Genomic DNA, 57,671 nt, shown 5'->3' with positions numbered 1-57,671 from the left:
GGGCCGCATCTGCTGGTCGAGGGCCCGCCCGGCAGTGGTCGCACGGAGGTGCTGCGCTCGATCGCCGCGTCGCTCGCGTCGGCCGAGCGCCCGGACCGGCTGGGGGTCGTGCTCGTGGACGGCCGCGAGTGCGGGGCGAACGGCGGCTCCGGCGGGGACGGCCTGCGGGTCTGTACGGACCTGCCGCACGTCACCACCCACCTGGCAGCCAACGACCCCGTGCGCATGCGGGAGTTCGCGCAGTCGCTCAGCGCCGAACTGAAGCGGCGGGCCGAGTTGCTGGGGGGGCTCGGCTTCGCCGAATGGCACACGCGGCAGCAGGTGTCGGGCCGGATCGTGCCGCAGCGGGCGGGGAGTTCGGCCTCGGGCGACCTGGACACACCGCCGAGCACGACGCTGAGGCTGCGTCCCGCGGCGAGCCGGCAGCAGACGGAGGCGGGGCCGCCGCTGGCACGGCTCGTCGTGCTGGTCGACGACCTGGATGCGCTGCTGTCCCCGGCGCTCGGCTCACCGGGCCGCCCGGCGGCCGGGTCGGTCGTACGGGCGCTGGAGGCGGTGGCCCGGGACGGGGAGTGGCTCGGGGTGCATCTCGTCGCCGCCGCGGGCCCGGGCGGGCGGGCGGCGGAGTGGGAGCCCGCCCGCGCGGCCTCGCTGCGTATCATCCTGGAGGGGGTGTCGTCGGGAGCGGACGAACCGGCGCCCGGCCGCGGGCGGTTGACGCGAGCGGACGGCAGGGTGACGCCCTTCCAGGGCGGGCGCATCACGGGCCGTATCCCCCGCACGGCGACGCTGCGCCCGACGGTCGTGCCGCTGGAGTGGCCGCGCATGGGCGACCCGCCGGACCGGCGTCCCGTCCGCGAACTGGGCAACGGGCCGACGGACCTGGCCCTGCTGGCGAGCGCTCTGGAGAGGGCGGCACGGTCGGTGTCGGCGGTCGAGGTGCCTTCGCTGTTGTAACGCCCGGGTTCCAGATGCCCGGCCTGCCCCGGGTGGTGCCGCCCTCGTCACTGACCGCACGTCACGACGAGGTCACGATCACCCGGTTGACAGTGCAGGCGCTCTTGCCGCCCCGAACGACCCCGCGTAGACCAGAGCGCACGGAACAGCACTCGCGCACGTTCGACGAGGGACGAAGAACGGGGCAGTGATGCACAGCACTCTTCGTACACGCAAGTCGCCGAAGCACCCCAACCCCAGGACCCGCAGAGCCGCACAGGCCGCGGCGGCCGCCTTCATCGCCGGGGCGATCGCACTCACCGGCTGCGGCAGCGACAACGACAAGAGCAGCAATGACAAGGCGAGCGGTGGCAGCAAGGAGAGCGGCGCCACCGTCACGCTCCCCAAGCTGAACGGCCAGAGCCTGGAGGTCGCCGCTGTCTGGACCGGCGCCGAGCAGGCCAACTTCAAGAAGGTGCTCGCCGAGTTCGAGAAGCGCACCGGTGCCAAGGTCACCTTCGTGCCCGCCCAGGACCCGATCATCAACTTCCTCGGTTCGAAGATCGCCGGTGGTCAGCCACCGGACGTCGCACTGCTGCCCCAGCCGGGCGCCATCAAGCAGGCCGTCGACAAGAAGTGGGCCAAGCCCCTCGGGCCCGAGGCCCAGGCGCAGCTCGCCAAGAACTACTCGCAGGGCTGGCAGGACCTCGGCAAGGTGGGCGGCAGGCAGTACGCCGCCTACTACAAGGCCGCCAACAAGTCCCTGATCTGGTACAACGCGAAGGTCCTCGAGAACGCGGGTGCTCAGGAGCCGAAGCGCTGGGAGGAGCTGATGGCGGTGGCCCAGGCCGTCTACGACTCCGGGGTCACCCCCTTCTCCGTCGGCGGCGCCGACGGCTGGACTCTCACCGACTGGTTCGAGAACGTCTACCTCTCCCAGGCGGGCCCCGACAAGTACGACCAGCTCGCCCAGCACAAGATCAAGTGGACCGATCCGTCCGTGAAACAGGCGCTGACCACGCTCGCCCAGATCTGGGGCAAGAAGGACTACATCGCGGGCGGCGCGAACGGCGCACTGCAGACCGAGTTCCCCGCGTCCGTCACCCAGACCTTCACCGGCGGCGACCAGCCGAAGGCCGCCATGGTCTTCGAGGGCGACTTCGTGCAGGTCAACATCGGGGAGACCAAGGCGAAGATCGGCACGGACGCGAAGGTGTTCCCGTTCCCGGCCGTGGGCGGCCAGGCGCCCGTGGTCTCCGGCGGTGACGCGGCCGTCATCCTGAAGGACTCCAAGGCGGCCCAGGCGCTGGTCACCTTCCTGGCCTCGCCGGACGCCGCGACCATCCAGGCGAAGCTCGGCGGCTACCTCTCGCCGAACAAGGCGGTCGCCCTGTCCGCGTACCCGAACGAGGTGCAGCGGAAGATGGCCGAGGCGCTGATCTCCGCCGGTGACACCTTCCGCTTCGACATGTCCGACCAGGCCCCGCAGGCCTTCGGCGGCACACCCGGCAAGGGCGAGTGGAAGGACCTCCAGGACTTCCTGAAGAACCCGAAGGACGTCGCGGGCACCCAGGCGAAGCTGGAGGCGGACGCGGCGAAGGCGTACGGGGGCTGAGCCGGCCATGACGTCGGCCACGGCGGCAGGGGTCCCCCAGGCCCCTGCCCCGCCCAGGACGCGCAAGAGCGTGACCGGCACGCGCAGGACCGTGGCAGCGCTGTTCCTGCTGCCCGCCCTGGTCCTGCTGGGCGCGCTCGTGGTCTACCCGATCGGGTACTCGCTGATCCGCAGCTTCCTCGACCAGTCCGGCGGCTCCTTCGCCGGATTCGACAACTACCAGGCACTGTTCACGGACGACGGCATCCGCACCGCCCTGAAGAACAACATCATCTGGGTGGTGTTCGCGCCGACCGTCTCCACCGCGCTGGGCCTGATCTTCGCGGTGCTCACCGAACGGGTGCGCTGGGGCACGGCGTTCAAGCTGGTCGTCTTCATGCCGATGGCGATCTCGATGCTCGCCGCGGGGATCATCTTCCGGCTGGTGTACGACCAGGACCCGGGCAAGGGCGTCGCCAACGCGGTGTGGGTGGGCGTCCACGACACGTTCGCCGAGTCATCCGCGTTCCCGAAGGCACACCCGGGCCGTCAGTCGCCCCTCAAGCCCGACCACGGCGGCTTCGTCACCACGGCGAGCGTGCACACGGGCCAGTCGGTCGCGCTGCCCTTGGTGGGCGTCGCCCCCGACCAGATGCCGAAGAGCGCGAAGCGGGCCGTCCAGGCGAAGCCGGAGCCTGGGAAGATCACCGGCACGGCCTGGCAGGACTTCACACGCGGCAAGGGCGTCGGGAAGCTCGGCGCGGTCGACCCGTCCGAACAGGGCTACGCGGGCATGCGGATCGAGGCGGTGAAGGGCGGCAAGGTGTTCGCCTCCACCAAGGCCGCGGCGGACGGGACGTTCACGCTCCCGGCGGCCGCCGACGGCGCCCGACTGCGGCTGCCGGCCGGCAACTTCAGGGAGCCGTACAACGGCGTCGACTGGCTCGGTCCGGCGCTGGTCACGCCCGCGGTCATCGGCGCGTACGTGTGGATGTGGGCCGGTTTCGCGATGGTGCTGATCGCGGCGGGGCTCGCGGGTGTGCCGCGGGAGCTGCTGGAGGCCGCGCGGGTGGACGGCGCGAACGAGTGGCAGGTGTTCCGCCGGGTCACCGTGCCGCTGCTGGCGCCCGTGCTCGCGGTCGTCACCGTCACGCTGATGATCAACGTGCTGAAGATCTTCGACCTGGTCTTCATCATCCCGCCGGGCTCCTCCCAGGACGACGCGAACGTCCTGGCCCTGGAGCTGTACCGCAAGGGCTTCTCGGAGGACCAGCCGGGCATCGCCAGCGCGATCGCTGTGTTCCTGCTGCTGCTCGTCATCCCGGTGATGCTGTTCAACATACGGCGGCTGCGGCGGGAGGTGCGGCGATGACGACACATGCCGGAAGTCTCTCCAAGGCGGTGCCCGTCACGGCCGTCAAGGCGAAGCGGTCCCTCGGCGCGCGGCTCGCGGAAGGCGTCGGCGGTGGTCTGGTGCGCGTCTTCCTCATCGTGGTCGGCCTGTTCTGGCTGGTGCCGACGATCGGTCTGCTGCTGGCCTCGCTGCGCAAACCGGCCGACATGAGCGCGTCCGGCTGGTGGACGGTCTTCAGCAAGCCCTCTCAGCTGACCTTCGAGAGCTACCAGAAGCTCCTGGAGAACAGCGACATCACCAGCTCCCTGCTCAACACGGTCCTGATCACCGTCCCGGCCACGGTCCTGGTCGTGGCGATCGGCTCCCTCGCGGGGTACGCCTTCGCCTGGATGGAGTTCCCCGGCCGCGACTGGTGGTTCCTCGGCGTGGTCGGCCTGCTGGTCGTCCCCGTGCAGGTGGCGCTGATCCCGATCGCCGAGCTGTTCGGGAAGATCGGCCTGTTCGGCACGGTCTTCGGGGTGGTCCTCTTCCACACGGGCTTCGGACTGCCCTTCGCAGTGTTCCTGCTGCGGAACTTCTTCGCGGAGATCCCCCGGGAGCTGCTGGAGGCGGCCCGGCTCGACGGCGCGGGCGAACTGCGGCTGTTCGCCCGGGTGGTGCTGCCGCTCGGCGGCCCTGCGATCGCCAGCCTCGGCATCTTCCAGTTCCTGTGGGTGTGGAACGACATGCTGGTCGCGCTGGTGTTCACCAAGTCCGGCACGCAGCCGATCACCGTCGCACTGCAGACCCAGGTACGCCAGTTCGGCAACAACATCGACGTCCTCGCCCCGGGCGCGTTCATCTCGATGGTGATCCCGCTGGCCGTCTTCTTCGCGTTCCAGCGGCAGTTCGTGTCGGGTGTCATGGCGGGTGCCGTCAAGTAGAGCCGGTCCGACGCCGGTTCAGGGGGTGGACCGACGCTCGGTCCACCCCTTCGCCGTTCACCTGGGGTTTCCCTCGGCGTTCCCCCATATGCCGCAGCGAGCGTAACCAAAGCGGCCCATCGGCCGTTCCCGGGCAGTATGCCCGTGCCGATCCCATGGATGCCCCTTGCCCAGGTTCAGTGTCATCGTCCCCGCGTACAAGGTTCAGGCGTACCTGCAGGAATGCCTCACATCCGTGCTGGAACAGTCGTACACGGACATCGAAGTGATCGCCGTCGACGACCGCTCGCCCGACGCCTGCGGCGCGATCATCGATGAATGCGCCGCCCGTGACGCCCGTGTCCGCCCGCTGCATCTGCCGCAGAACATGGGGCTCGGACGGGCTCGCAACGCGGGTCTGGAGCGGGCGACCGGTGACTACGTGCTCTTCCTGGACGGCGACGACACCCTGGCTCCGGACGCGCTGCGGGACGTCGCCGACCGGTTGAAGGAGACCTCGGACCCGGACGTCCTCGTCTTCGACTACGCCCGTACGTACTGGACCGGGAAGACGGTCCGCAACCAGCTGGCCGGCCTGCTCACCGAGGAGGGCCCGGCGCCCTTCCGGCTCGACGACCGCCCCGGCCTGCTCTCCCTGCTGATGGTGGTCTGGAACAAGGCGTACCGCCGGGAGTTCATCGAGCGTGAGGGCTTCACCTTCCCGCCCGGCTATTACGAGGACACCCCGTGGACGTTCCCGGTGCTGCTGACCGCGGACACGATCGCCACGCTCGACCGCGTCTGCGTGCACTACCGCCAGCGCCGCCAGGGCAACATCCTGGGCTCGACCAGCCGCAAGCACTTCGACGTCTTCGACCAGTACGACCGGGTCTTCGCGCACCTCGAGGCGCATCCGGAGCTCGCCCACTGGCGGCCGGTGCTGTTCCGCCGCATGGTCGACCACCTGACCACCGTCTACGCCCGGCACGGGCGGCTGCCCCGGGACAGCCGCGCCGAGTTCCTGCGCCTGGCCCGCGCCCACTACCGCCGCTACCGCGTCCCGGGTGCGCCCCTCGGGCTGCGTCACTTACTGATCCGCCTCGGCAGCCACCGCACGTACCGCACGCTGTCGCTGGCGTCCCGGCTCGCGCACCGCACCGGACGCCTGGTGGCCAGGGCGGGCGGGCGTCTGACCGCCGCCGCGCTGCAGGCCCACTACCGCCTGCAGCTCCGTCTCCCCCTGCGCGCCGACCGGGCCGTCTTCACGCGTGACGCGGGAGGCAGGTACGGCTGCAACCCGGGCGCCCTGGAGTCCGCCTTCCGCAACCTGGTCCCGCACATCCGCACCGCCTGGATCGCGCATCCCGAGCACCACCACACGATCCCCGTGGCCACGCGCCGGCTGCGGCCCGGCTCGGCCGCCTACTGGACGGCGCTGGCCCGCTCCAAGTACCTCGTCCACAACGCCGACTTCGACCCCGGCGTGGTCAAGCGTCCCGGCCAGGTCCTGATCCAGACCCGGCAGGGCACCCCGCTCAAGCGCATGGGTCTGGACCTCCAGGACCGTCCGGCCGCCGCCCGCGGCACCGACTTCGGCCGGATGCTGCGCACCGCCGACACCTGGGACTACGTCGTGTCCGGCAACCGCCACTCCACCCTCGTCTGGGAGCGCGTGTTCCCCTCGGGGTTCACCACGCTGGAGTACGGCCTTCCCCGCAACGACATCTTCGCCCGCGCGACCTCGGCGGACGTGGCCCGGCTGCGCCAGACGTTCGGCATCCCCGAGGGCTCGGTGGCGGTCCTGTACGCGCCGACGTGCCGCGACTATCGCCGCGAGGGACGCCTCGCCCTCGATCCGGAGACCTTCCTGCGCCGGCTCGGCCCGCGCTTCGTGCTGCTGACTCGCGCGCACCCCTCGTACGGCGAGCCGCTGACTCGGGCCGCCGGCGGCCGGGTCATCGACGTCACCGGCCACCCCAGCGTCGAATCGGTGTGCCTGGCCTCGGACGTGCTGGTCACCGACTTCTCGTCGCTGATGTTCGACTACGCCAACCTCGACCGGCCGATCGTCGTGTACGCGGACGACTGGGAGGCCTACGAGGCGGTCCGTGGCACCTGCTTCGACGTGCGCGCATTCCCCCCGGGCGCGGTCGCGCGCGACGAGGACGAGCTGATCGACATCTTCACGACCGGCCACTGGTGCGGCTCGCGCTCGGCGCAGCTGCGCAGGGCGTTCCGCGAGCGCTTCTGCCCGTACGACGACGGGCGCGCCGCCGAGCGGATCGTGCGCCGGGTCGTGCTCGGGGAGAGCGCCTGGCTGCCGTCGGTCGTTCCGCTGGCGGGCCGGCACCCGGTCCCGTCCGCCGCGGCCGGTGTGCCCCCCGCCCCGCTCACCACCGTCCCGGCGCCGGGCCGCCGCATGCCGGTCACCGAGCGTCTCTGAGCCCCTCGACCCACCTCACCCCGGAGTTCCGCCATGCCGCGCAGGCCCACCCCCACCCGGCCCGCTACCTGGCGCCCCGCCGCACGGCCGGGGCGCTGACGTCCACCATGCCCACGACGCACCGGCTCCGGGACAGGAACCGGGGCCCGAGAGAAAGAGCAGAATGCCCCGCTTCAGCATCATCGTCCCCGCCTTCGGCGTCGCCGGCCGCCTGTCGCAGGCACTGGACTCCGTCCTGGCCCAGTCCTTCGGCGACTTCGAGCTGATCCCGGTCTGCGACGCGCCCGACTCCCCGGCGGGCACGGTCGCCACCGTGTACGCCGAGCGGGACAACCGGGTCGTCCCGCTCACCTCGCCGCCCTCAGGCGGGCTGGGCGTGGCGCGCACCACCGGGACCGATGCGGCGAACGGGACGTATCTGCTGTTCCTGGACGGGGACGACGGACTCATGCCCGGCGCGCTCGCGGCGATCGACGCGCGCCTGACGGCCACCGGTGAGGTGGACGTCCTCTACTTCGACCACGAGCGGGTCCACTGGTGGGACGGCGAGACGTCCACTCCCGCACTCGGCAGCGCCCCCGAGGGCGCCTTCGCTCCTGACCGGGCCCCGGAGCTGACCGGTGTGTCCGTGCCCGCGTGGAGCGCCGCCTATCGGCGCGCGTTCGTCGCCGAGCACCGGCTCGCCTTTCCGGCCGGCCACTTCACCGATATCGGCTGGGGCGGTCTGGTCACGCTCGCCGCCGAGCGCATGGCGGTGTTGCGCTCGGTCTGCGTACGGCATCTGGTGCGCCGCCAGGGCAGCCGGCTCCACAGCCCCGGCGAGCACCAGTTCGACCTCCTCGACCAGGTCGACCTGGTGCTGCGCCGGGCCGCCGAAGCCGCCCTGCCCGCCGACCGGTTGCGGCCGCTGTTCGAGCAGTTGTTCTCCGTCGTCCTGCGGACCGCCGCGCATCCGGAGCGGCTGCCCGCACGTCTGCGCCGGCCCTTCTTCCGAAGGGCCGGCCGCCTCTACCGCCGCCACCGCCCGGCCGGGTTCCGGGCGCCCGCGGGCAGCGTCGGGGTACAGCACCGGCTGCTCGCGTCCGGGGCGTACAGCGCGTTCCACGCGCTGCGCGGGGTCAACCAGGGCACCCAGGGCGCGGCGAAGGCGATGAGGAAGGCGCCGGTGCCGCGCATGCGGCGCACCCACCTCCGGTACGCGCTGGGGCTGCGCCGTCCGCTCGACGCGAACCTCGCCGTGTACTGCGCGTACTGGGGCCGCGGCTACGCCTGCAATCCGGCCGCGATCCACGCCAAGGCCCGCGAACTCGCCCCGCACATCCGCTCGGTGTTCCTGGTCGAGCCGGACGCCGTGGGCAGCGTGCCCAAGGACGTGGAGTACGCGGTGATCGGCAGCCGTGCGTACTGGGACGTGCTCGCCCGCGCCACGTACCTGATCAACAACGCCAACTTCGCGGACGGCGTGGTCAAGCGCTCCGGCAGCGTGCATCTGCAGACGCAGCACGGCACCCCGCTGAAGAAGATGGGCGTCGACCAGTCGACGTACCCCGTGGTCGCGGCCGCGACCGGCAGCTTCACCAAGTTGCTGACCCGGGTGGACCGGTGGGACTACAACCTCTCCTCCAACCGGCACTCCAGCGAGATGTGGGAGCGGGCCTTCCCGGGCTCGTACGAGAACCTCGAGTACGGCTATCCGCGCAACGACGTCTACTACACCGCGACCGCCGACGACGTGGCCCGCATCCGCCGCGAGCTGGGTGTCCCCCAGGACAGAAAGGCCCTGCTGTACGCGCCCACGCACCGCGACTACAGCAGCGGCTTCGACTCGCGTCTCGACCTGGAGGCGTTCTGCGAGGCGATCGGCGACGACTACGTCGTCCTGCTGCGCGCCCACTACTTCTACGAAGGGGACGCGGCGGGGAACAGCGGCCGGATCATCGACGTCACCGGGCACCGCTCCGCCGAGGACGTCTGTCTGGCCGCCGACGCGCTGATCACCGACTACTCGTCGATCATGTTCGACTACGCCAACCTCAACCGCCCGATCGTCGTGTACGCGGACGACTGGGAGGTCTACCGCGAGACCCGGGGCGTCTACTTCGACCTGATGGAGGCACCGCCGGGCCGGGTCGCACATACGCCCGAGGAACTGGCGGCCGTCTTCCGTGACGGCTCGTACGCGGACGAGTCCGCCGCCACACTGCGCGCGGCGTTCCGGGAGCGCTTCTGTCAGTTCGACGACGGACGCGCCGCCGAACGCGTGGTGCGCCGGGTGCTGCTGGGCGAGCCGCCCGAGTCGATCCCACCCGTGATTCCACTCGCCGAGCGCATCCCGGCCCCGGCCCACGCCCTCGTGAGGAGCTGATCCCCGTGCCCCGCTTCAGCGTCATCGTCCCCGTCTTCAAGGTGCAGGGCTTCCTGCGCGAGTGCCTCGACTCGGTGCTCGGACAGTCGTACGCCGACTTCGAGGTGATCGCCGTCGACGACTGCTCGCCCGACGGCTGCGGGGCGATCCTCGACCAGTACGCCGAGCGCGACCCGCGCCTGCACGTGCTGCACCTGCCGGAGAACGTCGGCCTGGGCCGGGCCCGCAACGCCGGAATGCCCTACGCCACCGGGGACTACCTCCTCTTCCTCGACAGCGACGACACGCTCACCCCGGGTGCACTGCGCGCGATCGCCGACCGGCTCGAGGAGACCCGGGATCCCGACGTCCTGGTCTTCGACTACGCCCGCACCTACTGGTGGGGCGGCACCCGGCGCAACGCGCTGGCCCGGGTGCTCGCCGAGGCAGGCGACGGCACGTTCACCGCGGCCGAACGCCCCGAGATCCTCGAACTGCTGATGGTGGTGTGGAACAAGGCCTACCGCCGGGACTACGTCACCGAGCGCGGCTTCAGCTTCCCGCCGGGCTACTACGAGGACACGCCCTGGACCTTCCCCGCCCTGCTCAGCGCCCGGCGGATCGCCGCCCTCGACCGGATCTGTCTCAGCTACCGGCAGCGCCGCCAGGGCAACATCCTGTCCACCACGAGCCGCAAACACTTCGACGTCCACGACCAGTACGAACGGGTCTTCGCGTACATCGGCGCCCATCCGGAGCTGGACCACTGGCGGCCTTATCTGCACCGCAAGATGGGCGAGCACTGTCTGGACATCCTCGCCAAGCCGGACCGGCTGCCCGCGTCCGCCAAGGCCGAGTTCTTCCGGCGCACCGCCGAGCTCTTCCGTACGCACCGCACACCGGAGCCGGTCCCGGCCGAACTGCGCGTCCTGGAGGGGAGTCACGTCCGCTACCGGACCCGGCAGCGCGCCGCCGCCGTCGGCGAGGTGCTCGGCCTGCGTGGCCGGCAGGCCCGCGGGATGGCGGCCGGGCGGATCAAGCGCGGCTGGGCCTGGGCGCACGAACAGCGCCCCCTGGACCCGAACCTGGCGGTCTACTCGGCGTTCTCGCACCGCGGCGTCCTCGGTGACCCGGCCGCGATCCACCGCGCGGCACGCGACCTGGCACCCCACATCCGGAGCGTGTGGGTCGTGCGCGAGGACCAGGTCGAGCGGCTGCCGCCGGGCATCGAGTACGTCCTGCCGAACTCCCTGGCCTACCGCCGGATCACCGCGCGGGCCAAGTACTTCGTCAACAACGTCAACTGGCCCGGCACCCTGGTCAAGCGCCCCGGCAGCGTCCACATCCACACCCACCAGGGCACGCCGCTGAAATACATGGGGACCGACCTGCTGGGCAAGCCGGGCGCCCGGCACGGGCTCGACGTGCCGCAGATGCTGCGCCGCGCCGACCGCTGGGACTACAGCCTGGTCGCCAACCGCCACTCCGAGCTGGTCTGGGACCGCGCCTACCCCTGTTGCTTCACCTCGGTCCGCAGCGGCAGCCCCCGCAACGACGTCCTCGTGGACGCGAAGCCCGGCGACGGAGCCGCCTTCCGGTTCCGGCACGGCATCCCGGAGGACCACACGGTCGTGCTGTATGCGCCGACCCGTCGCGACCATGTGCGGGGCGGTCACGTGGACCGCTTCGACCTGGCTCGGTTCGCCGAGGACCTGGGCGAGGGCCACACCCTCGTGGTACGGCTGCACCCGTCGCTCGCGGACGGTCCGGCCCGTGGAATGGGGCTGGCGGAGCTGCACCGGCGGGGCGTGCTGGTCGACGCCACCGACGAGCCGCACGTCGAGGAGGTGATGCTCGCCTCGGACGCCCTGGTCACGGACTACTCGGCCCTCATGTTCGACTACGCCAACCTGGACCGGCCGATCGTCGTGCACGCGGACGACTGGGCTGTGTACACGGCGAGCAGGGGCACGTACTTCGACGTCAGGGCCCACGCCCCGGGACATGTCTCGGGCTCGTACCGGGAGCTGGCGTGGCTCTTCGCCTCCGGATGCTGGCAGGACGCGGAATCAGCGGCGCTGCGGGCCGGGTTCCGGGCCCGGTTCTGCGAGTTCGACGACGGGCGGGCGGCCCAGCGGGCGGTGCGGACGTTGATGCTGGGCGAGCCGGACGTCCCGGCCTTGATCCCGGCCCCCGCGACGGGCGACTACGACGTCCTGACCACCACGTGAGAGCCCGCCCGGGGCCGGGAGGAGGTCCGGCACCGGGCGTCGGCATGCGTGCGGCCCCGTACGCCTTCGGAGGCGTGCGAGGCCGCGCACGGTGGTGGTTACTCGATGACGAGCTCGACCGGGATGTTGCCGCGGGTCGCGTTCGAGTAGGGGCAGACCTGGTGGGCCTGCTCGACCAGCTTGCGGCCGGTCGTCTCGTCCACGGACTCCGGCAGCTCGATGCGCAGGGTGACCGCGAGGCCGAAGCCCTCGCCCTGCTTGCCGATGGTGACCTCGCCGGTCACCGCGGCGTCGCTGACGTCGACCTTGGCCTGTCGGCCGACCAGGCCGAGGGCGCTGGCGAAGCAGGCCGCGTACCCGGCGGCGAACAACTGCTCGGGGTTCGTGCCCTGGCCGCTGCCGCCCATCTCCACCGGGATGGCCAGCTGGAGGTCGAGCTTGCCGTCAGAGGTGACCGCCCGCCCGTCGCGGCCGTGCGTGGCGGTGGCGACTGCGGTGTAGAGCGCGTCCATGGAAAACCATCCCTCTCGAATGTCGTGTCCGGCGGCCGGCCCTTCCGTCCGTCCGGGCCGCCTCACGGACACAAGTAGAGCACACAATTCAGTTGCGTACAACTGAATGGCGCCGCACGAGCTACCCTGGGGGCATGACGACCACGCCGACCCCCAGCACCAAGGCCCCGGCGGGCGAGCAGTTCCTGCGACTGGACCACCAGATCTGCTTCTCGCTCAACGCCGCGTCCCGCGCCTTCAACAGCGTCTACCGCGTCGTCCTCAAGGACCTCGGGCTCACCTATCCGCAGTACCTGGTGATGCTGGTGCTGTGGGAGCAGGGAGAGCTGCCGGTGAAGGCGCTCGGCGAGCATCTGCGGCTGGACTCCGGCACCCTGTCGCCGCTCCTGAAGCGGCTGGAGGCGGCGGGCCTGGTACGGCGGGAGCGCAGCATCCAGGACGAACGGTCCGTGCACGTCCACCTGACGGACGAGGGAACGGCACTGAAGCAGCGCGCCCTGCTCGTGCCGCCCCGGATCGCCGCGGCGACGGGCTTCACCCTGGAGGAGATCATGGACCTGCACGCCCGCCTCGACCGGCTGACCCGGGCCCTGGACGCGGCGGCGCTGGAGGAGACTCCGGGCTGCGTCTAGGCGCCGGACCGGGGCTCCTCCCGGCGTACGTAGAGTCGAAGAGTGATGCCCGGGCGCACGTACTCCTTACGGGTGACGAACTCCTCGTTCAGGACCGCGAGTTTGGCGCGCTCGGTGGGGCTCCAGGGAGTCCAGGAGGGCCGAAGCGCGTAGGGCTCGCTGACCACCCACAGGTACGCCAGCCCGCGAAGCCGTCGCCGCAGCTCCTCGGGCCCGGCCTCCCGCCCGTACAGCGTTCCGTCCTCGGCGGCGGGCACGTCCAGCGCCACGTCCCGGACGCCCCGGAACCCTGCCGGATAGCTCAGCGCCGAGCGCCGCTCCAGCGAGGGCAGGAACAGCACGGGGTCCCCGGGCCGCACGTGCCGCCCCACGACGGCGGAGACGGCCGCGAGGTCGTCGGGCCGATGGGCGGCACGGCGGTCTGCCCGGAGCAGGGGGAACTGCAGAAGCAGCACACCGCAGACGGCGAGGACACCGAGCAGAACGCCACCCCGGCACCGAACCCAGGCGGACGGCTGGACGACCTCCCGCAGGCGGGGCTCAGCGACCCGCGGCAGGTCCCGAAGGGCAACGCCTGCGCCGCTGCCCCCGGGCCGGCCGGGCGCGGGCAGCAGAGAGCCGCGGGCCACCACGCCGTCGTCGTGCGGGTCGTTCCACGAGGCGACGGGGAAGGCGGGCCTCCCAGGGCCGTCCGCCCGCAGCCGACGAACCACCCCGGCCACCCGCTCGGCACCCGCCGCAGCCAACAAAGGCGCCCCGGCCAGCGAATACAGCACGTACCGTTCGTCATACAGAGGCGAGACCTGCGAAACCCCCATCAACACCGCCGGCGGAATCACCAGCAACGGCACAGCCACCCCGGCCAAGGAAATCCCCCGCTTCGGCCCCGGCATCCGCACAGCCAAGGCCATCAACACGAGACACGGCACCACAACCGCCCGTGAAGGCCCCAGGAACTGCCGTACGAGCCGCTCCACGCTCCGCCCGTCGGGCGCCGTCAGCCATGCCACTTGAGCCGCCTGTTCCCGTGAGACCAGCGCCAAGGGCAGCAGCACGAGGACGGCGGCACCGGCGGCGCCCATCCACCCCCGCCACGCCTTCCCCGGTACCCGCGCGAGCACCAGCGTGCAGGCGTGCGCCAGCAGCACCAGCACCGCGAACTCGTGCAGCACACAGGTGACGGCGACGACCACCCCGTACGGCCACCACCTCCCGCCCCGCGCCGCCCGCACGAGCAGCAACGTCGCGCCCGCCACCCCCGCCGACACCAGCGCGTACGAGCGCCCTTCCTGCGCGTAGTGCCCGACCATCGGCGTGACCGCGTACAGCAGCCCCGCCCACAGTCCCACCCGCGGCCGACACAGCCGGGCGCCCAGCGCGGCGACCAGGCCCGCCGTCGCGGCCGCCCCGCAGACCGAAGGCAGCCGCAGCAGCACCTCGCCGGGGTGGACCGCCAGGACCACGTGCATCAGCAGGTAGTACAGGCCGTGCACCGCGTCCACGCTGTGCAGCAGATGCCAGATCTGGGGCGCCGAGCGGCGCGCGACCTGGAAGGTCACCGCCTCGTCCCGCCACATGCCGTCGCGGTCCAGTCCCCACAACCCGATCGCGAACATGACGACCACGGGCACGAGGACCGCCGCGTACTCCGTACGCCTCTCCGGTAACCGACTCATGCCCGCATTCAACATGCCCAGATTTTGTACTATTAACTAACCTTTGCTGGGCGTTGACGGCGTATCTGCCTACATGCGACATTCAAGCGGCCTACCATCCGGACTTGATGAGCGTCTCGAAGAGTGTCACGAAGTCCCGGGCGACCGCGTCCGCGCCCGCTTTCCCGTCCCTTCTGAAGAGGGTCCGCAAGAGACAACGGTTGCTTCTCCTCGCCGTCGGCTGGCTCGCCAGCCGCGCCCTGATGCTGTGGCTGCTCGCCCACGACCGGTACCCCCTGCTCGGCCGGGGCGGGGTCGCCCGAGAGGTATGGAAGCTGTACTTCCACTGGTACGGCATCCTCCGGCACGGCGCGTTCCCGTCGGGCGACCATCTGTGGCAGTACCCGCCGGGAGCGGGAGCGGTGCTGCTCTCTCCCGCCCTGCTACCGGGCTTGACGTACTTTCAGGCGTTCGTGGTCCTCACGCTGCTCACGGATGCCGTGATCGCAGTCGTGCTCGCACGCGCGGGCACACGCCCGGACCGCTCGCTGGGCGGCGCGGCACTGTGGACGGCGGGCCTGCCGCTGCTGCTGCACATCCCGCTGGCCCGGTACGACGTACAGGTCACCGCCTTCGCGGTCATCTCCTTGTTGACACTGCCGCGTTCCACGCGCGCGTGCGGCGCGTTCGCGGCGCTCGGCGCCCTGGTGAAGGTGTGGCCCGCGCTGGCGCTCATCGGCACCCCGCGCGGCCGTACGACCCGTGAGGCGTGGACGGCGGCCGCGGTCACCACCGTCACGCTGCTCGCCCTGCTCGCCGCCCTGTTCCGCCACCCGTTCGACTTCCTGCGCCAACAGGGCGGCCGGGGCGTGCAGATCGAGTCGCTGGGCGGCACCGTGCTCATGTTCGCGCGCCGGGCCGGCTGGCCGGGGCGCACCCGCTACCAGTACGGGGCCGTGGAGTTCGTGGGCCCGCACGTGCACACGGTCGCCGTCTGCTCGCTCGCGCTGACCGCGGTTGCCTTCAGCCTCCTGCTGCTGTGGCGGTTGCGGAACCGCCACTGGACGCCCGCGACCCCGTACGACGCGGCGCTCGCGGCCGTTCTGCTGTTCACGGCGACGAGCCGGGTGATCAGCCCCCAGTACATGGTGTGGCTGATCGGACTGGCCGCCGTCTGCCTGACGTCGCGGCACACCACACAGCGCCCGGTGGCCGTGCTCGTCCTGGCGGCGACCGCGGTGAGCGTCGTGGAGTACCCCGCCTACTACGGGGATGTCATCAACAGCACCTGGGTGGGCTGTGTGCTCATGTTCGTACGCAACGGACTGCTCGCTTCCGCCGCGGTCGTGTCCCTCGTCCGCCTGTGGCGCACCGGACGCGCCCTGCCGGAACGGCCGAAATCAGACATCCCTCCGCGCAACCCGGACCGGATTCCCGCCTTCTTCCACACCGGCGGTTAATCGCTTCTTAACAAATGATTACCAGGTATCCCTAATGTTCCGACTCGTGGAATCGATGCACCCTCACGATGCACAGGTCAGCGTCGTCGTCATCGGATACGACGACGCGACTCATGTGACGGACGCGGTGCGTTCGGCCCTCGCCCAGGGCGGTGTCGTCCGCGAGGTGATCGCGGTCGACGACGCATCGAGCGACGGCAGCCCCGAGTTGCTCGAGGCCCTCGCGGCCGAGGACCCTCGCGTCAAGGTGGTGCGCAGAACCGCCAACAGCGGCGGCTGCGGCACTCCGCGCAACGACGGGATCGACGCGGCGACCGCCCCGTACGTGATGTTCCTGGACAGCGACGACGTGCTGCCGCCCGGCGCGGTGGACGCCCTGCTCATGGCGGCCGTCGCGCACGGGACCCCACTCGCCGCGGGCCTGTGCGTGCGCCGCGAGCTGCCCTCGGGCCGGGAGACCCCCTGGCAGCCGGAGCTGTACGAGCGGCCCGCGGTGGTCTCCCGCCCCTGCCGGCGCCCCCGCCTCGCGTACGACACGCTCTGCGTCAACAAGCTGTACCGCACCGACTTCCTGCGCGAGCACGGCATCCGCTTCCCCGACGGCCGGTTCCCCTATGAGGACTTCGTGTTCGGCGCGCGCGTACTGGCCGCCGGACCGAGCATCGCCCTGGTCCCCGAGACGGTCTACATCTGGCACGTCCGCCGCTCCGCCCGGCGTCTGTCCATCTCCCTCGACCGCGCCGACATCGACAACTGGAAGGCGCGAATGGAGGCGAACCGGCGGGCGTACGAGATCCTGCTGGGCTCCGGCGAGAAGCGGCTCGCGCGTGCGGCACGCACCGCCTTCCTGGACCGCGGCCTGCGGATGTACGCACGGGAACTCCCGCTGCGGGAGGCCGCGTACCACAGCGAGTGGTGGAAGCTCACGCGGGCGTATCTCTCGGACTTCGACTCGGCCGACTTCGCCCAGGCGTCCGTGCCGGGGAGGGTCGTCGCGCAGGTGGTCCTCGCCGCCGAACAGCCGCGCGACCTGCACCGGCTCAAGGAACTGGCGGCCCGTCCGGCGCGGCTGACCCCGCCCTACGCGAGCACGGCCGACGGCACCCCGGTCTGGTCGGCCGATCTGCCGCAGGTGCAACTGGAGCACCTGTTGCACCGCCCCATGCGGCACCTGCCGGTCGCCGTCGACGCGGAACTGCGCCCGAGCGCCCGTGCCAGCCGGCTGCGGCTGCGCCTGCACGAGCTGTACGGGCGGGTGGAGAACGCGCGTCCGGCCAGGGTCGACGTGGAGTTCACGCTCCGGGAGCGCGACGACCGGGCCGGCCTCTCGTACACGGCCGCGCTCCGGCGGGAGACCGACTCGGACGACTGGACCGCCGAGACATGGGTGGACCTCGCGGCACTCGGCGCCGGCACCTGGGACCTCAAGCTGACGCTCCGCTTCGACGACGGCACCAGCCGCGACACCACGGCCCACGCCCTCACCGGTCCGGGTCTGCTGAGCCGCCGCGTGGTGCCGAGCCTGAGGCACGGCGTACTGCTGGTGCAGCCGTACGCGACGCACTCGGGGGCCCTCGCCCTGCGGGTGGCGCCGGGGGTGCGAGGAGCGAGGTCCGTTCTGGGCCGCAGGTTCCGACGCCTGGTTCACCGGAAGTGACCGCACGACACCCTGGGTCAACTGGCGAGGGGACGGCCGCACATGACATGGCTGATCACCGGCGGCGGCGGTTACATCGGGGCGCACGCCGTCCGCGCGATGACCGAGGCGGGCCGGCGGGCCGTGGTGTGCGACGACCTGTCCACGGGCATCGCCCGGCGCGTGCCCGCCGAGGTGCCCCTGGTGGTGGGCTCCACGCTGGACGGCGAACCGCGGCGCCGGACGCCGGCGGAGCACTCGGTTACGGGCGTGGTGCACCTCGCGGCCAAGAAACAGGTCGGCGAGTCGGTGGACCTGCCGGTCCCGGGAGCAGGGGCTCGGCGGGGAACTGAGCCTGTCCCCGGGTCGGCGTCGGCGCGAACCCGGACCCGTCCCGGAAGCAGACGCTCGGCGCGATGCCGAAACTGTCCCGAAGCAGGCGCGTGGCGCGAAGCCGAGCCCATCCCGTGGTCGGCCCCGGTCGGCGCCCGGCGCGATACGGGCCGTCAGGCCCGCACCGTTTTTGACACCGCCGGGAGTTCGGGGAGTTCCGGGAACGTGACACCCGTCAGTTCCTCGGAGGCCGTCCACAGGCGGCGGGCCGACTCCGGGTCGCCGGCAGCGTGCGAGCGGCCGACCAGGGTCGGTGCGCCGCGCATCTCTCCAAGGCCGTCGGGACCGACATAGCTCGCGCCGGGCAGGTCCCGGGTCGCGGCGTACAGGGTCGGCAGCGCGCCCGCCTTGTTGTCCTGCGCGAGGACGCGGTTGCCGATTCGCATGGCGACCCGGCGCACGACGCTGGCGTCATGGCCCTGGAGGTTGGTCGCGGCCCAGCCCGGGTGCGCGGCGAGCGCCCGTACCCGTGAGTCCGCCTCGGTCAGACGGCGCTGGAGCTCCAGCGTGAACAGCAGGTTGGCGAGCTTGGACTGGCCGTACGCCACCATCGGCGCGTACTCACCGGCCAGGTTCAGGTTGTCGAAGTGGATATGGATGCCGGCCGGGAAGCGGTGCGCTCCGGAGGAGACGGTGACCACGCGGTCCGTGACGTGCGGCAGCAGCAGGTTCGTCAGGGCGAAGTGCCCCAGGTGGTTGGTGCCGAACTGCATCTCGAAGCCGTCCTTGGTCGTGGCCTCGGGGATGTTCATGACGCCGGCGTTGTTGATCAGCAGATCCAGGTCCCCCTGCCAGCCCGCGGCGAACTCCCGTACGGAGGCGAGGTCGGCCAGGTCGAGGCGGCGTACCTCGACGCTCCCCCTCGCGCCGCGGACGGTCGCGGCGGCCGCTTCGCCGCGCTGCACGTCGCGTACGGCGAGCACCACATGGGCGCCCGCGCGGGCCAGTGCGTCGGCGGTGGCGAGACCTATCCCGCTGTTGGCCCCGGTGACGACGGCGGTGCGGCCGGTCTGGTCGGTGATGTCGGTGGCGTTCCACTTGTGCTGTGTCTTGGGCATGCGGTCAATGTAGACGTCGCCAACAATGCTGTCAATGACAACAATGGTGACGACGCCAACAATGTAGGCGTCGATCACATGCTCGGTACACTGACCCTCATGCAGACCCGTCGTCGTTACCACCACGGAGACCTCCGCGCCGCGCTGCTCAGCCGCGCGGAGGAGACACTCCGGGAGAAGGGACCGGCAGCGCTGTCCCTCCGGGAGCTCGCACGCGACCTGGGCGTCAGTCATGCCGCGCCGAGCCGCCACTTCAAGGACAAGCAGGCGCTCCTCGACGCCCTGGCGCTGACCGGATTCGACCGGCTGGACGAGGCATTCGCGGCGTCCCTGGCGGGGGCGGGCGAATCCTTCGCCGAACGGCTCGCCGCGGCGGCACGCGCCTACGTGGACTTCGCCACCGCCAACGCCGAACTGCTCGACCTCATGTACTCGATCAAGCACACCCCGGAGGCGTCCGAGAACCTGGTCGCCGCGTCCCAGCGGTGGACCGACCGGACGGTGAGCCTGATCGCCGAGGGCCAACGCCGGGGCGAGGTGCGCGAGGGCCTCTTGGAGCGCGTGGGCATCGGGGTCTTCTCCACGCTGCACGGCTACGCGACCCTCGCAGCGGGCGGCTCCCTGCCGCCGGAGGTACGCGAACAGGGCCTGGACGAACTGGTGGCGTACATGCTGCGGGGGTGCGCGCCGGAGAAGACGGGCTGAGCCACCCGCACGCTGCCCCGGTGACCGACTCCCACAGTCCTGCCCACCCCACCCGCACCCGACGCGCCGTCGCCACCGTCCTCGGCTCCGCCGTCGGCGACGCGCTCGCCGCGCCCTTCGAGTTCGGGCCCGAGGGCGCGTTCTCGACACACTTCCCCGAGCCGGGCCGTGGCGGCGAGATGTGCGGGGCGGCGGCCGGGACCCGGGCGAGGCGACCGACGACACGCAGATGGCGGTCCTGGTCGGGGAGTCCCTGCTGGAGTACGGCGGCCTCCGGCTCCCGGACATCTTCGCCCGGTTCCGGCGCTGGGCGGCGGCCGACCCCACGCGCCTCGTGCGGCGGTGGCACTCGGCCCGCTGGCCGTAGCCTGCCTCGCCTACGGCATCGGCAGCCCATCCGTCGCCACACGTGGAGCAGATCCGGGCCACGGACGACCCGGCAAGGCCTGGTCGAAGCCGTCGCAGTCGGCCGGAATCTGCCAGTCGGCGCTTCCCGGACCGGGCGGGCGCGGTGCCGGCACCTCCGCGGTCCTCACAATGCCTTGAGTGCCCCCGCCGTAGCCCGGGCCAATCCCGCCAGGTACCCCTTCGGCAGTTTCGGCCCCCGTACCACCACCGCCCGCCAGTACAGCGGGCCCGAGATCAGGTCGAGGGCCAGGTCCATGTCGACGGACTCATGGATGTCGCCGCGGGCGGCGGCCGTGGCCACGATGCCGCTGGCCACGCTCTGCTGACCCTCGCGCAACGCCTTCTGCATGGCCTCCGCGATGTCCGGGTTGCGAGCCGCCTCCGCCTGGAGGTCCGGGATGATCTGGCCGGCCACCGGGTGGCGCAGAGCGCGCGACGTCACCTCGTAGAGGAGCCTCAGGTCCCCCTCCAGGGAGCCCGTGTCGGGCGCCGGCAGGCCCTGGACGGCGACCGCCGAGACCAGGTCGAGGACCAGGTGCAGCTTGGAGCGCCACCGGCGGTAGACCGCCGTCTTGCCGACGCCCGCCCGGCGGGCGATGCCCTCGATGGACATGCGGGCGTAGCCGACGGCCGCGAGTTCCTCGAAGACGGCCGCCCGAATGGCCTCCGTCACGTCCTCGCGGAGGACGGCCGCACCCGCGGGCGCACGGCGGCGCCGTTTCACCTGGGGAGTGTCGGCGTTCGTGGTCATACGGACCAGCATAGGGCGTGACGACGAAACGGTTGCGTTCCGACGTCGGAACGGCTTACGCTCGCGTTGCGACGATACGGTCCCGTCCCGACGCAAAGAGCAGTAGTCCAAACCCCCAAGAGCTGTACAAGACCCCAAGAGCAGAGCAAGACACCGGCAAGAAACGTGAGAAATGCCGGGAGGCGGTACCAGAAGGGGCATTGCGGCGGGAGACTGCGGACCGGTTCGCGCACCCGACCCCCGAGCGAAAGCAGCGGATGTGAGCCAGGTCCTCCACACACCGCCCCCCACGACGACCGATCCGGCCGAGACCCCGGCGCAGCGCGCCGACCGGTACGGCCTTTCGGTCAGCGGCGCCCGCCCCTCCTTGCCCGAGTACGTCCGCCAGCTGTGGGAGCGCCGCCACTTCATCACGGCCTTCGCCACCGCCAAGCTCACCGCCCAGTACAGCCAGGCGAAGCTCGGCCAGGTCTGGCAGGTCATGACGCCCCTGCTGAACGCGGCGGTCTACTACTTCATCTTCGGTGTGCTGCTCGGCACCAAGCACGGCGTGCCGGACTACATCCCGTTCCTGGTCACGGGCGTGTTCATCTGGACGTTCACGCAGAGCTCCATCATGACGGGCACCCGCGCGATCTCCGGCAACCTGGGGCTGGTGCGCGCCCTGCACTTCCCGCGCGCCGCGCTGCCCATCTCCTTCTGCCTGCAGCAGCTGCAGCAGCTGCTGTTCTCGATGGCCGCCCTGATCGGGATCCTGCTCTGCGTCGGCGTGCCGGTCGCCGCCTCCTGGGTGCTGGCGATCCCGGCACTGGCGCTGCAGTTCGTGTTCAACGCCGGCGTCTCGATGATCATGGCCCGGATGGGCGCGAAGACGCCGGACATCGCCCAGCTGATGCCGTTCGTCCTGCGTACCTGGATGTATGTCTCGGGCGTCATGTGGAGCATCGACAAGCTGACCAAGCACGACCAGCTGCCGCACGTGGTGACGATCGCGCTGGAGACCAACCCGGCCGCCGTCTACATCGACCTCATGCGCTTCGCGCTGATCGACAGCTTCCACGCGAGCCAGCTGCCCCCGCACGTGTGGGCGGCGGCTACGGGCTGGGCGCTGCTCGCCGGTGTCGGCGGTTTCATCTACTTCTGGAAGGCTGAGGAGAGGTACGGCCGTGGCTAACCCGACCAGCGACGAGCAGATCCCGACCGTCATCTGTGACGGCGTCGACATCGTCTACCGCGTCAACGGCACCGGAGGCGGCCGAGGCTCCGCCACCGCCGCGCTCAACCGCATCCTGCGCCGCGAGCGTGCGGAGAAAGCGGCGGGCGTTCGCCGGGTGCACGCCGTCAAGAACGTCTCCTTCACCGCGTACAAGGGCGAGGCCATCGGCCTGATCGGTACGAACGGTTCCGGCAAGTCGACGCTGCTCAAGGCCGTCGCCGGGCTGCTGCCCGTCGAGAACGGCAGGATCTACACCCACGGCCAGCCCTCCCTCCTCGGCGTGAACGCGGCCCTGATGAACGACCTGACGGGCGAGCGCAACGTCTACCTCGGCGGTCTGGCCATGGGCATGTCCCGCGAGCAGATCAAGGAGCGCTACGACGACATCGTCGACTTCTCCGGCATCAACGAGAAGGGCGACTTCATCTCGCTGCCGATGCGTACCTACTCCTCCGGCATGGCGGCGCGGCTGCGCTTCTCCATCGCTGCCGCCAAGGACCACGACGTCCTGCTGATCGACGAGGCGCTGGCCACCGGTGACCGCTCCTTCCAGAAGCGGTCCGAGGAGCGCATCCGCGAGCTGCGCCGGCACGCGGGCACGGTCTTCCTGGTCAGCCACAACAACAAGTCGATCCGCGACACCTGCGACCGGGTGCTGTGGCTGGAGCGCGGAGAGCTGCGCATGGACGGTCCCACCGAGGAAGTCCTGGAGGCCTACGAGGCGTTCACCGGCGGCAGCGACAAGGCCAAGCGCCCGAGCCCCAAGCCCAGTCCGCAGAAGAAGGAACCCGCGAACGCGAAACAGCCTCTTCCTTCCTGAGGCATAAAGAGACCGCGTTCATACACCTTTCGTACATGTCTCTTACCTGCCTCGTATACGCCTTCTTCATGTTGTTCCATCAGCAGCACAGACGTGGGCGTCTGAAGAGCAGGGAGGCCACGTGCAACCAGGGCTGAGCGTCATCGTCCACGGCCCCGATCCCCAAGGTCACCTGGGCGAACTCCTGGATGCCCTCTCTGCCCAGCCGTCGGCCGAGGCCGAGGTGGTCGTCGCGGCCGTCGGCGACTGGGCCCGGCGGCAGGCGGAGCGGCGCGCCGCCGAGGACTCCCGGATGGTGGTGCTGCCGCTGCCGGAGGGCACGAGCGACGGCGCGGCCCGCGCGGCGGGCGCCGCCAGGGCCACCGGCCGCTGGCTGCACTTCGTGCACGCCAAGGACGGACTTCCCGCCGGCGCCCTGCGCACCGTCGCCGACCGCACGGCGGAACTCGCGGACTCCGCGGACGTCCTGGTCGTGAACCACGTCCGTTCCACCTGGCAGACCTCGGGCGCACCCAGCGAGGACGGCCGGTTGCTGGCCCGGGCCGGCCGCCGCGCCGTCCCGCTCACCGGCTTCCCCGAGTTGCTGCGGCTGACCCCGGTGCTGGGCAACCGCGTGATACGCGCGGACTTCTGGCACTCCTTCGACGTCTCCTCGGACATCGCGGGCGGGGACTTCCACGACGACGAGGCGTACGCCGCCCTCGCCGTGCTCCTCCACGCCCGCGAGATCGCCTCCCTCGACCAGGTGGCGTACGAGATACGGGAGCTGCGCGAGCAGAGCCTGCCACCTGTGACCGCCGCGCAGCGGTACGCGGTCGTGGAGCGGTACGAGCGGCTGCACGACGTTCTGGACGAGCGGGGCGCGCCCGAGGGGCCCCGGGCGGTGCTGTACGACGTGATGGTCCGCGATCTGCTGCGCACCTTCGCCCGCAGCGGGATGCCGGAGCCGGAGGCGCGCGAGTTCTTCGGCCGCGCCTCCCGGGCCGCCGCGCGCCGACGGCCGGAGCACCACCGGCGCCCCACCGGCTTCGAGGGCATACGCCACGCGCTCCTCGAGGAGAACGCGTACACCAAGTACCGCGCCTTCCAGACCGCCAACCAGACGCGGCGCGAGGTGAAGTCGGCGGTCGTGGCGGGCAAGCGCCAGGTGAGCGCGAAGCTGCGCGACCAGCGCTACCGGCGGGCGCTGAGCGAGCCCGTCGATCCGCATCTGGCGGTCTTCTCGGCGTACTGGGACCGGGGCGTGGCCTGCAACCCTGCCGCGATCGCCGCGAAACTCGCCGAACTCGCCCCGCACATCCACCCGGTGTGGGTGGTCTCCCGGCACAAGGCCGCCCTGCTGCCGCCGGGCACCGACCACATCGTCCCCGGCACGCGCCGCTACTGGGACGTGATGGCGAGGGCCAAGTACCTCGTCAACAACGTCAACTTCCCCGACGTCGTGGTCAAGCGCACGGACGCGGTCCACCTCCAGACCCACCACGGCACCCCGCTCAAGCGCATGGGCCTGGATCAGCTCGACTTCCCCGCCGCCTCCAAGGGCCTGGACTTCGACGCCCTGCTGGCCCGCATCGACAAGTGGGACTACAGCGTCTCGGCGAACAGCCACTCCACGCGCATGTGGGAACGCGCCTACCCGTCGCGCTACACGCCGCTGGACCACGGCTATCCGCGCAACGACGTCTTCTATTCCGCGACGGCCGAGGACGTCCGCGCGATCCGCGACCGCCTGGGCATAGCCCCGGGCCGCCGGGCCATCCTGTACGCCCCCACGCACCGCGACTACGAGGCGGGCTGGACCCCGCGCCTGGACCTCGCCTCCCTGGCCGACCGGCTCGGCGAGGACACGGTCCTGCTGGTTCGCGGCCACTACTTCTACGGCCGCGCGGCCTCCCCGCTGACCGGTCTGCGCCGCTCCGGCCGGGTGATCGACGTGTCGTCGTACGATCCGGTCGAGGATCTCTCGCTGGCGGCGGACGCCCTGGTCACGGACTACTCGTCGATCATGTTCGACTACGCCAACCTGAACCGCCCGATCGTGATCTACGCCGACGACTGGGAGACGTACGCGAAGACACGCGGGGTCTACTTCGACCTGATGACCCAGGCACCGGGCCAGGTGGCTCGCACCCAGGAGGACCTCGAGGCCGTCTTCGCGTCGGAGGCGTGGCGGGACGAGGCCGCGCAGAAGTCGCTGACCGACTTCCGACGTCGTTTCTGCGAGTTCGACGACGGGCGGGCGGCCGAGCGGGTGGTGCGCCGGGTGTTCCTCGGCGAGAGCGAGGAGTCGCTGCCCCCGGTCGTTCCGGTGGACGAACGGACCCCCGCCCCGACTCCCGAGGAGGCCACGGCGCGATGACGCCCACCCGGATCCCCGACGTGACGATCACAGTCATCGTCTACAACGACGCGGAACGTCTGCCGCGCGCGGTGGTCTCGCTGCTCCGGCAGACACACCCGGACATCGAGGTGATCATCAGCGACGACCACTCGACGGACGACACCCCGTCGGTGGCACGGCGACTGGCCGCGCAGGACGAGCGGGTGCGCTATCTGCGTCTGCCCGAGAACAGCGGCGGCTGCAGCGCACCACGCAACCGGGCACTGGAGATCGCCCGGGCGCCGTATCTGATGTTCCTCGACAGCGACGACGAACTGCCCGCGAACGCGGTGGAGTTGCTGCTGGCCGCACACCGCGCACGCGAAGTGGACTTCACGATGGGCGCGGTGGAGCGGGTCCGCGTCGACACGGGCCGCCGCTCGACCTGGATGCCGCACCTGGTCGCCGAGCGGCGCACGGTCGAGGGCATCGAGTCCGAACCCGAGCTGCTGTTCGAGCACCTGTCCACGAGCAAGATGTACCGGCGGGAGTTCCTGGACCGCCACGGCCTGCGTTTCCCCGAGGGCATCCACTACGAGGACCAGCTGTTCTCGGCCCAGGCGTACTGCCTGGCGCGCTCCTTCACGATCATCCCGGAGCCGGTGTACCGCTGGTACATAGCGCCGTACGTGACGGCGGAGTCGGCGTCGATCTCCAACCAGCGGCACAAGCTCACGAACGTGCGTGACCGCATCCATGTGCAGCGATTGACAGACGACTTCCTGACCGAGAGCGGGCACGGAGGGCTGCGGGAGGACAAGGACTACAAGTTCCTCAAGCACGACTTCCGTATGTACGCGGGTGATCTGCCGTACCGCGAGGAGGAGTGGCTGGCAGGTTTCGCGGACGTGGTGACGCCGTATCTGGAGACGCTGGCGCCCGGCGCCTACGCCCGACTTTCGCGTATGGAACGGGTGGTGATCCAGCTGGTACGCGACCGGCGCCTGGACGAGGCGCAGCTGGCGGCGCGGGGGCTCGGGCACGGGGTGGCCCCTCGTGAGGTGGTGACGGACGCATCGGGCACGGCCTACTGGGGCACGCGGATTCCGTCCTCCTCCTGGGCCCGACGTGAACTGGACGTGTCCGACCTGGAGTTGGAGTACCGGCCCTTCCCGAGCGCCCTGTTCCGGCACGAGATCACGTCCCTGGCAGCGGGCCCGGGAGCCTCGATCGACCTCTCGATCCGCACGTACGACCCGGGCCTGCGCCTCCCCGTCGGCCCACAGCGGGCGAGCGTCGTGGTGTCCGCCGGCAGGCGCCGCCTGGTGACGGCCTTCCGTCTTGACCCGGTCCGGCCGGGCGTCTTCGAGGGGCGGGTCCGGCTGGACCTGGCGGCGGCGCAGCTGCCCGTGCAGGGTTTCGAGGCCATCCGCCACCCGGTGCTGCGGCTTGAGCACCAGGGCCTGGCCAACTCCGGCGTGCTGCTGGCTCCGCCGGCCTTCCCGTCCCTCAGGGCGAACCAAGTGGGCACGTTGCCGCACGAGGTGACGGTGGAACCGGAGGGGCGCGGAGCGGGCCGCCTCCAGGTCCGCTGGCGTCCGGTGGGCGTCACGGCACGGGTGGGTCCGGTGGTCCGCAGGGTCGCCGGACCGAAGGTACGACAGGCGGCACGGCTGGTGCGGAGCGCACTGCGGTGACGCCGGGTGGCGGGGGGTGTTCACCCCCCCGCCACCCTTGCCCGTCCCTGGGGCACCCCTCAGCGCAGCACCTGGTACAGCACCTGGCCTCCCGGCCCCGTAGCCACCCTGCGCAGCGCCCGGTCGCCGGCCGGCAACCCCCCGTCCGACGGCCGCTGCACCACCCACCGCACGTCGTACGTCCGCAGCACGCCAAGACGCGCGTTCCGCGACACCCCCGCCCCGAAGTAGGTCCGCACGGCCGTCTCCCGCCGGCCCTCGTCCGGCAGGAAGAAGTCCGGGTATCCCGGCGCCACGGTGTACGCCCCGTACGCCGGAATCTGCCGCGCGGGATACGTCTGCGCCATCACCACGTCCCCGTACCGCACCCACGGGGTGATCCAGTGGTACCCCGCCCACGGCACCCGGTACTTCGCCGCGACCGCCCCGGGCAGGGCGCTGCGGCCCATCACGTATCCCACGGTCTGCACCTGGGTCCACGCCCCGAGGGCCAGCGCGGCCGCCAGCACTCCGGCCGCCACGTTCCGCAACGCCCCTCGCGCCGCCCCGGCCACCTCCACGGCGGCCGCCACCTGCGCCGGGATCAGCACCGCAGGCAGCGCCCGTCCCCACGAGTAGTGCCCGGTCAGCCCGCCCGCCGCGAACATCAGCACCCCGAGCAGGAAGAACACCACCAGCGGATCCCGTCGGTCCCTCCGCGCCCGGACCGCCAGCGCCGCCACCCCGAGCAGCACGAGGCAGAACCGCACGAACAGATGCTGGTACAGCGGCCGGTGGACCGCCTCCAGACCGCCCGCGCGCAGCAGCGCGAAAAAGTCGTAGTACGGCCACAGCGCGATGACCACCGTTCCGAGCGCGACTCCGGCCCCGAGCCGCGGCCAGGCCCTCCGCCCGGCCCCTGTCCCCAGCACGGTCGCCAGCGCTCCCAGCGTCGCCACCACCCCGGTGAACTGGTGGCTGAGCAGGATCACCGCCCACATCGCACCGAGCCCGAGGAAGACGACCCACCCCGCGGGCTCGCCCTTCACTGCCCGCGCCAGCAGCGCCCAGAAGTGGAAGGCCAGCCCGAGCGCGAACACGCTCGGATAAGCCACCGTCAGCGCCAGCGAGTTGAGTCCGAGGAAGCCGCTCCAGTTGAACACCTGTGTGCCCCACAGGAACACCACACACAGCAGGGCGAGCGGCGGCGCAAGACGCTGGGCAGTCAGCGTGCGAACGTATCGCCACACGCCCGTGACCAGCAGGGTGAGACTGATCAGCGCGGCGATACGCAGCACGATCCAGACGGACAGCCCGGTGAGGCGGGCGACGACGCCGAGGAAGACGGTCCACGGCGAGTAGTACGGGCTGGGCGTGTTCTCGTCCACCAGCGGATTGCCGGGATCGAGCAGTCGGTGCCGCAGGCGTTCCACGGTCGCCGCGTGCATGCCGAGGTCGCCGTCCCAGGGCAGCCGCACGATCACGAGCAGCATCAGTACGACGAGCAGCCCCACGGCCGCCCACAGTGCGGCTCCGGCCATTCCACGCGGCGACCCGACGGTCGCGAGGGCGCTCCAGGGCCGCTTCCGGCTGTCGCTTCCAGCGGCCACCCTTGTCGTCCCCGTGGTCCCGGTGACCCCTCTGGCCCCGCCCGTCCCCTCCGAGGCGACACTCATCGCGTGTCGGCGCCCTGCTTCGCCTCGTGCTGGAACACCCATGTCCGGTACACCAGGAAGCGGAACGCCGACGCCAGCACGATCGACAGCGCCTTGGCCACGTTCGAACCGAGCGACCCGTTCATATTGAGCCCGTGGTAGCCGACGTAGAACAGCACGCTCTCCATCACCACGCCGATCCCGCTGAAGACGAAGAACAGGACGATCTGCTGCCGGGTGCGCGAGGCCCGGTCACGGTAGGCGAAGAAGCGGAAGCCGAGGTAGTTGGTGCCCATGGCGACGATGCTGGCGAGGACGGTCGCCGTCATCGGCGCCCACACGAGACCGTGCAGCAGGAAGTTGAAGACGAGGAAGTTGACCGCGACACCGCTGCCGCCGACGACCCCGAACTTGGCGACCTCGACCGCGAGCCGCCGGGCCCGGGCGGGCGCCGGGGCGGGTGCGGGGGCGTGGGCGGGGGCGGGCTCGGCAACCGGGCGAGCGACCTGGGGTCGCTGCTCGGAGAGGTTCACAGTCACGGGTACGGGTCCTCCACACTCGTCCGACGATCAGGCCAAACCCTAGCCCAAATGTCCCGTTTAGCAGGAAAGGGTAAATTCAACGCCGGAATTTCCCAAGGTATTGGCAAGAAAGCGCGAACTGGCCGACGAGGAAGGGGATGATGCCGGACACACGAACGGGGGCGCCCCAACAGTGTTGGGGCGCCCCCGCCTTCGTACCGGAAGCACCAGCAGTACGGACCTAGCCGTGCGTCCGCAGCAGCGTGCGCATCGTGCGCATCGCGACCGACAGGTTCGCGAGGTCGAAGGAGTCCGAGTTCGCGATCTCGTCGAGGGTGGCGCGCGCCCTCGTCAGGATCGCCGTGTTCCTCTCCTCCCAGGCCTTGAACCGCTGCTCCGGTGTGGAGGTGCCGTTGCCCACCGCCAGGACCTCGGCCGTCAGGCCCGCGTGGGCCGCGTACAGGTCCTCGCGGATCGCCGCGCGGGCCATGGACTGCCACCGGTCCGCGCGCGGCAGCTCGATGATGCGGTCCATGAGCTGGGTGATCCGCAGCCGGTCGGCGAGGTCGTAGTAGACCTCGGCGACGGCCATCGGGTCCTTGCCCGTACGGTCGGCCACCGAGACGATGTCGAGCAAGGGGAAGGCGGAGGAGAACCCGGCCACCCGCGTGGCGAGTTCGTCCGGGACGCCGGCGCCCGTCAGCTCGTCGTGGATCTTCTCCCACCACTCCAGGTCCGCGCCGCGCAGCAGCTTGGGCAGCTCGCTCCAGACCTGCTCGACGCGGTCCTTGAAGAACGCGATCGTGTTGGTGAGTTCCAGCGGCTGCGGCCGGTTGTTGAGCAGCCAGCGCGTGCCGCGCTCGACCAGCCGGCGGGAGTGCAGGCGAATACGGGTCTGGACGTCGGCCTCCACCTTGTTGTCGAGGTCCTCGACCGCGTCCCACACCACGCCCGCGTTGAAGATCGCACGGGATGCGGTCTGCGCCCTGACGATCTCCTCCAGCGAGGCGCCCGTCTCCTCACGGAGGCGGTGCAGGAAGCTCGTACCGCCCGTATTGACCGTGTCGTTGACCAGGAGGGTCGTCACGATCTCGCGGCTCAGGGCGTGGCCGTCGATCTGCTCGGGGAACCTCTCGCGCAGCGCCGTCGGGAAGTACGCGTGCAGCAGGCTGCGCAGATACTGGTCGTCGGGCAGCGGCGTCTCCAGCAGCTCCTTGGCGACCGTGATCTTCGTGTACGCCAGCAGGACGGCCGTCTCCGGACCGGTCAGGCCCTGCCCGGAGTTGAGCCGCTCGCGGATCTGCCGGTCGGTGGGCATGAACTCCAGCGCCCGGTCGAGGTGGCCCTCACGCACCAGGTAACGCAGGAACCGCTGCTGCGCGTGCAGCATGTCCTTCGACTGGAACAGGGCGTTGGAGATCGCCACGTTCTGCGCGTAGTTGTTGCGCAGCACCAGGGCGCCGACCTCGTCGGTCATCTCGGCGAGCAGCTGGTTGCGCTGCTTGACCGTCAGGTCGCCGTTGGCCACGACCGCGTTGAGCAGGATCTTGATGTTCACCTCGTGGTCGGAGGTGTCCACGCCCGCACTGTTGTCGATGGCGTCGGTGTTGATCTTGCCGCCGTGCTGGGCGAACTCGATCCGGCCGAGCTGGGTCAGACCCAGGTTGCCGCCCTCGCCGACGACCTTGACGCGCAGGTCCCGGCCGTCCACGCGGATGGCGTCGTTGGCCTTGTCGCCGACGTCCGCGTTCGACTCCGCCGAGGATTTGACGTACGTACCGATGCCGCCGTTCCACAGCAGGTCGACCGGCGCCTTGAGGATCGTCCGCATCAGGTCGGCCGGGGTCATCTTGGTGACGGCGCCCTCGATGCCGAGGGCCTCGCGGATGTGCGCGTTGACCGGGATCGACTTGGCAGACCGGGGGAACACCCCGCCGCCGGCCGACAGCAACTGGGTGTTGTAGTCGGCCCACGAGGAGCGCGGCAGCTCGAACAGACGACGGCGCTCGGCGTACGAGGTCGCCGCGTCCGGGTTCGGGTCGATGAAGATGTGCCGGTGGTCGAAGGCCGCGACCAGGCGGATGTGCTCCGACAGCAGCATGCCGTTGCCGAACACGTCGCCGGACATGTCGCCGATGCCGACGACGGTGAAGTCCTCGGCCTGGGTGTCCACGTCCAGCTCCCGGAAGTGCCGCTTCACGGACTCCCAGGCGCCGCGGGCGGTGATGCCCATCTTCTTGTGGTCGTAGCCCGCCGAGCCGCCGGAGGCGAAGGCGTCGCCGAGCCAGAAGCTGTAGCTCTCGGCCACCTCGTTGGCGATGTCCGAGAACGTCGCCGTGCCCTTGTCCGCGGCGACCACGAGGTAGGTGTCGTCCGAGTCGTGCCGGACCACGTCCGCGGGCGGCACGACCTCGCCGGCGACCATGTTGTCGGTGATGTCGAGCAGGGCGGAGATGAACGTCCGGTAGCTGCGGATGCCCTCCGCGAGCCATGCGTCACGGTCCGCGGCCGGGTCCGGCAGCTGCTTGGCCACGAACCCGCCCTTGGCGCCCACCGGGACGATGACGGTGTTCTTCACCATCTGCGCCTTGACCAGGCCGAGGATCTCCGTGCGGAAGTCCTCACGCCGGTCGGACCAGCGCAGACCTCCTCGCGCGACCTTGCCGAAGCGCAGGTGCACACCCTCGACCCGCGGCGAGTACACCCAGATCTCGTACGCCGGACGCGGCGCCGGCAGATCCGGGATGGCCTGCGGGTCGAACTTCATGGAGATATAGTCGTGCGGCTTGCCGCCCCGCGCCTCCTGGAAGAAGTTGGTGCGCAGGGTCGCCTTGATCAGGGTGAGGAACGAGCGCAGGATACGGTCCTCGTCGAGCGAGGCGACCTGGTCGAGAGCCGCGTCCAGCTCCTCCAGCAAGGCGTCGGTCAGCTCCAGACCGGCTCGCTGCCGGTCCGGAGACATCCGCGCCTCGAAGAGGGAGACCAGCAGCCGGGTGGTGTGGACGTTGTTGCGGAGGGTGTCCTCCATGTAGTCCTGGCTGAAGGTCGAACCGGCCTGGCGCAGGTACTTCGCGTATGCGCGCAGCACCATCGCCTGCCGCCAGGTGAGGCCGGCACTCAGGACCAGGGCGTTGAAGCCGTCGTTCTCGGCCTGCCCGGTCCAGGTGGCGGCGAAGGCGTCCTGGAACCGCTCACGGGCGTCGTCGCCGAGGTAGTCGCCGTTGCCGGTCAACGACTTGGGCAGACGCAGACCGAAGTCGTAGATCCACGCGGTCGTGCGGTCCGCGCAGCGCAACTCGTACGGGCGCTCGTCGATGACCTCGACGCCGAGCCGGTTGAGCACGGGCAGTACGGCGGAGAGGGAGACCGCCTCGCCCCTGCGGTAGATCTTGAAGCGGCGCTCTCCGGGGCCCACGCCCACGGGCTCGTACAGGCTGAGGGCGAAGTTCCTGCCGCCCTCCTCGGTCGTCAGCTGCTCCAGGTGGACGAGGTCGGCGACCGCGGCCCGCGGGGTGTGGTCGGCCTTGTAGCCCTCGGGGAAGGCATTGGCGTAGCGGCGCTGCAGCTCGGCGGCGTGTTCCTCGCCGAGCTCGGCGTTCAGCGCCTCCGCGAAGGAGTCGACCCAGGAGCGGGCGGCCTCGACGAGCCGGGCCTCGATGCGCTCCTTGTCGGCGTCGGACAGCTGCGGCAGCTCCGTGCCCTGCGGGACGCGGACCACGAAGTGCAGCCGGGAGAGGATCGACTCCGTGTTCCAGGCCGTGAAGTCGACGCTGGTGCCGCCGAGCTCCTCCTTCAGGATGTCGATGATCCGCAGCCTCACGCCCGTGGTGTAGCGGTCGCGCGGCAGGTAGACGAGGGCCGAGTAGTAGCGCCCGTATTCGTCCTGGCGCAGGTAGAGCCGCAGGCGGCGGCGCTCCTGGAGGTAGAGGACGGAGGTGACGATGGAGCGCAGCTCGTCGGTCGGCGTCTGGAACAGCTCGTCGCGCGGGTACGTCTCCAGGATCTGGACCAGGTCGCGGCCGTCGTGGCTGTTGGGCGAGAACCCGGCGCCCTTGAGGACCTCGTCGACCTTGCGCCGGATGACGGGCACGCGGCGCACCGACTCGGTGTAGGCGGCGGACGAGAACAGGCCCAGGAAGCGGCGTTCGCCGACGACGTTGCCGTCCTCGTCGAACTTCTTCACGCCGACGTAGTCGAGGTACGACGGCCGGTGCACGGTGGCGCGGCTGTTGGCCTTGGTGAGGACCAGCAGCTTGTGCTCGCGGGCCTTGGCGCGGGCGTCCGCGGGCAGCCGCTCGAAGGAGGGGCTCACCGGGTGCTGGTCGTCACCCGCGTGGTGCGGGTCGGATCGCAGTATGCCGAGCCCGGTGCCGGGCACGGCGGCCAGCACGTCGTCGTCACGCAGCTCGTACTCGCGGTAGCCGAGGAAGGTGAAGTGGTCGGCGGACAGCCAGCGCAGCAGCTCGCCGGCCTCCTCCAGCTCCGCCTGGGGGAGGTCCTCGGGCACCGGCTCCTTCTGGAGCCCCTCGGCGACCCGCAGCGCGCACTCGCGCATCTTCTCCCAGTCCTCGACGGCCTCGCGGACGTCGGACAGGACGCGGAGCAGATCGGCGGTGATCTGCTTCAGATCGCCGCGGTCGGTCTCCCGGTCCATCTCGACGTGGATCCACGACTCGACGTGCGCGTCGTGCGGCAGCTCGCCGCCGGGCACGTCGGGCAGCACCTCCAGGAGCTTGCCCGTCAGGTCCCGGCGGACGACGAACTGGGGGTGGATGACGACGTGGATGCCGCGCCCCTGCCGCGACAGCTCGTTGGTGACGGAGTCGACCAGGAAGGGCATGTCGTCGGTGACGACCTCGACGACGGAGTGGCTGCAGGTCCAGCCGTTCTCCTCGACGGTCGGGGTGTGGACCCGCACGTTGGCCGTGCCCTGGGGGCGCGTCTCGGCCAGTCTGTAGTGCGAGAACGCGGCTCCGAAGACATCAACCGGGTCGCGGTCCGCCAGGTCCTCCGGGGCTGTGTGCAGGTAATAACGCTGGAGGAACGCGAGCACGGTGTCCCGGTCGGGGGTGCCCTCGCCCGTCGTCCCAGTCGGTAGGTGCCCCCCGACCGGGCTGTTCTCAGCTACCCGGGCGGCCCTCTCGAGCAGCTCGGCCTTGGCTTCGTCCAGCTTGGTCTGCATTGTCCTCTGGCTCCTGTCGCGCGCCGTTGCGTGACGTAGAAGGAAGTACGGTCTCTTCTCCGACGTAACGCCGTGACGCGGGGTGTCCGGTCTGGATCGACGCTATGCCGCATGGAGAGAAAGGCGGGGGGTTATCGGCCAATTCCGACGTCCGCGGTGTCTGTGACGCTTCTCTCGGCGCGCCGTGCGCCTCCCGCGTCCCCGGCACCCCGGCCGCCGTGCCGGACGCCTGCGGCGCCCTTTCCGACCGGCCCCGCCTGCGAGGATCAGCGACCGCCGCCCGGTCACGGATGTCGTCCGTGCTCACCGGGCGCAGAGCAGGGACGAGGACGCCCCCGCGAGGTATCGCGCTGATCACGCCACCAGGCTATCGCCCAGGACGGGGGGCACGTCATGAGCCGTATGTGTACAAAACAGGGGGCGGAACTTTGACGTTCTGCACAGGGGCAAAAGGGGCGATGCCGTGCAGGCCCGTCGGTGCGAGCATGGCTGTACGAGCAGCGAGCACGGCTGTACGAACGGTACGGGGCCCCTTGGCAAGGCCTTCGACCTCGGGCACGTTGCCAGAAGCACCCGACGGAGCCGTCCGCACGACCGAGGGGAGCACGGCGAACATGACGCAGAAGATCCTGATCGTCACCGGCGACGCGGCCGAATCACTGGAGGTCCTCTACCCCTACCAGCGCCTGCGCGAGGAGGGCTACGAGGTCCATATCGCGGCCCCCACCCGCAAGACGCTCCGCTTCGTCGTCCACGACTTCGAACCCGGCTTCGACACCTACACCGAGAAGCCCGGCTACACCTGGCCGGCAGACCTCGCCTTCTCCGAGGTCGACCCAGGTGACTACGTCGCCATCGTCATCCCCGGCGGGCGCGCCCCGGAGTACCTTCGCAACGATCCCGAGCTCCGCAAGATCCTCAAGTCGTTCTTCGACACCGACAAGCCGGTCGCCCAGATCTGTCACGGTCCCCTGCTCACAGCCGCGGTCGACGCCCTGCGCGGGCGGCGCGTCACGGCCTACCCAGCGCTGGAGCTGGACATGCAGGCGGCCGGTGCCACCTTCCAGGACGCCGAAGCGGTCGTCGACGGCACCCTCGTCTCGTCCCGCGCATGGCCGGACCACCCCGGCTGGATGCGTGAGTTCCTGACGGTGCTGCGCGCGAAGGCGCCGGTGACCTGACGACAGTTCGGTGCGGCGCCGCGAGGGGCGCCGCACCGCTCACGCCGCCAGCCTCTCGGCCTCCGCGACCGCCTCCTCCAGCGTGTCGACCACCGGTACACCGGCCTCCTCGAGGCTGGCGCGGCTGTGGGAGCCGCCGGTGTACAGAACGGCCCGAGCGCCGACGTGGAGGGCGGCGACCGCGTCGTCCGCGGCGTCCCCGATCACCACCGTGCGCGCCGGCTCCACGCCGTCGAGCGCTCGTATGTGCCGGACCATGTGCTCGGCCTTGCTGCCGCCGGAGGGCCCGGTCCGTCCCTCCACGCGTACGAAGTGGGCCTCGATCCCGAACCCCCGGACCAGCGGGACGAGTTCGTCGTGGACGTACATGCTGAGGATCGACTGGCTGCGGCCCGCCGACCGCCACCCCGCGAGCAGGTCCGCCGCGCCTTCTGTGAGCCCGCAGCGGATCCGGTGCCGCGCGTAGTACCGGTGGAAGACCTCGTCCATGACCTCCCACTCGGTGTCCGTCGGCAGCCGTCCCATCAGCCGCTCGTAGAACTTGGGCACCGGCACGCAGTACAGCGCCCGGTAGCGCTCGAGCGTGATCGGCTCCAGACCGAGCTCCGCGAAGGCCGCGTTCGTCGCCCCGATGATCGCGTCATTGTCGTGGAACAGCGTCCCGTTCCAGTCCCAGACGATGTGCGCGTTTTCGTACATCCCCATGCGGAAAACGTACCCGGCCCCACTGACAACCATCGGAGCAGCGGCACCGGGAAGGGGAGAACGCCAGGTCAGTCGCCCAGCCCCAGCAGATCAGGAATCTCCTGCGTCGCATACCAGAGCAGCTCGTGGTCCTCGGCGCCGTCCACGACGAACTGCGCGTCGTCGTCGCCGCGGTCCGCCGCCTCCAGCGCCTGGGCCGCCGCGGTCACGTCCGCCTCCCCGTCGGCCGCGTCGGCGTGCACCGCGGCCGCCTCGGACAGCGGCACGGCCCCGGCGATCCGCACCTCGCCGAGCGCCTCCGGGTCGAGGGCCCGGTCGGGATCGGCAGCCGCTGCGCCGTCCGGTACGTCGACCGCCACGACCACCCGTCGCCGCGGCGCCCCGGGGTCCGCCGCCAGCAGCCGCAGCGAGGCCAGCGCGGACCGGCTCAGTGCCGCGTACTCCAGTTCCTCGATGTCGTCGGAGAGGTACCACTCGCGCAGCGCGGGCGTCACGGCGTACGCCACGAGCGGTCCTGCGCCCAGCTCGCCCGTCTTGTACGCCTCGGCGAGACCGGAGAGGGTCAGGGGGACGTAGACGCGCATGGCGAGCCGCTTTCGTAGTCGGTAAGGGCGGCCGGACGGCCCGTGGCAGGGCCTGGCGGAGATCGGTCCCGCGCCTCCGGCGAGTCACCCCAGGATACGTGGGGGCGTCCCCCTTCGGGCCCCGTCGCACCCTCCGCCACCGTCAACCGGGATGCCTGCAGATCACCCGGTACACCCCGGCCGCTCCACGGATTCCTGCCTCGCTCCTCACCCTGATAGGTGAACCCTTCGGCCGTTGCGCCGCGCCCCCGGCTTCGTTGCGAGCCCGGTCCCCCACCCCGTACAAGATCCCCACCGAGAAGTTACCGACCGGTATCCGCCGGTCCCGCGAAACGGGGATCCCGCATGAACAAGGTGATGACCAGGAACAAGGCGATGACCAGGGTCGAGCGCCGCCCGGGCGGCCGCCCGCCGGTCCGCCACGACACCCGCCGCCCGGGTGGCACCCCCCGCCATACGGCACCGGGCCGGGGCACGTCCCGTACGACCGCTCCCGGCGCCCGGAGCCAGGCGGAGCCGGTCCCCCAGGTCCGACCCACCGATGTCTTCGCCGACCGTCTCGTGTCCGTGCTGAGCGGTCAGCGGCCGGTGCACAGCATGCTCCGCCACACCGTCGGACGGGCCTACGACGAGCTGGCCTGGCTCGCCGAACGCGGTGCGCTGCGCACTCGTGGCACCCGCCCCGTCGTCCGCGACATCGGCTACTACGTCCCGCGCCCCGGAGCCATCGAGGCCTTCGCCCGCATCGGCGCGGGCGACCAGCTCCGCGCGATGGCGTTCCGCCTGGAGTGCGGCCCGGACCACCGCTGGCGCTGCACGGCGGTGGAGCTGGGCGGGCCCCGGAAGCCACAGGTGGAGGACGACTGACGCACACGAGCACGAGCGGCCGGGCACCCTCGGATGCCCGGCCCCTCACCACGGCTGTGTCACCCGCGGCACCGTCACTTCTTGCGGCGCCGTCCGCCCTTCGCCTGCTTGCGGCGCTCCGCGCGCGTGAGGCCGTCCGCCTCCGAGCGCACCGGCTCGTCGTCGCTGGCGAAGTCGCCCTCGACGATGCCGCCCTCACCGTCCACGGTCGGCGCGGAGAAGTGCAGCCGCTCACGTCGCTGCGGAGCGTCGAGCCCCTTGGCACGGATCTCCGGGCGGGCGGCCTGCGCCGCCACCGCCTCTTCCTTCTCCAGGGACGGCTTCGCGTCCTCGACGGGGACCTCCTCGACCTGCTGCTCGACCTGGACCTCCAGGTTGAACAGGTAGCCGACGGACTCCTCCTTGATGCCTTCCATCATCGCGGTGAACATGTCGAAGCCCTCGCGCTGGTACTCCACCAGCGGGTCCTTCTGCGCCATCGCGCGCAGGCCGATGCCCTCCTGGAGGTAGTCCATCTCGTAGAGGTGCTCACGCCACTTGCGGTCAAGGACCGACAGCACGACCCGGCGCTCCAGCTCACGCATGATCTCGGAGCCGAGCTGCGCCTCACGCTCCTCGTACTGCTCGTGGATGTCGTCCTTGATGGACTCGGCGATGAACTCGGCGGTCAGCCCGGCCCGGTCGCCGGCCGCCTCCTCCAGCTCGTCGATGGTGACCTTCACCGGGTAGAGCTGCTTGAAGGCGCCCCACAGCCGGTCCAGATCCCACTCCTCGGCGAAGCCCTCGGCGCTCGCAGCGGCGACGTACTCGTCGATCGTGTCGTCCATGAAGTGGTGGATCTGCTCCTGCAGGTCCTCACCCTCCAGGACGCGGCGCCGCTCGCCGTAGATGACCTCACGCTGCCGGTTGAGGACCTCGTCGTACTTGAGGACGTTCTTCCGGGTCTCGAAGTTCTGCGTCTCGACCTGCGACTGGGCCGACGCGATCGCGCGCGTGACCATCTTGTTCTCGATCGGCACGTCGTCCGGCACGTTCGCCATCGACATGACGCGCTCGACCATCTGGGCCTTGAACAGGCGCATCAGGTCGTCGCCCAGGGAGAGGTAGAAGCGGGACTCACCGGGGTCGCCCTGACGGCCGGAACGACCGCGCAGCTGGTTGTCGATGCGGCGCGACTCGTGGCGCTCGGTGCCCAGCACGTACAGACCGCCGAGCTCCTCGACCTCGTCCTTCTCGGCCTTGACCGCCTGCTCGGCCCGCTCCAGGGCGGCGGGCAGCGCCCCCGCCCACTCCTCGATGTGCTCCTCGGGGTCGAGCCCGCGCTGGCGCAGCTCGGCCTCGGCGAGGTCCTCGGGGTTGCCGCCGAGCTTGATGTCCGTACCTCGGCCGGCCATGTTGGTGGCCACGGTCACGGCGCCCTTGCGGCCGGCCTGGGCGACGATCACCGCTTCGCGGTCGTGCTGCTTCGCGTTGAGCACCTCGTGCTGGATGCCCCGCTTGGCGAGCTGCTGCGAGAGGTATTCGGACTTCTCGACCGAGGTCGTGCCGACCAGGATCGGCTGGCCCTTCTCGTGCTTCTCCGCGATGTCGTCGACGACCGCCTCGAACTTGGCGACCTCGGTGCGGTAGATCAGGTCCGACTGGTCCTTGCGGATCATCGGCTTGTTGGTCGGGATCGGGACCACGCCGAGCTTGTAGATCTGGTGGAACTCGGCGGCCTCGGTCATCGCCGTACCGGTCATGCCGGAGAGCTTCTTGTAGAGGCGGAAGAAGTTCTGGAGGGTGATCGTGGCGAGCGTCTGGTTCTCGTCCTTGATGTCCACCCCTTCCTTCGCCTCGATCGCCTGGTGCATGCCCTCGTTGTAGCGGCGGCCCGCGAGGATACGGCCCGTGTGCTCGTCGACGATCATGACCTCGCCGTCGATGACGACGTAGTCCTTGTCGCGCTTGAAGAGCTCCTTGGCCTTGATCGCGTTGTTCAGGTAGCCCACCAGCGGGGTATTCACCGACTCGTAGAGGTTGTCGATGCCCAGCCAGTCCTCGACCTTGCTGACGCCGGACTCGTGGATGGCGACCGTGCGCTTCTTCTCGTCGACGTCGTAGTCGCCGGTCTCCTCGACGCCCTTCATCGGGTTGCCCGCCTCGCCCTTTTTCAGGCGCATGACCAGCTTGGCGAAGTCGCCGTACCACTTGGTGGCCTGGTCGGCCGGGCCGGAGATGATCAGCGGCGTACGGGCCTCGTCGACCAGGATGGAGTCGACCTCGTCGACGATCGCGAAGTTGTGGCCGCGCTGGACGAGCTCGTCCTTCGACCACGCCATGTTGTCGCGCAGATAGTCGAATCCGAACTCGTTGTTCGTGCCGTACGTGATGTCGCACGCGTACTGCTCGCGGCGCTGGGCCGGGGACATGTTGGCGAGGATGCAGCCCACGCTCAGACCGAGGAACCTGTGGACGCGGCCCATCATCTCGGAGTCGCGCTCGGCCAGGTAGTCGTTGACCGTGACGATGTGGACGCCTTCTCCGGACAGGGCGTTCAGATACGCGGGCAGGGTGCCGACGAGCGTCTTGCCCTCACCGGTCTTCATCTCGGCGACATAGCCGAGGTGGAGCGCGGCGCCGCCCATCATCTGCACGTCGTAGTGGCGCTGGCCCAGGACGCGCTTGGCCGCCTCGCGGACGGTCGCGAACGCCTCGGGCAGCAGGTCGTCGAGGCTTTCGCCGTCGGCGTACCGCTGCTTGTACTCATCGGTGAGGGCCCGCAGCTCGGCGTCGGAGAGGTCGACGAAGTCCTCTTCGAGGGAGTTGACCTGGTCCGCGATGCGGTGCAGCTTGCGCAGGATCTTGCCTTCGCCTGCACGCATGATCTTCGAGAGGACGGACACGGGGGTTTGTCTCCTTGCCGGTCGGGCCTGGGACGGTCGGTTACATATGACAGCTTGAGCAACGGCCATCGTAAGCGAGGACCCCACCGCGCCGGGAGGTCTGCCGGTGACAGCCACTAGGACAACGGACGGGCGCGGCCGAAGGTGCCGCGTCCCTGCCACGAAAAGTAACGGGCCATTCACGCGGTGACGAACCCGTCGCGACGACGGCGTGGCGGGTCGCGGAGCAGGGCGACGGGGCGGTCGCAGGCAATGGGGGTCCGGCAGCAGGCGGCGGAGGGCGGACGGCGGCCAGGTGTGAAAAGTCGTGGCGCCGTGGCGGGAGCCCGAGCAGAATCGGGCGATGGACCCCGTCACCGTGACCACCGAACGTCTCCTGCTGCGCACCGTGGGCCCGCAGGACACCGACGCGGTGTACGAAGCCGCCCAGGATGCCGACATCCAGCGGTGGACGACGATCCCGTCGCCGTATCTTCCCGAGCACGCGGAAGGGTTCGTCGGACAGATGGTGCCCGACGGCTGGGCGGACGGCTCGATGTTCACCTTCGGCGTCTTCCTCCCCTCCGGGCCGCTGGTGGGCATGCTCGGCCTGACGATGCGCTCGCTGGGCGTCGCCGAGGTCGGCTTCTGGGCAGCGAAGGAACACCGGGGCAACGGCTACATCACGGAGGCGACGCTCGGCGCGTCGCGCTGGGCCTTCACCCATCTGTCGGTCGACCGCGTGGAGTGGCGCGCGGAGGTGGGCAACGCGGGCTCCCGGGCGGTCGCGGAACGCGCGGGCTTCACCATCGAGGGCGTCCTGCGCTCCGCAATCACCAACAAGGGCGTGCGCCGGGACTGCTGGGTGGGTTCACTGCTGCCGTCGGACCTGGGGCTGCCGTCGACGGCACCGTATCTGCCGGCGCCCGCGCAGCCGTCCTGACCGCGGGCAGTCGTGCCGCCGGGTGCGGTCAGGGCCTGAAACCCCAGCTCATCGCGAGTTGTCAGTGCCACGCCCTACCGTGTGACCATGCCGAGTCTTCCACGCCCCGCCATCGAACTGACCGCCGACGAAGCCCGCCGCATCGCCCTCCGCGCCCAAGGCTTCCTCGGTGCTCCCGACCGCAAGGCGGGTGTCCGCGGCGTCCTGCGCCACCTCGGCGCGGTCCAGCTCGACACCATCTCTGTCCTCGCCCGCTCCCACGAACTCATCCCGTACGCCCGCCTGGGCGCGATAGGCCGCACGACGGTCGACTCTGCGTACTGGACCCCGTCGCCCGAGGGCACGACCGCCGCCCGGCCTCACGCGTTCGAGTACTGGTCCCACGCCGCCTGCATCCTCCCCATCGAGGAGTGGCCCCACTTCGCCTTCCGCCGCCGCGCCTACCGCTCCCGCCCGCACTGGAACCACACGCTCCCGGACGGTGTCTACGACCAGGTCATCAAGCAGCTGCGCAGCGAAGGCCCTCTCACGGCCACGGACTTGGGCGGAGCGAAGAGGACCAGCGAGTGGTGGGACTGGTCCGGCACGAAGGTCGCGGTGGAGCGCGCGCTGATGTACGGCGAGGTGGTGTGCGTCGAGCGCCGCGGCTGGAAGCGGGTGTACGACCTCGCCGAGCGCGCCGTCCCCGACGCGCTCCTCCATGACGAGCTGGACGACACCGAGTGCCTGCGCCGCCTGGTCCGCCTCGCGGGCCAGTCCCTCGGCGTCGGCACCCGCGCGGACATCGCGGACTACCACCGTCTCAAGGGCGAACAGGTCGACGCGGTGATCGCGGACTCCGGTCTGGTCCCGGTGACGGTCGAGGGATGGGGCAAGCCGGCCTGGGCGGACCCGCCGGCCCTGAAGACCTCTCCGCGCGGCCGGCACCGTACGACCCTCCTTTCGCCCTTCGACTCCCTGATCTGGGAGCGGGCGCGCACGGAGCGGATCTTCGGCTTCACGCACCGCTTGGAGGCCTATGTCCCCAAGCCGAAGCGGGTGTACGGCTACTTCGCGATGCCGGTGCTCTCCGGCGGCCGGCTGGTCGGCCGCGTGGACCCCGCCCGCGAAGGCCGCACGCTGGTCGCCAAGCAGGTCACACTGGACGATCCCAGGGCCGTCCCAGCGGTGGCCCAGGCCCTGCTGAAGGCTGCGACCTGGGTGGACTGCACGAACGTACGCGTGGAGCGGGTGGACGCCCCGGCGCTGCGCGAGCCCCTCGTCCGGGAGCTGGCCCATGCCCTGGACTGATCCCTCGCACCCAGCTGTCGCCGGGGACGCGTCCCGCTAACGAATTTCGAGGATCTTCTCCCGCATCGCATAGACCACGGCCTCCATCCTGGAGTGCAACTGCAGCTTCTCCAGGATGTTGCGCACATGGTTCTTCACAGTGTTCTCGGAGATGAACAACTCCTTGGCGATGTCCCGGTTGTTCATTCCGGTGGCGACGAGTTTGAGGACCTCAAGCTCCCGGTCGGTGAGCCGGGGCGCCGGAACCAGTCGGCGCTCGTCGGTCCGCTGGATCATGGACTTGAACTCGGTGAGGAGTTTCGACGCCATGGAGGGGCTGATCTGCGACTGACCGTCGGCGACCGCGCGAATGGCCGTGGCCACCTCGTCCGTGGAAATCTCCTTGAGGAGATAGCCGGTCGCACCGGCCTTGATCGCGTCGTAGAGATCGGCCTCTTCATCGCTGATCGTCAGCATGATGATCTTCGCGCTGGGCGCCACCTCCTTGATGGAGGTGCACGCCTCGATCCCGCCCCGCTTGGGCATCCGCACGTCCATCAGCACGATGTCGGGCAGCAGATCGGCCGCCTTGTCGACCGCCTCCGCGCCGTCCCCCGCCTCGCCGACGACCTGGATGTCCTCTTCGGCCGCCAGCACGATCTCCAGACCGCGGCGGAAGAGAGCGTGGTCGTCCACGACGAGGACACGGATGGGCTCCTTGCGTGGGGAGCCCGCCTCCGGGCCCATGCCGACGACGCCGTCGTCGGCATCCTCGTCACGCATCGGTCCGAAGCTGTCCGCCATCGTTCCTCCCCCTGAAGGCTGTGGCTGTGGGTCCTGAGCCATCGCCAACCCAAGGCAACGGCCCACCGGTTGAGCCGTTGCGGCCATGATTTCATGCCCAAGCGACAGTCAGGTGACAGAGCGCCGCGTGAAGTGGTCGCACACCGGTGCCCCTGGGGGCGCACAGGCTCACCAGGGGCACCGGTTGCAGCACTCACCCAGCGGGTTCAGCCGCCGAGAGCGCCGCCCGCGTCGGCCGTCTTCGCCTGAGCCACCATCTGGTCCGTGCTGAGGTGAATGACGCCGTAGTCGTATGCGTGCCGTCGGTAGACGACGCTGGGCTGCTTGGTCTCGGAGTCGACGAACAGATAGAAGTCGTGTCCGACCAGCTCCATTTCGTAGAGCGCCTGGTCGAGCGACATCGGGGACGCGACGTGGGTCTTCTCGCGGACGACGAGGGGGCCTTCGCCCTGCACCTCGAGCGATCCGATCTTCTTGGCCGGCACGCCGCCCGACTCCTCCTCCGGTACGACGCCGCCGTTGCCGTTGAGCGTCGCGGCGCCCGGGACGTGGTCGGGCACCTCGGCTGCCGTGAGCCTGCGCACCCCGCGACGGGTGTGGCGCTTGTCGTGCTGCTTGCGCAGCCGGGCCTCGAGCTTCTCCGCCGCCAGGTCGAGCGCCGCGTACGGATCGCGGGCCGCCGCCTCCGCCCGGATCACCGGACCGCGGGAGTAGAGGGTGATCTCCACTCGGTCGGAACGGTCGGCCTGTCGGGGGTTGGGCTCCTTGGACACCTCGACGTCCAGGCTGATCACCTTGCCATCGAGCTTCTGGATCTTGTCCAGCTTCAGCTTCTCGGCCACGTGCTTCCGGAACCGCTCGGGCACCTCGGTCTTGCGGCCCTTGACGACGATGTCCACGCAGAACTCCGTTCCCGGATCGCTCCGCATCCGTGGCGGAGCGTCTCCCTTGTGCACCAGGCTCCGATGAGCACCGGAACCTCGGACTCGGTGACTTCCACCTCCTCCTCCCCCATGGGCAAGATCTCCACCCCATCGCTACGGGTGATCGCAGAAAGCCCGCAACACGGCATTCGGATAAGCGGGGGATGGCCTGCGCCTTTCCCTCACAACCGAACATATCTCGCCCGGACGGATGTCGTCACCCTCTACTGCGGCGTACCTCCGTTCAGGTGAATTGACCTGCTCATTACCTGCAACGACGCAAGTTATGAGTCAGTTCCGGTTCATTACGAAAGATTCCGGTGAGGCGGCGACCACCGCCGCGCGAATCCGGTCTCCGAGGCCGCTCCCAGCGGCCATTCCTTGCGGCGCCCGCATCCGACGCGTCGGTGTCGTCGTCTGCACTGCTCTTCGTTCCCCCGTTGCTTCCCCTGCCGCGCGCGCATACACCTCCGCGTCCGCCGTCCGTGGCTCGGCGAGCGCCGCCAGGACCGCACGCGCCGCCTCCGTCAGCGAGGCGCCGGTGGTCATCAGGTCGTCGACGAGGACGATCCGCCCGCCGGCCAGCAGCCGGCCGCCTCTGCCTGCGACCTCCAGCGCGCCCGCGAGATTGGCCAGCCGCTGCCGGGAGTTGAGCCCCGCCTGGTCGGCCACGGCCCGTCGCTGCCGCAGCACCGCCGCAACCCGGGCCGCCGTCCCGGCCCTGCGCAGTTCTCCCGCCGCCGCGAGCGCGATCCGCCGCGCGGGATCGTGCCCCCTCGCCCGCACGGCCCGCCGTGAGGAGGGCACGGGCACAAGCAGCACGGGGACCCGGCTGCCACCGGTCCCTGACGGGCCGCTGCCGGCCCGCCGGGGCCCGGCACCCGTTGGGCAGTGGCCTCCATCGGCCGCCGCCCGACCGGTCTCGGCCCCGCACTCGGCCATCCCCGCCCGTACGGCCCCGGCCAGAGCCGTCCCGAGCGGTCCCGCGAGTGCCAGGACTCCTCGCTCCTTGTGGGCCAGGAGCGTGGCGCGCACGGCGCCCTCGTACGCCGCCGCCGCGTGCACCATCGGCAGTCCCGTCGGCTCCGGCACCGGCCGCACCCGGCGCGGTGCACTCCCGTGGAGTGCCGCGCGGCACTCAGGGCACAGCACCGCGCGCGGCCTGCCACAGCCGCCGCACTCGGCCGGTAGCACCAGGTCGGTGAGGTCCTGCCACCACCCCCTCATGGCCACCACTGTGCCAACGCCCGCAGAAGCCTGCCAGTCCTGTGGAAAACTTCCTGTGGACAACCGGCGTGCGCGCACCGGTCGCGCCCGAGGCGCGGCGCGCGGGCCTCAGGGCTCACACCGGGCCGAGCAGAGAAGGCTCGCCCGGCGGACGTGAGGCAAGTGCCGTGGCGCCGGCAGCGACTCGCCCCGTCAGCCAGGGACGGGTCACCTCGCCGGCCCGCCACGGCTCGTCCCGACGGCCCGCGCATGGCTCATCGGACGGCCGGGGACGACTGACCGGCGGTCGGGCACGACTCATCCCGGATAGACGGGGGCCGTCCCCTCCTTGACCACCTTCTGCCACTGTGCCCCGGCCGACAGCCGCACGATCCCGTCCTCCGAGTACGCCACCAGCGGCAGCCGCTCGTCCTCGGACGCCGCTATCTGCTTGACGCCCGTGAGCGAGGCCGGCGTAGTGCCCGTCGGAGTGGAGCCGTCGACCTGCACGTACCGCAGCTGCTGCACTCCGCCGGACTCACGCCCGACCACCACGAGCCGGCTGTCACCGGCCCACGACATGGCGGTGACCTCTTCCAGCTGGGGAGTCACCGAGTGCAGTTCGAGGACCGACACCGAAAGCCGCCCGCCGGTCCCGGTGTGCCGCTCGACGCGCCCGATCTGCAGGGACGTCTTACCGTCCTTCTCCACGATCAGCGCGATCCGGACGCCGTCGGCGGCCACCCGCACCGCGTCGATGCGTCCGTCCAGGCCGGGCGTGCTCGCCTCCACCGGCTCGCCCGCGCCCTTCTGCAGTATCACCAGCCGCGCGTGCTTCGGGTCGCGGTCGGCCACCCACAGGTCGCCACCGCCGTCCCAGCTCGGCGTCGTCAGCCGGTCGTCCGCCGACGCACCCTGGCTGGTCAGCACGGCGTCCCCGAGCGAGGCGCCCGAGACCAGCGAGCCCACGTACAGATACCGGCCGTCGGCCGAGACCCCGGCGGCGGAGTCCTCGTCACGCGAGACCGCGGCCGCGCGCAGCTTCTTGCCGCCCTCACCCAGCGCGCCCGGCACCGGCTCGGGTTCCTTGGAGGCGCTGCCACCGGGCAGACGGACGAGCCGCTGCTTGCCGTCGATGAAGTACTCGTAGTCGGGCCGCCTGACCGTGCCGTGCGAGGCGATGATCTCGGCCCGGTCCTCGTTCACCCGGCACAGCTTCCTGCCGTTCGACCGCTGCAGCTCCACCTGGCTCACACCCGTGGGTGTCAGGTCCTGGAGCGTGAACAGCAGCTGCGCCGCCATCCTGGCGCACTGCGTCTGCCCGACCCGGTCCGCCTTGTCGTTGAGCGGCACCGTCAGCTTGTTCTGGTCGTCGGGCGACAACGAGGTGACGCCCTTCCCGAGGGCCGTACCGGAGGGGAAGCTCGACGTCGCCACGGGGTCCAGCCAGCGCGTGGGTCCGCTCAGCAGCGAGCGGACCGTCGACGTCACAGGGTCCACCCTGCTGCGCACGTACACCGGGTCCGCGACGGTGCTCAGCTGTCCGTTCGCCGCGGCGGGCACGTTCGCGGCGTAGTAGTACTTGTTGACCGACAGGTAATTGCGCTGGAAGTCGGACTTGCCCATCACCACACCCTGCGGCAGCGAGTCGATGCGCCACTGGTTGGTCTTCTTCTCAAGCGTGAGGTGCACAGTCCTGCTGTACGTCCCCGAGTCCGGAGAGTACGCGTGCTGCTCGTCGACCAGGGCGAGCTTGCTGCCGGTCAGCGTGTACGCGTAGTCGTCGTCCGCCTCCCGGCTCCCGCTGTGGTTGGGCACGGTGTTCGGCCCGTCGGACAGCACCGTCGTGGACTCGTCCGGGTTCCACCGGCGCCGGGCGCCCTCGGTCAGATACTTGCGCGCCGTCTCGTACTGCGGGTCGTCACTGGTCAGCGCCTCCAGGAAGCCCTGCACGATCTCCGAGGGCCCGGCGTCCTCGCGCGGTGGCATGGCGAAGACGCGAACCTGGGTGTCCTGCCGCGGCGTGGACTCGACCCCGCTCAGACCTCCGCTGTCCGGCATCGAGGCACACCCGGTCAGCAGTACGGCGCAACAGCCGACGTAGACCCCGATGTGCAGCGCACGTCGCCGGCCGCCCCCCTCAGCGCCCACCCCATGCCTCCCCTTGCTCACGCTCGCCGGTTCCGCCGACGCCCTGCGACGGTTCCTGTGTGCTGTCGTCCGGGCGCCGTACGGCCCCGGTGGGCCGCGGCACCACACGCGCGCCGTTTCCGGGCAGCGCGGTCGGATCGGCCGTCGGCGTCACCGCGGCCATCCGGTGTGCGATCGGGTCACGTGCCGGCACCTTCTCGCTCGTGGCCTGCCTGGGCACCGTGGCGAGCCTGCCGGAGCCGCCCTGCGGCAGACCGGCGTCGTTGAGCCCGCGATTGCGCCGTGAGTCCATGGGCTCCAGTGGTATCGGAGACCCTCGCAGCGGCTCGTCAGCGGTCCGGGGCAGTGTGAGCCGGAACTGCGAACCCCCGCCCGGCTCCCCCCACGCCTGCAACCAGCCGCCGTGCAGGCGCGCGTCCTCCAGGGCGATGGACAGCCCCAGGCCCGTACCCCCGGTCGTACGCGCGCGTGCCGGGTCCGCCCGCCAGAAGCGGCTGAACACCCGGGTCGCCTCGCCGGGCTTGAGCCCCACTCCGTAGTCACGCACCGCGACCGCGACCGCGCCGCCCGCCGAGGCGAGCTTGACGGTGACATCCTTGCCCTCGCCGTGCTCGACCGCGTTGACCACGAGGTTGCGCAGTACGCGCTCGACGCGCCGGGCGTCCGCCTCGGCCACCACGGGCTGCTGGTCGCCGACGACGCGTATCTGCGTGCCCTTGCGCTCCGCGAGCGGCTCGGCGCCGCTCACCACCCGACGCACGACCTCGCGCAGATCGATCGGCTCGGCCTCCAGCGCCGCCGCGCCCGCGTCGAAGCGGCTGATCTCCAGCAGGTCGGCGAGCAGCGACTCGAACCGGTCCAGCTGGTCTGCAAGCAGCTCCGCCGACCGTGCGGTCACCGGGTCGAAGTCGACGCGCGCCTCATGGATGACGTCGGCCGCCATCCGCACGGTCGTCAGCGGCGTACGCAGTTCGTGCGAGACGTCAGAGACGAACCGCCGCTGCATCCGCGACAGATCCTCCAGCTGCTGGATCTTCAGCTGCAGGTTCTGCGCCATCTTGTTGAAGGCCTCGCCCAGACGCGCGATGTCGTCCTCACCGGTGACCTTCATACGTTCCTGCAGACGCCCGGCGGACAGCCGTTCGGCGATGCCCGCGGCCATCCGGACGGGGGTGACGACCTGGCGCACCACAAGCCAGGCGATGGCCCCGAGGAGCACCACCACGAAGAGCCCGGCGGTCGCGAGCGTCCCCTTGACCAGGCTGAGCGACTTCTCCTCCTGCGCGAGCGGGAAAAGGTAGTACAGCTGGTACGGATGTCCGTTCGGGTCGTTGATCTGCTTGCCGATGATGAGCGCCGGCTGCGGTGCGCGGCCGCTGTCGGTGTAGACGATGCGGGTATAGCTCTGGGCGACGCCCATGCCGGCGTCGAGACGCTTGCGCAGGTCCTCCGGAACGCTCTGGCTCGGGTCCACCCCGCCCGACGCGCGCGGCCCGAGTCCGCGGTTGTCGTTGTCCGCGGCCGTCGTGCTCAGCGTGACCACGTCGAAGGCGCCCTGGCCACCGCTGGAGAGCGACTCGACGAGGTCACCCATCCACCCGCTGACGTTCTGCACGGCGTTGCTGCCGCTGCCCGGGTTCTCGTCACCGCCGCTCGCACTGGCCGCGCTGTCCGCCTTCTGCCCAGCTACCGTGAAGCCGCCCACGGCCTGGCTCTGCGACGCCTTCACCTTGGCGTCCAGCAGACCGTTGCGCACCTGTCCGATGACGACGAAACCCAGCAGCAGCACCACACCGAGCGACATCAGCAGCGTCGTGACGACGATCTTGAGCTGGATGTTGCGCCGCCACAGCCGCATCACGGCCAGCAGCGGACGACGCACCCAGCGCATGACGAGCCGGAGGACCGGGCTGCCCTGGACACCGCCCTGAAGCAGCCCGCCCTCGAAGAACCGTTCCCAGCCGGAGCCCCGCCGCCCGACAGGCCGCCCCGGACGGTCTCCCGGCCGACCGGGCGCCGAAGCGGCACTGTCCCGCGACATGTCAGCTGGGTCCGGCCTTGTAACCGACACCACGAACGGTCACGACGATCTCCGGCCGCTCCGGGTCCTTCTCGACCTTGGAGCGCAGCCGCTGGACGTGAACATTGACAAGACGGGTGTCCGCCGCGTGGCGGTAGCCCCAGACCTGCTCGAGCAGGACCTCCCGGGTGAACACCTGCCACGGCTTGCGCGCCAGGGCCACCAGCAGGTCGAACTCCAGCGGCGTCAGCGCGATCGACTGCCCGTCCCGCTTCACGGAGTGACCGGCCACATCGATGACCAGGTCGCCGATGGCGAGCTGCTCGGGCGCCGGCTCCTCCGACCTCCGCAGCCGCGCCCGGATGCGGGCCACCAGCTCCTTCGGCTTGAACGGCTTCACGATGTAGTCGTCCGCGCCCGACTCCAGGCCGACCACCACATCCACGGTGTCGCTCTTGGCCGTGAGCATCACGATCGGCACGCCTGACTCCGCCCTGATCAGACGGCACACCTCGATGCCGTCCCGCCCGGGCAGCATCAGGTCGAGCAGCACCAGGTCGGGCTTGGTCTCACGGAAGGCGGCCAGCGCCTTGTCACCGTCGGCTACGAAAGACGGCTCAAAACCTTCACCACGCAGCACGATGCCGAGCATCTCGGCCAGTGCGGTGTCGTCGTCGACGACAAGGACTCGTCCCTTCATGGACCACATCATCCCATTAACTAAATCGTTACCTGGCGTGACCTGTCACACAGCGCCGCGAGGGCCTCGGCAGTCACGGGCGACACGATCCCCTCTTCGGTGACGATGGCCGTCACCAGTTCCGGCGGCGTCACATCGAACGCCGGGTTGTACGCCTGGGTCCCCAGGGGTGCCACCGGTATCCCGCCTCCCGCTTCCGCTCCCGCCACCGGCACTCGAGGAGCCGTGACCTCCGTCACCTCGTGACCGGCCCGCTGCTCGACCTCGATGGACGCTCCGTCCGGCGTGTCCAGATCCACCGTCGTCACCGGCGCCACCACGATGAACGGCACGTGGTGGTACCTGGCCAGCACGGCGAGCGGATAGCTCCCCACCTTGTTCGCCACCGAACCGTCGGCCGCGATCCGGTCCGCCCCGATCAGTACGGCATCCACCTCTCCGGACGCGAAGAGCGAGCCCGCCGCATTGTCCGTGAGCAAGGTGTACGCCATCCCGTTGCGGGCCGCCTCGTACCCCGTCAAACGAGCACCTTGCAGCAACGGCCGCGTCTCGTCCACCCACAACCTGCGCAGCCGCCCCGCCCGGTGCACCGCGAGCGCCACCGCGAACGCCGTGCCCTCCCCGCCGGAAACCAGCGCTCCGGTGTTGCAGTGCGTGAGCACCCGGTGCCCGCCGCCCGGCAGCAGCTCGTCCAACAGCGCCAGACCGTGCTGCGCCATCCGTGCGCTGGCCTCGGCGTCCTCCCGGTGCAGCGCGCGCGCAGCGGCGAGCGCCGCCTCGGCGGCCTGCTCCTGACCGCCGCCGGCGAGCGCCACCCGGTACGCGGCCTGGGCCCTGCGCACGCCGACGGCCAGGTTCACCGCGGTGGGCCGGGCGCCCGCCAGCGCGGCGGCGGCCTCGTCCACGTCGAAACCGCGGGCGGCGGCGAGTGCGACACCGTACGCCCCGGCGATCCCGAGCAGCGGCGCTCCGCGCACCGCGAGGGTGCGGATCGCGTCCACCAGCGCGGGCGCGTCCGTGCACACGAGCTCGACTTCCTCGGCAGGCAGCCTTCTTTGGTCGAGAAGCACCAGTACGGGCCCTTCGGGTGGCTCGTCCCAGCGGATTGCAGGTATCTCCGCCGGCTTCTTGTCCTCGCCGGATTGCGCGTACTGATCAGCCATGCGGTCAGTCTGCCCCGTACTGGGCCGACAATTGAAGGCGTCCAGCAGGCTCTCCCCCCGGTCCCTTGACGGACGCAGCGTGGCACGATGGCTGCCAACTCGCCGCCGCGACCGCGGACGGGCACCGTGAAGGAGCGACGATGAAAGACACTCCGGGCTGGGCCTCGCCCGGATCTGCCCCCTCCGACGGACAGCAGGGCGCCTCCGGCGCGCAGCCCCCGGAGCAGCCCTCGGACCAGGGCGGTGCCGATCAGGCGCAGCCGCCGACGAATTGGTCCAAGGACCAGCCCCCGCCCGGACAGTGGACCGCTCCCCATCCTCACGGGCCCGGCCAGACCCCGCCACCGCCTCCGCCCGGCCCGGGGTGGGGCGCCGGCTGGGGCGCCCACCCTCCCGCCGGTCCCGGCGGCCCTGCAGGCCCGGGCACCGGATACGGCGGCTGGGGCGGCCCTGTCGGCGACCACGGGGCATGGGGCGGCACCTGGGGCCCGCCACCCGCGGCCAAGCCCGGCGTCATCCCGCTGCGACCGCTCGGCGTCGGCGAGATCCTCGACGGCGCGGTCTCCACCATGCGTACCTACTGGCGCACGGTCCTCGGCATCTCCCTCGCCGTGTCCGTCGTCATGCAGATCGTCGTCCTCCTGGTCCAGAAACTCGTCCTGGACGACAGCACCACCACGAACACCCTCAACGACCCCAACGCCTCCGTGCGCGAGCTGAGCCGGGCCATGGGCAACGCGATGGTGAGCTCCGGCGTCGTCCTGCTGATCGTCCTGCTCGCCACCATCGTCGCGACAGGGCTGCTCGCGCCCGTCACCAGCCAGGCGGTGCTCGGCAAATCGGTGAGCGCGCAAGCCCGGCGCCATTCCCGCCCGCAGCTGGCCAGGCTGATCGGCCTCACGCTGCTGCTGCCGCTCATCGCCCTCGTGATCATCGCCGTGGGCACGCTGCCCGGCATCCTCATCGCCGCTACCGCCTCGACCGCCGCCGGCGCCTCCTTGGCCGTTCTCGGAGGTCTCGGCGCCGGGGTGCTCGCCCTGTGGATCACGACCCGCTACTCCCTCGCCCCGCCCGCGCTGACACTGGAGAAACAGAGCATCCGCAAGTCGATGAGCCGCTCCGCGAAGCTGGTGCGCGGCGCCTGGTGGCGCGTCTTCGGCATTCAGCTGCTCGCCCAGATCATCTCGGCCATCGTGGCATCGCTCATCGTGATCCCGTTCGTCATCCTCGCCGGGACGCTCAGCGGCGACGGCATCAGCAGCCTCGTCAACGGCACCACCGACAGCGTCGGCTGGACGTTCCTCATCGTGAGCGGGATCGGCTCGGTGATCGCGCGCATGCTGACCTTCCCGCTCACCGCCGGCGTGACCGTGCTCCTCTACATCGACCAGCGCATCCGCCGCGAGGCCCTCGACCTGGACCTGGCCCGCGCCGCCGGAATCCAGGACTACGGCTCCGGCGCCCCCCGCACCACACCCGGGAGCTGATGCGGTGAGCCTGACGGGGGGAGTACTGAGAGTCGTACCGGTGCTGTGGCGCTCGGGCGACGAACCACCGGTGACGATCTCACGCGACCCGGCGCGGGAGGCGGCCCGGCGTGAGCTGTCCAAGCGGATGTACCACGAGAACGATCCCGGACTGCTGCAGCGCGCCCTCAACGCCTTCTGGGACTGGCTCGCCCGGCTCTTCGGGGCCGCCTCGACCGCGACACCCGGCGGCTGGGTGGGCCTCCTCGCCATCGTCCTCGCGGTCCTGGCGCTCGTCGGGGCCCTGTGGTGGCGCCTCGGCACCCCGCGGCGCACGCCCACCACGTCCGCCACGCTCTTCGACGACCGCCCACGAAGCGCCGCCGAACACCGCGCGGCCGCCGAGGCGCACGCCGCCCAGGGCCACTGGAACCAGGCCGTCCAGGAACGCATGCGTGCGATCGTCCGCTCCCTGGAGGAACGCGCCCTCCTCGACGTACGCCCCGGCCGCACCGCCGACGAGGCCGCCTCCGAAGCCGGCCGCACCCTGCCCGAGCACGCGGACAGACTGCGCACCGCCGCACGCGACTTCGACGACGTCACATACGGCGGCCGGGCCGCGGGCGAAGGAACGTACCGCCGGCTCGCCGCCCTCGACGACGACCTGGAGCGCACCAAGCCCCAGCTGACCAGCAGCTCCCACGCTACGGCCCCCAACGCCCGCCAGGGAGCCGCCGAATGACCACCGAGGCCACACTTCCGTCCACCTCTGCCTCGCCCACCGCGCGCCAGGTCTGGACCCGGGCACGCGGTGTCCTGCTCGCCGTCGCCCTCCTCCTGATCGGCGCGCTCACGATCGCCGTCATCCGCTCCGACACCCATCACGGCAGCCTCGACCCGCGCTCCGCCGACCCCTACGGCAGCCGCGCCGTCGCCGCACTCCTTGCCGACCGGGGAGTCTCCACGCGCGTCGTCACCACCCTCGACGAGGCGCGCAGCGCTGCGGCCCCCGACACCACGCTTCTGATCGCCGTGCCCGACCAATTGACGCACCGTCAACAACAACTGACCTACCAGGCGATGAAGGACTCCGGCGGCCGGACGATCCTGATCGCCCCCGAGGCATCGGTCGGCACCCTCGCCCCCGGGGTCTCGGTCAATCCCGCCATCAGCTTCGACTCCACCCTGGACCCCGGCTGCGAGCTGCCCGCCGCCAGGCGAGCGGGTACCGCCGACACGGGCGGGGTCCGCTACGTCACGAGCGCCGACCGCGCCGACACCTGCTACCCCAGCGACGGCCTGCCCACCCTGGTGCGCCTTCCGGCCACCTCCGGCGCCGGTGACACCGTCGTCCTCGGCGCGCCCGACATCCTCTACAACAAACGTCTCGACAAGGAGGGCAACGCCTCGCTCGCCCTCCAACTGCTCGGTTCCCGCTCCCACTTGGTCTGGTACCTCCCCTCGCTCTCCGACGCCTCGGCCACCGATTCGGGCCGCAAGAGCTTCCTCGACCTGCTCCCCTCGGGCTGGCTCTGGGGCACTTTGCAGCTCTTCATCGCCGCAGCCCTGGCCGCCCTCTGGCGGGCACGCCGACTCGGCCCGCTGGTCCCCGAAAAACTCCCCGTCGCGATCCGCGCCTCCGAAACCGTCGAAGGCCGCGCCCGCCTCTACCGCAAGGCGGACGCTCGCGACCGCGCGGCCGCCGCTCTGCGCTCCACCACCCGCACCCGCCTCGCTCCCCTCGTAGGCATCCCCCTGGCTCAGGCGCACACACCCGAAGCCCTGCTTCCCGCGCTGTCCGCGCACCTCCACGGCGACGGACAGTCCCTGCACTCCCTCCTCTTCGGCCCGCCGCCCGGCGACGACGCGGCCCTGATCGCCCTCGCCGACCAACTCGACGCCCTCGAAAGAGAGGTACGCCGTCCATGATGGACCCGACCACTGACAACGCCGGGTACACCAGGGACGCGGGCACCGCCCGCGCCTCCCTGGAGGCCCTGCGCGCCGAGATCGCCAAAGCCGTGGTCGGCCAGGACCCCGCCGTGACCGGCCTCGTCGTCGCCCTCCTCTGCCGCGGACACGTACTCCTTGAAGGCGTCCCCGGGGTCGCCAAGACACTGCTCGTACGCGCACTCGCCTCCACGCTCGAACTCGACACCAAGCGCGTCCAGTTCACACCGGACCTGATGCCGAGTGACGTCACGGGCTCCCTCGTCTACGACGCCCGGACCGCCGAGTTCTCGTTCCAGCCCGGCCCTGTGTTCACCAACCTGCTCCTCGCGGACGAGATCAACCGCACCCCGCCCAAGACACAGTCCTCCCTCCTCGAAGCCATGGAGGAGCGCCAGGTCACGGTCGACGGCACCCCGCGCCCGCTCCCCGAACCGTTCCTGGTCGCCGCGACGCAGAACCCCGTCGAGTACGAGGGCACGTACCCCCTTCCAGAAGCCCAACTGGACCGGTTCCTCGTCAAACTGACGATCCCTCTCCCCTCCCGCCAGGACGAGATCGACGTCCTCACCCGCCACGCCGCGGGCTTCAACCCGCGTGATCTGCGCGCCGCCGGCGTGCGCCCCGTAGCGAACGCGTCCGACCTCGAGGCCGCACGCGCCGCCGTCGCCAAGACGACGGTCTCCCCGGAAATCACCGCCTACGTCGTGGACATCTGCCGCGCCACCCGCGAATCCCCGTCCCTCACCCTCGGCGTGTCACCGCGTGGCGCTACGGCCCTGCTCGCGACGTCCCGCGCCTGGGCCTGGCTGACGGGCCGCGACTACGTCATCCCCGACGACGTGAAGGCGCTTGCGCTTCCGACGCTCCGTCACCGGGTCCAACTCCGCCCGGAAGCCGAGATGGAAGGCGTGACCGCCGACTCGGTCATCAACGCGATCCTCGCCCACGTCCCCGTGCCCCGCTGATGCCACTCACCGGACGCGCCGCCCTCCTGGCGGCACTCGGCACCCTCCCGGTCGGCATCTGGGAACCCGGCTGGACGGGCATCCTCGCCGTCAACGGCCCACTCGCCCTGGCGTGTGCCTGCGACTTCGCGCTGGCCGCACCCGTACGCCGGCTGCGTCTGAGCCGATCCGGCGACACATCGGTACGCCTGGGCGAAGCGGCCGACGTGACGCTCACCGTCACCAACCCCTCGGGCCGCACGCTGCGCGCCCGTCTGCGGGACGCCTGGCCGCCCAGCAGTTGGCAGCCCGGAACCGAATCGGCCGCGTCCCGCCACCGTCTGACGGTCCCTCCGGGTGAACGCCGCCGTCTGACAACCCGTCTGCGCCCCACCCGACGGGGCGACCGGAACGCGGACCGTGTCACCGTCCGCTCCTATGGTCCGCTCGGTCTCTTCTCCCGCCAGGGCTCGCACCAGGTCCCGTGGACCGTAAGGGTCCTGCCGCCTTTCACGAGCCGCAAGCACCTTCCCTCCAAACTGGCCCGCCTCCGTGAACTCGACGGCCGCACCAGCGTGTTGACCCGCGGCGAGGGCACCGAGTTCGACAGCTTGCGCGACTACGTCCCCGGGGACGACACCCGCTCCATCGACTGGCGTGCGACGGCGCGCCAGACGACGGTCGCGGTGCGCACCTGGCGCCCCGAACGCGACCGCCACATCCTGCTGGTCCTGGACACAGGCCGCACCTCGGCCGGACGGGTCGGCGACGCACCGCGCCTGGATGCCTCCATGGACGCGGCTCTCCTGCTGGCCGCGCTGGCCTCCCGGGCCGGCGACCGGGTGGATCTTCTCGCCTACGACCGCCGGGTACGCGCACTGGTCCAGGGCCGTGCAGCTCGCGAAGTCCTGCCGTCGCTGGTCAACGCCATGGCGACGCTGGAGCCGGAACTCGTCGAGACGGATGCCCGCGGCCTCACGGCCACCGCACTCCGCACGGCACCGCGCCGTTCCTTGATCGTCCTGCTGACCACCCTCGACGCGGCCCCCGTCGAGGAGGGACTCCTGCCGGTACTGGCCCGCCTCACCCAGCGTCATACCGTTCTGCTCGCATCGGTGGCCGACCCCTACATCGCTGGTATGGCGACGGCCCGGGGAACCACGGAGGCGGTGTACGTGGCAGCGGCAGCGGCCCAGGCTCGGACGGAGCGCACACGCACGGCCGAACAGCTGCGCCGCCGTGGGGTCACCGTCATGGACGCGACGCCGGAAGATCTGGCGCCGGCGCTGGCCGATGCGTATCTGGCGCTCAAGGCGGCGGGCCGACTGTGAATCCGACGGGCATTTGACGGGCACATGTGGGTTCAAGGGGTGCACATGTGGGTTCGAGGGGGTGGGACTCCTTAACGAGCCGGAAATGCCCGAAAACGCAGAAAACCCCGCACCATACGGTGCGGGGTTCCTCAAGATTTGTTCGGCGGTGTCCTACTCTCCCACAGGGTCCCCCCTGCAGTACCATCGGCGC

Annotated in this window: 41 protein-coding genes and 2 pseudogenes (1 of these 43 running past the window's edge); 26 read left to right on the top strand and 17 right to left on the bottom strand. The window is 70.7% G+C overall.

Features of this window, described 5'->3' with window-relative positions; genetic code table 11:
* From ACZ3TS_RS15305 to ACZ3TS_RS15275, 7 genes are all read left to right on the top strand, one after another.
* Nucleotides 1–957 carry the end of an FHA domain-containing protein gene (locus ACZ3TS_RS15305; RefSeq protein WP_467617853.1) on the top strand. It extends 2,478 nt beyond the left edge of the window, so 957 of the gene's 3,435 nt are visible here — the last part of the coding sequence; its start codon lies off the left edge, out of view; the stop codon is at nucleotides 955–957.
* Between the two features lie 190 nt (nucleotides 958–1,147).
* Nucleotides 1,148–2,551: an ABC transporter substrate-binding protein gene (locus ACZ3TS_RS15300; protein ID WP_467617850.1), complete on the top strand. Its 1,404-nt coding sequence runs from the start codon at nucleotides 1,148–1,150 to the stop codon at nucleotides 2,549–2,551.
* A 7-nt stretch (nucleotides 2,552–2,558) separates the two neighbouring features.
* On the top strand, nucleotides 2,559–3,902 hold the full coding sequence (locus tag ACZ3TS_RS15295; protein ID WP_467617848.1) for a carbohydrate ABC transporter permease: 1,344 nt from the start codon (nucleotides 2,559–2,561) through the stop codon (nucleotides 3,900–3,902).
* On the top strand, nucleotides 3,899–4,807 hold the full coding sequence (locus tag ACZ3TS_RS15290; protein WP_467617844.1) for a carbohydrate ABC transporter permease: 909 nt from the start codon (nucleotides 3,899–3,901) through the stop codon (nucleotides 4,805–4,807). The genes ACZ3TS_RS15295 and ACZ3TS_RS15290 overlap by 4 nt, the downstream gene beginning before the upstream one ends.
* A gap of 166 nt (nucleotides 4,808–4,973) precedes the next feature.
* Nucleotides 4,974–7,229, top strand: coding sequence for a bifunctional glycosyltransferase/CDP-glycerol:glycerophosphate glycerophosphotransferase (locus tag ACZ3TS_RS15285; protein WP_467617841.1), 2,256 nt, complete (start codon nucleotides 4,974–4,976; stop codon nucleotides 7,227–7,229).
* A gap of 163 nt (nucleotides 7,230–7,392) precedes the next feature.
* Nucleotides 7,393–9,594, top strand: coding sequence for a bifunctional glycosyltransferase/CDP-glycerol:glycerophosphate glycerophosphotransferase (locus ACZ3TS_RS15280; RefSeq protein WP_467617839.1), 2,202 nt, complete (start codon nucleotides 7,393–7,395; stop codon nucleotides 9,592–9,594).
* Between the two features lie 5 nt (nucleotides 9,595–9,599).
* On the top strand, nucleotides 9,600–11,804 hold the full coding sequence (locus ACZ3TS_RS15275; RefSeq protein ID WP_467617836.1) for a bifunctional glycosyltransferase/CDP-glycerol:glycerophosphate glycerophosphotransferase: 2,205 nt from the start codon (nucleotides 9,600–9,602) through the stop codon (nucleotides 11,802–11,804).
* Nucleotides 11,805–11,902: 98 nt separating this feature from the next.
* Here the strand turns inward: ACZ3TS_RS15275 and ACZ3TS_RS15270 are convergent, their stop codons facing one another.
* On the bottom strand, nucleotides 11,903–12,316 hold the full coding sequence (locus ACZ3TS_RS15270; protein WP_467617834.1) for an organic hydroperoxide resistance protein: 414 nt from the start codon (nucleotides 12,314–12,316) through the stop codon (nucleotides 11,903–11,905).
* A 134-nt stretch (nucleotides 12,317–12,450) separates the two neighbouring features.
* Between ACZ3TS_RS15270 and ACZ3TS_RS15265 the strand changes: the two genes are divergently transcribed.
* Nucleotides 12,451–12,948 carry a MarR family winged helix-turn-helix transcriptional regulator gene (locus ACZ3TS_RS15265; RefSeq protein WP_467617832.1) on the top strand — a complete coding sequence of 166 codons (498 nt, stop codon included), beginning with the start codon at nucleotides 12,451–12,453 and terminating at the stop codon, nucleotides 12,946–12,948.
* On the opposite strand, the gene ACZ3TS_RS15260 is transcribed toward ACZ3TS_RS15265, so the two are convergent.
* Nucleotides 12,945–14,624 (bottom strand): glycosyltransferase family 39 protein, encoded by a 1,680-nt coding sequence (locus ACZ3TS_RS15260; RefSeq protein WP_467617829.1) that lies wholly within the window; start codon nucleotides 14,622–14,624, stop codon nucleotides 12,945–12,947. The two genes, ACZ3TS_RS15265 and ACZ3TS_RS15260, sit on opposite strands and share 4 nt — an antisense overlap.
* 107 nt (nucleotides 14,625–14,731) lie before the next feature.
* On the opposite strand from ACZ3TS_RS15260, the gene ACZ3TS_RS15255 reads away from it, so the two are divergent.
* From ACZ3TS_RS15255 to ACZ3TS_RS15245, 3 genes and pseudogenes are all read left to right on the top strand, one after another.
* Complete coding sequence (locus tag ACZ3TS_RS15255) at nucleotides 14,732–16,063, top strand: glycosyltransferase 87 family protein (protein WP_467617826.1); 1,332 nt, start codon at nucleotides 14,732–14,734, stop codon at nucleotides 16,061–16,063.
* 55 nt (nucleotides 16,064–16,118) lie between these two features.
* Entirely contained in the window at nucleotides 16,119–17,720 is a 1,602-nt protein-coding gene (locus tag ACZ3TS_RS15250; RefSeq protein WP_467617823.1) for a glycosyltransferase family 2 protein, read from the top strand.
* 42 nt (nucleotides 17,721–17,762) lie between these two features.
* A pseudogene (locus tag ACZ3TS_RS15245) lies at nucleotides 17,763–18,023 on the top strand (NAD-dependent epimerase/dehydratase family protein); the annotation flags it as partial.
* 182 nt (nucleotides 18,024–18,205) lie between these two features.
* Here the strand turns inward: ACZ3TS_RS15245 and ACZ3TS_RS15240 are convergent.
* Entirely contained in the window at nucleotides 18,206–19,150 is a 945-nt protein-coding gene (locus ACZ3TS_RS15240) for an oxidoreductase (protein ID WP_467617820.1), read from the bottom strand.
* Nucleotides 19,151–19,249: 99 nt separating this feature from the next.
* Here ACZ3TS_RS15240 and ACZ3TS_RS15235 point away from each other — a divergent pair, with 99 nt between their 5' ends.
* Nucleotides 19,250–19,855, top strand: a complete 606-nt coding sequence (locus ACZ3TS_RS15235; RefSeq protein WP_467617817.1) for a TetR/AcrR family transcriptional regulator — start codon at nucleotides 19,250–19,252, stop codon at nucleotides 19,853–19,855.
* Nucleotides 19,856–19,875: 20 nt separating this feature from the next.
* A pseudogene (locus ACZ3TS_RS15230) lies at nucleotides 19,876–20,180 on the top strand (ADP-ribosylglycohydrolase family protein); the annotation flags it as partial.
* Nucleotides 20,181–20,387: 207 nt separating this feature from the next.
* Here the strand turns inward: ACZ3TS_RS15230 and ACZ3TS_RS15225 are convergent.
* Entirely contained in the window at nucleotides 20,388–21,014 is a 627-nt protein-coding gene (locus ACZ3TS_RS15225; protein WP_467617815.1) for a TetR/AcrR family transcriptional regulator, read from the bottom strand.
* Nucleotides 21,015–21,273: 259 nt separating this feature from the next.
* Between ACZ3TS_RS15225 and ACZ3TS_RS15220 the strand changes: the two genes are divergently transcribed.
* The 4 genes from ACZ3TS_RS15220 to ACZ3TS_RS15205 all read left to right on the top strand — a co-directional run bounded on the left by ACZ3TS_RS15220 (nucleotide 21,274) and on the right by ACZ3TS_RS15205 (nucleotide 27,067).
* Entirely contained in the window at nucleotides 21,274–22,188 is a 915-nt protein-coding gene (locus tag ACZ3TS_RS15220; protein ID WP_467617812.1) for an ABC transporter permease, read from the top strand.
* Nucleotides 22,181–23,050 (top strand): ABC transporter ATP-binding protein, encoded by an 870-nt coding sequence (locus tag ACZ3TS_RS15215; protein WP_467617809.1) that lies wholly within the window; start codon nucleotides 22,181–22,183, stop codon nucleotides 23,048–23,050. Before ACZ3TS_RS15220 ends, ACZ3TS_RS15215 begins: the two co-directional genes overlap by 8 nt.
* Before the next feature lie 121 nt (nucleotides 23,051–23,171).
* A complete protein-coding gene (locus ACZ3TS_RS15210) occupies nucleotides 23,172–25,409 on the top strand; it encodes a CDP-glycerol glycerophosphotransferase family protein (RefSeq protein ID WP_467617806.1) in 2,238 nt (745 codons plus the stop codon).
* Nucleotides 25,406–27,067, top strand: a complete 1,662-nt coding sequence (locus tag ACZ3TS_RS15205; RefSeq protein WP_467617804.1) for a glycosyltransferase family 2 protein — start codon at nucleotides 25,406–25,408, stop codon at nucleotides 27,065–27,067. Before ACZ3TS_RS15210 ends, ACZ3TS_RS15205 begins: the two co-directional genes overlap by 4 nt.
* Before the next feature lie 59 nt (nucleotides 27,068–27,126).
* Here the strand turns inward: ACZ3TS_RS15205 and ACZ3TS_RS15200 are convergent, their stop codons facing one another.
* The 3 genes from ACZ3TS_RS15200 to ACZ3TS_RS15190 form a co-directional block, all read right to left on the bottom strand.
* Nucleotides 27,127–28,587 (bottom strand): hypothetical protein, encoded by a 1,461-nt coding sequence (locus ACZ3TS_RS15200; RefSeq protein ID WP_467618025.1) that lies wholly within the window; start codon nucleotides 28,585–28,587, stop codon nucleotides 27,127–27,129.
* Nucleotides 28,588–28,718: 131 nt separating this feature from the next.
* A complete protein-coding gene (locus ACZ3TS_RS15195) occupies nucleotides 28,719–29,240 on the bottom strand; it encodes a GtrA family protein (protein ID WP_467617801.1) in 522 nt (173 codons plus the stop codon).
* Between the two features lie 223 nt (nucleotides 29,241–29,463).
* On the bottom strand, nucleotides 29,464–34,404 hold the full coding sequence (locus tag ACZ3TS_RS15190) for an NAD-glutamate dehydrogenase (RefSeq protein WP_467617798.1): 4,941 nt from the start codon (nucleotides 34,402–34,404) through the stop codon (nucleotides 29,464–29,466).
* Between the two features lie 614 nt (nucleotides 34,405–35,018).
* Here ACZ3TS_RS15190 and ACZ3TS_RS15185 point away from each other — a divergent pair.
* Nucleotides 35,019–35,585, top strand: coding sequence for a DJ-1/PfpI family protein (locus tag ACZ3TS_RS15185; protein ID WP_467617795.1), 567 nt, complete (start codon nucleotides 35,019–35,021; stop codon nucleotides 35,583–35,585).
* 39 nt (nucleotides 35,586–35,624) lie between these two features.
* Here the strand turns inward: ACZ3TS_RS15185 and ACZ3TS_RS15180 are convergent, their stop codons facing one another.
* Together ACZ3TS_RS15180 and ACZ3TS_RS15175 are read right to left on the bottom strand one after the other, a co-directional pair.
* On the bottom strand, nucleotides 35,625–36,290 hold the full coding sequence (locus tag ACZ3TS_RS15180; protein ID WP_467617792.1) for an HAD family hydrolase: 666 nt from the start codon (nucleotides 36,288–36,290) through the stop codon (nucleotides 35,625–35,627).
* 68 nt (nucleotides 36,291–36,358) lie between these two features.
* Nucleotides 36,359–36,874: a DUF6912 family protein gene (locus tag ACZ3TS_RS15175; protein WP_467617789.1), complete on the bottom strand. Its 516-nt coding sequence runs from the start codon at nucleotides 36,872–36,874 to the stop codon at nucleotides 36,359–36,361.
* A 345-nt stretch (nucleotides 36,875–37,219) separates the two neighbouring features.
* On the opposite strand from ACZ3TS_RS15175, the gene ACZ3TS_RS15170 reads away from it, so the two are divergent.
* Nucleotides 37,220–37,741 (top strand): Rv3235 family protein, encoded by a 522-nt coding sequence (locus tag ACZ3TS_RS15170; protein ID WP_467617787.1) that lies wholly within the window; start codon nucleotides 37,220–37,222, stop codon nucleotides 37,739–37,741.
* A gap of 74 nt (nucleotides 37,742–37,815) precedes the next feature.
* On the opposite strand, the gene secA is transcribed toward ACZ3TS_RS15170, so the two are convergent.
* Nucleotides 37,816–40,626: a preprotein translocase subunit SecA gene (secA, locus tag ACZ3TS_RS15165; RefSeq protein ID WP_467617784.1), complete on the bottom strand. Its 2,811-nt coding sequence runs from the start codon at nucleotides 40,624–40,626 to the stop codon at nucleotides 37,816–37,818.
* Nucleotides 40,627–40,969: 343 nt separating this feature from the next.
* Between secA and ACZ3TS_RS15160 the strand changes: the two genes are divergently transcribed.
* Nucleotides 40,970–41,548: a GNAT family N-acetyltransferase gene (locus tag ACZ3TS_RS15160; RefSeq protein ID WP_467617781.1), complete on the top strand. Its 579-nt coding sequence runs from the start codon at nucleotides 40,970–40,972 to the stop codon at nucleotides 41,546–41,548.
* 87 nt (nucleotides 41,549–41,635) lie between these two features.
* Nucleotides 41,636–42,838: a winged helix-turn-helix domain-containing protein gene (locus ACZ3TS_RS15155; RefSeq protein WP_467617778.1), complete on the top strand. Its 1,203-nt coding sequence runs from the start codon at nucleotides 41,636–41,638 to the stop codon at nucleotides 42,836–42,838.
* Between the two features lie 36 nt (nucleotides 42,839–42,874).
* On the opposite strand, the gene ACZ3TS_RS15150 is transcribed toward ACZ3TS_RS15155, so the two are convergent.
* The 7 genes from ACZ3TS_RS15150 to mtnA form a co-directional block, all read right to left on the bottom strand.
* Complete coding sequence (locus ACZ3TS_RS15150) at nucleotides 42,875–43,621, bottom strand: response regulator (RefSeq protein WP_388374518.1); 747 nt, start codon at nucleotides 43,619–43,621, stop codon at nucleotides 42,875–42,877.
* 206 nt (nucleotides 43,622–43,827) lie between these two features.
* Entirely contained in the window at nucleotides 43,828–44,520 is a 693-nt protein-coding gene (hpf, locus tag ACZ3TS_RS15145) for a ribosome hibernation-promoting factor, HPF/YfiA family (RefSeq protein ID WP_467617775.1), read from the bottom strand.
* Nucleotides 44,521–44,835: 315 nt separating this feature from the next.
* Nucleotides 44,836–45,771 carry a ComF family protein gene (locus ACZ3TS_RS15140; protein ID WP_467617773.1) on the bottom strand — a complete coding sequence of 312 codons (936 nt, stop codon included), beginning with the start codon at nucleotides 45,769–45,771 and terminating at the stop codon, nucleotides 44,836–44,838.
* Nucleotides 45,772–46,068: 297 nt separating this feature from the next.
* Nucleotides 46,069–47,901, bottom strand: a complete 1,833-nt coding sequence (locus ACZ3TS_RS15135; protein WP_467617770.1) for an LpqB family beta-propeller domain-containing protein — start codon at nucleotides 47,899–47,901, stop codon at nucleotides 46,069–46,071.
* Nucleotides 47,891–49,942 carry an MtrAB system histidine kinase MtrB gene (gene mtrB, locus ACZ3TS_RS15130; protein ID WP_467617768.1) on the bottom strand — a complete coding sequence of 684 codons (2,052 nt, stop codon included), beginning with the start codon at nucleotides 49,940–49,942 and terminating at the stop codon, nucleotides 47,891–47,893. The genes ACZ3TS_RS15135 and mtrB overlap by 11 nt, the downstream gene beginning before the upstream one ends.
* 1 nt (nucleotide 49,943) lies before the next feature.
* Nucleotides 49,944–50,633: a two-component system response regulator MtrA gene (gene mtrA, locus ACZ3TS_RS15125; RefSeq protein WP_199836122.1), complete on the bottom strand. Its 690-nt coding sequence runs from the start codon at nucleotides 50,631–50,633 to the stop codon at nucleotides 49,944–49,946.
* Nucleotides 50,634–50,641: 8 nt separating this feature from the next.
* On the bottom strand, nucleotides 50,642–51,784 hold the full coding sequence (gene mtnA / locus ACZ3TS_RS15120) for an S-methyl-5-thioribose-1-phosphate isomerase (RefSeq protein WP_467617764.1): 1,143 nt from the start codon (nucleotides 51,782–51,784) through the stop codon (nucleotides 50,642–50,644).
* A gap of 140 nt (nucleotides 51,785–51,924) precedes the next feature.
* Here mtnA and ACZ3TS_RS15115 point away from each other — a divergent pair, with 140 nt between their 5' ends.
* Genes ACZ3TS_RS15115 through ACZ3TS_RS15095 form a run of 5 tightly spaced genes read left to right on the top strand, consistent with a single transcriptional unit; the run spans nucleotide 51,925 to nucleotide 57,478 of the window.
* On the top strand, nucleotides 51,925–53,271 hold the full coding sequence (locus ACZ3TS_RS15115) for a hypothetical protein (RefSeq protein ID WP_467617763.1): 1,347 nt from the start codon (nucleotides 51,925–51,927) through the stop codon (nucleotides 53,269–53,271).
* 4 nt (nucleotides 53,272–53,275) lie between these two features.
* Entirely contained in the window at nucleotides 53,276–53,992 is a 717-nt protein-coding gene (locus ACZ3TS_RS15110) for a DUF4129 domain-containing protein (RefSeq protein WP_467617760.1), read from the top strand.
* Nucleotides 53,989–55,179: a DUF4350 domain-containing protein gene (locus ACZ3TS_RS15105; protein ID WP_467617759.1), complete on the top strand. Its 1,191-nt coding sequence runs from the start codon at nucleotides 53,989–53,991 to the stop codon at nucleotides 55,177–55,179. The genes ACZ3TS_RS15110 and ACZ3TS_RS15105 overlap by 4 nt, the downstream gene beginning before the upstream one ends.
* A complete protein-coding gene (locus ACZ3TS_RS15100; RefSeq protein WP_467617756.1) occupies nucleotides 55,179–56,168 on the top strand; it encodes an AAA family ATPase in 990 nt (329 codons plus the stop codon). The genes ACZ3TS_RS15105 and ACZ3TS_RS15100 overlap by 1 nt, the downstream gene beginning before the upstream one ends.
* Nucleotides 56,168–57,478, top strand: coding sequence for a DUF58 domain-containing protein (locus tag ACZ3TS_RS15095; RefSeq protein ID WP_467617753.1), 1,311 nt, complete (start codon nucleotides 56,168–56,170; stop codon nucleotides 57,476–57,478). Before ACZ3TS_RS15100 ends, ACZ3TS_RS15095 begins: the two co-directional genes overlap by 1 nt.
* Nucleotides 57,479–57,671 lie beyond the last annotated feature (193 nt).

This window comes from Streptomyces sp. NPDC022910 (assembly GCF_055561075.1).
This window is presented reverse-complemented; position numbering and strand designations above follow the sequence as displayed.

Excerpts from the sequence above, each read along its gene's own strand:
- ACZ3TS_RS15100 (WP_467617756.1), top strand. The coding sequence starts at position 55,179 with ATGGACCCGACCACTGACAACGCCGGGTACACCAGGGACGCGGGCACC.
- ACZ3TS_RS15290 (WP_467617844.1), top strand. The coding sequence starts at position 3,899 with ATGACGACACATGCCGGAAGTCTCTCCAAGGCGGTGCCCGTCACGGCC.
- ACZ3TS_RS15260 (WP_467617829.1), bottom strand. The coding sequence starts at position 14,624 with ATGAGTCGGTTACCGGAGAGGCGTACGGAGTACGCGGCGGTCCTCGTG.
- ACZ3TS_RS15150 (WP_388374518.1), bottom strand. The coding sequence starts at position 43,621 with ATGGCGGACAGCTTCGGACCGATGCGTGACGAGGATGCCGACGACGGC.
- mtrB (WP_467617768.1), bottom strand. The coding sequence starts at position 49,942 with ATGTCGCGGGACAGTGCCGCTTCGGCGCCCGGTCGGCCGGGAGACCGT.
- ACZ3TS_RS15235 (WP_467617817.1), top strand. The coding sequence starts at position 19,250 with ATGCAGACCCGTCGTCGTTACCACCACGGAGACCTCCGCGCCGCGCTG.
- ACZ3TS_RS15240 (WP_467617820.1), bottom strand. The coding sequence starts at position 19,150 with ATGCCCAAGACACAGCACAAGTGGAACGCCACCGACATCACCGACCAG.
- ACZ3TS_RS15300 (WP_467617850.1), top strand. The coding sequence starts at position 1,148 with ATGCACAGCACTCTTCGTACACGCAAGTCGCCGAAGCACCCCAACCCC.
- ACZ3TS_RS15200 (WP_467618025.1), bottom strand. The coding sequence starts at position 28,587 with ATGGCCGGAGCCGCACTGTGGGCGGCCGTGGGGCTGCTCGTCGTACTG.
- ACZ3TS_RS15280 (WP_467617839.1), top strand. The coding sequence starts at position 7,393 with ATGCCCCGCTTCAGCATCATCGTCCCCGCCTTCGGCGTCGCCGGCCGC.
- ACZ3TS_RS15270 (WP_467617834.1), bottom strand. The coding sequence starts at position 12,316 with ATGGACGCGCTCTACACCGCAGTCGCCACCGCCACGCACGGCCGCGAC.
- ACZ3TS_RS15115 (WP_467617763.1), top strand. The coding sequence starts at position 51,925 with ATGAAAGACACTCCGGGCTGGGCCTCGCCCGGATCTGCCCCCTCCGAC.
- ACZ3TS_RS15205 (WP_467617804.1), top strand. The coding sequence starts at position 25,406 with ATGACGCCCACCCGGATCCCCGACGTGACGATCACAGTCATCGTCTAC.
- ACZ3TS_RS15140 (WP_467617773.1), bottom strand. The coding sequence starts at position 45,771 with ATGAGGGGGTGGTGGCAGGACCTCACCGACCTGGTGCTACCGGCCGAG.
- ACZ3TS_RS15265 (WP_467617832.1), top strand. The coding sequence starts at position 12,451 with ATGACGACCACGCCGACCCCCAGCACCAAGGCCCCGGCGGGCGAGCAG.
- ACZ3TS_RS15185 (WP_467617795.1), top strand. The coding sequence starts at position 35,019 with ATGACGCAGAAGATCCTGATCGTCACCGGCGACGCGGCCGAATCACTG.
- ACZ3TS_RS15175 (WP_467617789.1), bottom strand. The coding sequence starts at position 36,874 with ATGCGCGTCTACGTCCCCCTGACCCTCTCCGGTCTCGCCGAGGCGTAC.
- ACZ3TS_RS15155 (WP_467617778.1), top strand. The coding sequence starts at position 41,636 with ATGCCGAGTCTTCCACGCCCCGCCATCGAACTGACCGCCGACGAAGCC.
- ACZ3TS_RS15160 (WP_467617781.1), top strand. The coding sequence starts at position 40,970 with ATGGACCCCGTCACCGTGACCACCGAACGTCTCCTGCTGCGCACCGTG.
- ACZ3TS_RS15295 (WP_467617848.1), top strand. The coding sequence starts at position 2,559 with ATGACGTCGGCCACGGCGGCAGGGGTCCCCCAGGCCCCTGCCCCGCCC.
- ACZ3TS_RS15170 (WP_467617787.1), top strand. The coding sequence starts at position 37,220 with ATGAACAAGGTGATGACCAGGAACAAGGCGATGACCAGGGTCGAGCGC.
- ACZ3TS_RS15225 (WP_467617815.1), bottom strand. The coding sequence starts at position 21,014 with ATGACCACGAACGCCGACACTCCCCAGGTGAAACGGCGCCGCCGTGCG.
- ACZ3TS_RS15255 (WP_467617826.1), top strand. The coding sequence starts at position 14,732 with ATGAGCGTCTCGAAGAGTGTCACGAAGTCCCGGGCGACCGCGTCCGCG.
- ACZ3TS_RS15250 (WP_467617823.1), top strand. The coding sequence starts at position 16,119 with ATGCACCCTCACGATGCACAGGTCAGCGTCGTCGTCATCGGATACGAC.
- mtrA (WP_199836122.1), bottom strand. The coding sequence starts at position 50,633 with ATGATGTGGTCCATGAAGGGACGAGTCCTTGTCGTCGACGACGACACC.
- ACZ3TS_RS15180 (WP_467617792.1), bottom strand. The coding sequence starts at position 36,290 with ATGGGGATGTACGAAAACGCGCACATCGTCTGGGACTGGAACGGGACG.
- ACZ3TS_RS15190 (WP_467617798.1), bottom strand. The coding sequence starts at position 34,404 with ATGCAGACCAAGCTGGACGAAGCCAAGGCCGAGCTGCTCGAGAGGGCC.
- mtnA (WP_467617764.1), bottom strand. The coding sequence starts at position 51,784 with ATGGCTGATCAGTACGCGCAATCCGGCGAGGACAAGAAGCCGGCGGAG.
- ACZ3TS_RS15105 (WP_467617759.1), top strand. The coding sequence starts at position 53,989 with ATGACCACCGAGGCCACACTTCCGTCCACCTCTGCCTCGCCCACCGCG.
- ACZ3TS_RS15095 (WP_467617753.1), top strand. The coding sequence starts at position 56,168 with ATGCCACTCACCGGACGCGCCGCCCTCCTGGCGGCACTCGGCACCCTC.